The following is a 57,671-nucleotide window of genomic DNA, read 5'->3' as shown; positions in this document are numbered from 1 at the left end:
AATGCGCTGAACATCATGCGCCTTCATTCGCCCGACTCCGCCATTCTCAGTGCGGTCATTTTCAACGCCTTGATTATCGTCTTTTTGATTCCTCTGGCGTTAAAAGGCGTGAGTTATAAACCGCTTACCGCTTCTGCCATGTTGCGCCGTAACTTATGGATTTACGGTCTGGGTGGGCTGCTGGTGCCGTTTATTGGTATCAAAGTCATTGATTTACTGCTGACCGTTTGCGGTCTGGTGTGAGGTTTACCATGCGTGGCTTACGTCCGGCATTATCGACATTTATCTTTCTGTTATTGATTACTGGCGGCGTTTACCCGCTGCTGACCACCGTGCTGGGGCAATGGTGGTTTCCCTGGCAGGCCAACGGTTCGTTGATTCGTGAAGGTGATACGGTGCGGGGTTCGGCATTAATCGGGCAGAATTTTACCGGCAACGGCTATTTTCAGGGTCGCCCGTCGGCAACGGCAGAAATGCCCTATAATCCACAGGCTTCTGGCGGGAGCAATCTGGCGGTCAGTAACCCTGAGCTGGATAAACAAATAGCCGCACGCGTTGCTGCATTACGGGCCGCTAACCCGGATGCCAGTACGAACGTTCCGGTTGAACTGGTGACGGCATCGGCAAGCGGGCTGGACAATAATATCACCCCGCAAGCGGCGGTCTGGCAAATCCCACGCGTGGCGAAAGCGCGTAATCTCAGCGTTGAACAGCTCACGCAACTGATCGCAAAATACAGCCAACAACCGCTGGTGAAATATATCGGCCAGCCGGTCGTCAACATTGTTGAACTCAATCTGGCGCTGGATAAACTTGATGAATAACGAACCCTTACGTCCCGACCCCGATCGTCTGCTGGAACAAACTGCCGCGCCGCATCGGGGGAAGCTGAAAGTTTTCTTCGGTGCCTGTGCAGGCGTCGGGAAGACCTGGGCGATGCTGGCAGAAGCCCAGCGACTGCGGGCGCAAGGGCTGGATATTGTGGTTGGCGTGGTAGAAACCCATGGGCGGAAAGATACCGCCGCCATGCTTGAAGGGCTGGCTGTTCTGCCGCCCAAACGCCAGGCGTACCGTGGGCGGCATATCAGCGAGTTTGACCTCGATGCCGCCCTCGCCCGCCGTCCGGCGCTGATCTTAATGGACGAACTGGCGCACAGTAATGCGCCAGGTTCTCGTCATCCTAAACGCTGGCAGGATATCGAAGAACTGCTGGAAGCTGGCATTGATGTTTTCACAACCGTCAACGTTCAGCATCTGGAAAGTCTGAATGATGTGGTCAGCGGCGTCACCGGAATTCAGGTACGGGAAACCGTGCCCGATCCTTTTTTCGATGCCGCCGACGACGTAGTGCTGGTGGACTTGCCCCCGGACGATCTGCGCCAGCGGCTGAAAGAAGGCAAAGTCTATATTGCCGGGCAGGCGGAGCGCGCCATTGAACATTTTTTCCGCAAAGGCAATCTGATCGCCCTGCGTGAACTGGCACTGCGCCGTACTGCCGATCGCGTAGATGAGCAAATGCGCGCCTGGCGGGGGCATCCTGGTGAAGAGAAAGTGTGGCACACGCGCGACGCGATCCTTTTATGCATCGGGCATAACACCGGCAGTGAGAAACTGGTCCGCGCGGCGGCGCGGTTGGCCTCGCGCCTGGGTAGCGTCTGGCACGCGGTGTATGTTGAAACCCCTGCCCTGCATCGCTTACCGGAAAAAAAACGTCGGGCAATTCTCAGCGCCTTACGTCTGGCGCAGGAGCTGGGCGCGGAGACGGCTACACTTTCTGATCCAGCGGAAGAAAAAGCAGTAGTGCGTTATGCCCGTGAACATAATCTCGGCAAGATTATTCTCGGTCGCCCGGCCTCGCGCCGCTGGTGGCGTCGGGAAACGTTTGCTGACCGACTGGCGCGCATCGCCCCCGATCTCGATCAGGTGCTGGTCGCGCTTGATGAACCACCCGCCCGCACGATTAACAACGCGCCGGATAGCCGCTCTTTTAAAGACAAGTGGCGGGTACAGATTCAGGGATGCGTGGTTGCCGCCGCGTTATGCGCCGTTATCACTTTAATTGCCATGCAGTGGCTGATGGCGTTTGATGCCGCCAACCTGGTGATGCTGTATCTGCTTGGCGTGGTGGTGGTGGCGCTATTTTATGGACGCTGGCCTTCGGTGGTTGCTACCGTCATTAATGTGGTGAGTTTCGATCTCTTTTTTATCGCCCCACGCGGCACGCTCGCTGTCTCTGATGTGCAATATCTGCTGACCTTCGCGGTGATGTTAACCGTCGGGCTGGTGATCGGGAACCTTACTGCGGGTGTGCGTTATCAGGCGCGGGTAGCCCGTTACCGCGAGCAACGCACACGGCACTTATATGAAATGTCGAAAGCTCTGGCGGTGGGCCGCAGTCCGCAGGACATCGCCGCCACCAGCGAACAATTTATTGCCTCCACGTTTCATGCCCGCAGTCAGGTGTTGTTGCCCGATGACAACGGTAAATTGCAGCCGTTAACACATCCGCAAGGAATGACCCCGTGGGACGATGCCATCGCACAGTGGAGTTTTGATAAAGGCCTGCCTGCGGGTGCGGGCACCGACACGTTACCCGGTGTACCGTACCAGATTTTGCCGTTAAAAAGCGGTGAGAAAACCTACGGGCTGGTGGTGGTGGAACCAGGGAATCTGCGTCAGTTGATGATCCCGGAACAGCAGCGCCTGCTGGAGACGTTTACGCTGTTAGTCGCCAATGCGTTTGAGCGGCTTACGCTGACCGCCAGTGAAGAACAGGCGCGGATGGCAAGCGAACGGGAACAGATCCGCAACGCTCTGCTGGCGGCGCTTTCGCATGATTTACGCACGCCGCTCACGGTGCTGTTCGGTCAGGCAGAAATCTTAACGCTCGATCTGGCAAGCGAAGGATCGCCTCACGCCCGCCAGGCCAGCGAGATTCGTCAGCACGTGCTGAACACTACCCGACTGGTGAATAATCTACTGGATATGGCGCGAATTCAGTCCGGCGGCTTTAATTTGAAGAAAGAGTGGTTAACGCTGGAAGAAGTGGTCGGCAGCGCGCTGCAAATGCTGGAACCGGGTTTATCGTCGCCCATCAATCTTTCTCTGCCAGAACCGCTGACCTTAATCCACGTTGACGGGCCACTCTTTGAACGGGTGCTGATTAATCTGCTGGAGAACGCGGTGAAATATGCGGGTGCGCAGGCCGAAATTGGTATCGATGCCCACGTTGAGGGCGAAAATCTACAACTGGATGTCTGGGATAACGGCCCCGGTCTTCCGCCAGGCCAGGAGCAGACGATATTTGATAAGTTTGCTCGCGGGAATAAAGAGTCGGCAGTACCGGGGGTAGGGCTTGGACTGGCAATTTGTCGGGCGATAGTGGATGTACACGGGGGCACTATTACCGCGTTCAACCGACCGGAAGGTGGTGCCTGTTTTCGTGTTACACTTCCCCAGCAAACTGCCCCTGAACTTGAAGAATTTCATGAGGATATGTGACAAACGTTCTGATTGTTGAAGATGAACAGGCTATTCGTCGCTTTCTGCGCACGGCGCTGGAGGGCGACGGGATGCGCGTCTATGAGGCCGAAACGCTGCAACGCGGCTTGCTGGAAGCGGCTACCCGTAAGCCAGATTTGATTATTCTCGATCTCGGCCTGCCCGATGGTGATGGGATTGAGTTTATCCGCGACCTGCGCCAGTGGAGCGCGGTGCCGGTGATTGTGCTTTCCGCACGCAGCGAAGAGAGCGACAAAATCGCCGCGCTGGATGCCGGAGCGGATGATTATCTGAGTAAGCCGTTTGGCATTGGCGAATTGCAGGCCCGTCTGCGCGTCGCTTTACGCCGCCACTCCGCCACCGCCGCGCCCGATCCGCTGGTGAAATTTTCCGATGTTACCGTCGATTTAGCCGCCCGCGTGATTCACCGGGGTGAGGAAGAGGTGCATCTCACGCCGATTGAGTTCCGCCTGCTGGCGGTGCTGCTGAATAATGCCGGGAAAGTGCTCACCCAGCGCCAGTTACTCAATCAGGTGTGGGGGCCAAACGCGGTCGAACACAGTCACTATTTGCGTATTTATATGGGACATCTGCGACAAAAACTGGAACAGGATCCCGCTCGCCCCCGCCATTTCATTACTGAAACCGGTATTGGGTATCGGTTTATGCCATGAATGTTTATTCAATAAATGCGCTTAAATAATTATTAATTTATTATTAAACCTGCCAAAAATATTATTATTTGGCAGGTTTAATTTCTTAACGCAAATATAAAACACAAAATTACAACATTTAAATAACAAAACAGCATCTAATATGGCGCTATTCATAATTAATGATTTATTATTTGGGGTATGATCGTTTTTTGTTGATCTTCTTCACAGATTATAGCCATTTCATGGATAGAATAACTCTACCTTCAACTGACACAGCAAGAGGTAAAGGTAAATGGAAAATAATAACCGCTTAATGCCTCATATAAGGCGGACAACCCATATCATGAAGTTTGCCCATCGTAATAGTTTTGACTTTCATTTCTTTAATGCCCGCTAGTCTTCTGACTAAAGGGCACCCCAACGTACAGGTCTCCCTGACTTTAAGCATTACAGGTTAATACCTGTATTCCTCGGTGCTCATATACTGCTAACCCTTTTAAACTCTAAATAATTCGAGTCGCAGCACTTGCAACTTGAGGTATGACGAGTATAGCCAGTTACCGGGCTGGTCTGGGTTATTGCATCTGCAAAAAGCAAACTACTGATTTATTTATCAGCGGTGGAGCTTTGCTTTTTTTCCGGCGTGATCGATTTCTCCTTTGAGAAATTGAGGACCTGCTATTACCTGAAATAAAGAGATGAACAAAATGTCAGAATTAAAAATTGCCGTTAGCCGTTCTTGCCCGGATTGTTTTTCCACTCATCGTGCATGCGTGAATATAGACGAAAGTAATTATATTGACGTTGCCGCCATTATTTTATCAGTCAGTGATGTTGAACGTGGAAAACTCGATGAAATAGACGCTACTGGCTATGACATTCCTGTTTTTATTGCAACGGAAAATGAAGAACGTGTACCCGCAGAATATCTGCCACGTATTTCTGGTGTCTTCGAACATTGCGAATCACGTAAAGAGTTTTATGGACGTCAGTTAGAAACCGCTGCCAGCCATTATGAAACGCAACTGCGCCCGCCCTTCTTCCGCGCACTGGTCGATTATGTTAATCAGGGCAATAGTGCTTTTGACTGCCCTGGTCATCAGGGGGGTGAGTTTTTCCGTCGCCATCCGGCAGGCAATCAGTTCGTGGAATACTTTGGCGAAATGCTCTTCCGCTCTGACTTGTGTAATGCTGACGTAGCAATGGGCGATCTGCTGATTCATGAAGGTGCGCCATGTATTGCACAACAGCATGCGGCTAAAGTCTTTAATGCCGATAAAACCTATTTCGTTTTAAACGGTACTTCATCTTCTAATAAAGTGGTCTTAAACGCATTGCTGACGCCGGGCGATCTGGTGTTGTTTGACCGCAATAACCATAAATCTAACCACCACGGTGCGTTGCTACAGGCTGGCGCGACACCGGTTTATCTGGAAACCGCACGTAACCCGTATGGCTTTATCGGTGGCATTGATGCGCACTGTTTTGAAGAAAGTTACCTGCGTGAGCTGATTACAGAAGTTGCACCGCAGCGGGCAAAAGAGGCTCGTCCTTTCCGCCTCGCCGTTATTCAGCTAGGCACTTACGACGGTACGATTTATAACGCCCGTCAGGTGGTGGATAAAATTGGTCATCTGTGTGACTACATCCTCTTTGACTCCGCATGGGTCGGCTATGAACAGTTTATTCCGATGATGGCTGACTGTTCGCCGCTGTTGCTGGATCTTAATGAGAACGATCCGGGTATTCTGGTTACGCAATCCGTACATAAACAGCAGGCTGGTTTTTCTCAAACTTCACAAATCCATAAAAAAGACAGCCACATCAAAGGGCAACAGCGTTATGTACCGCACAAACGCATGAACAACGCCTTTATGATGCACGCCTCCACCAGCCCGTTCTATCCGCTGTTTGCCGCACTGGATATCAACGCCAAAATGCATGAAGGTGTCAGCGGTCGTAATATGTGGATGGATTGTGTGGTAAATGGCATTAATGCCCGCAAACTGATCCTCGATAACTGTCAGCATATTCGTCCGTTCGTACCTGAACTGGTGGATGGTAAACCCTGGCAGTCGTATGAAACAGCGCAAATTGCGGTTGATCTGCGCTTCTTCCAGTTTGTACCAGGGGAACACTGGCATTCTTTTGAAGGCTATGCAGAGAATCAATACTTTGTCGATCCTTGCAAACTGTTGCTGACAACCCCAGGTATTGATGCACGTAACGGCGAATATGAAGCGTTCGGTGTACCCGCGACGATTCTTGCTAACTTCCTGCGCGAAAATGGCGTAGTGCCGGAAAAATGCGATCTTAACTCCATCCTCTTCCTGCTGACTCCGGCAGAAGATATGGCCAAGCTTCAGCAACTTGTTGCCCTGCTGGTACGCTTCGAAAAACTGCTTGAGTCCGACGCGCCATTAGCAGAAGTGCTGCCTTCCATCTACAAACAGCATGAAGAGCGCTACGCCGGTTATACCCTGCGTCAGTTGTGTCAAGAAATGCATGATTTGTATGCCCGTCACAACGTGAAACAACTGCAAAAAGAGATGTTCCGTAAGGAACACTTCCCACGCGTAAGCATGAATCCGCAAGAAGCCAACTACGCCTATTTACGCGGTGAAGTGGAGCTGGTTCGTCTGCCGGATGCAGAAGGCCGTATCGCTGCCGAAGGTGCGCTTCCTTATCCTCCGGGTGTGCTGTGCGTTGTTCCGGGTGAAATCTGGGGTGGTGCTGTTCTGCGTTACTTCAGCGCTCTGGAAGAAGGGATCAACCTGTTGCCAGGTTTTGCACCGGAGCTTCAGGGTGTCTATATCGAAGAACATGATGGTCGTAAGCAAGTTTGGTGCTATGTCATCAAGCCTCGTGATGCGCAAAGCACCCTGTTGAAAGGGGAAAAATTATGAGTCAGGCTAAATCGAACAAAATGGGCGTCGTTCAGTTAACCATACTGACGATGGTCAACATGATGGGCTCCGGTATCATCATGCTGCCGACAAAGCTTGCCGAAGTTGGGACAATTTCAATTATCTCCTGGCTGGTGACAGCCGTAGGCTCAATGGCACTGGCATGGGCATTCGCAAAATGCGGTATGTTCAGCCGTAAATCAGGCGGTATGGGCGGTTATGCGGAGTATGCTTTCGGTAAATCCGGTAACTTTATGGCGAACTATACCTACGGCGTCTCGCTGCTGATTGCTAACGTCGCGATTGCTATTTCGGCGGTTGGTTACGGCACCGAACTGCTCGGCGCGAGTTTGTCGCCAGTGCAGATTGGTCTTGCGACCATCGGGGTGCTGTGGATTTGTACCGTGGCTAACTTTGGTGGTGCGCGCATTACCGGGCAAATCAGTAGCATTACCGTGTGGGGGGTCATTATTCCGGTGGTAGGCCTGTGCATTATCGGCTGGTTCTGGTTTAGCCCGACGCTTTACGTTGATTCCTGGAATCCGCATCATGCACCGTTCTTCAGTGCAGTAGGTTCTTCCATCGCTATGACGCTGTGGGCTTTTCTCGGTCTGGAGTCTGCGTGTGCGAATACTGATGTAGTGGAAAACCCGGAACGTAATGTGCCAATCGCGGTACTCGGCGGTACGTTAGGTGCGGCGGTGATTTATATCGTCTCCACCAACGTGATTGCAGGGATTGTGCCTAATATGGAGCTGGCAAATTCAACGGCACCATTTGGCCTGGCCTTCGCACAGATGTTCACACCAGAAGTGGGTAAAGTCATTATGGCGCTGATGGTGATGTCCTGCTGCGGTTCGCTGCTTGGCTGGCAGTTCACCATTGCCCAGGTGTTTAAATCTTCATCTGATGAAGGCTACTTCCCTAAAATTTTCTCCCGTGTAACCAAAGTGGATGCACCGGTGCAGGGAATGTTGACCATTGTGATTATCCAGAGCGGGTTGGCGCTGATGACGATTAGCCCGTCGCTAAACAGTCAGTTCAACGTGCTGGTTAACCTGGCCGTGGTGACCAATATCATTCCGTATATTCTGTCAATGGCGGCATTAGTCATTATTCAGAAGGTCGCTAATGTGCCCCCCTCAAAAGCGAAAGTTGCAAACTTTGTTGCTTTTGTTGGCGCGATGTATAGCTTTTATGCGCTGTACTCATCCGGGGAAGAAGCCATGCTGTACGGTTCCATCGTGACCTTCCTTGGTTGGACACTGTATGGTCTGGTATCACCACGCTTTGAACTGAAAAATAAACACGGTTAAAAAAGCAAAGTAAAAAAGGGCGATCTTGCGACCGCCCTTTTTTTATTAAATGTGTTTACGCGTTTTTCAGAACTTCGCTAACAATCTCAACCGCTTCTTTCTCAATCTGCTTGCGATGTTCTTCACCGAGGAAGCTTTCGCAGTAGATCTTATATGCGTCTTCCGTGCCTGACGGACGCGCGGCGAACCAGCCGTTGTCAGTCATCACTTTCAGACCGCCAATAGAAGCACCGTTGCCCGGAGCAGCAGTCAGGCGCGCGGTGATCGGGTCACCTGCCAGGGTGCTGGCGCTCACCATTTCCGGAGACAGCTTAGACAGCGCCGCTTTTTGTGCGGAAGTCGCAGCTGCCTGCAAACGGTTGTAGCTCGGCGCACCAAAGCGTTTTGCCAGTTCGTTGTAGTGTTCCTGCGGGTTCTTACCGGTGACAGCGGTGATTTCCGCCGCCAGCAGACACATAATGATGCCGTCTTTGTCGGTGGACCACGGCGTGCCGTCGAAACGCAGGAAGGAAGCCCCTGCGCTCTCTTCGCCGCCAAAGCCGAAGCTGCCGTCGAACAGACCATCAACAAACCATTTGAAACCTACCGGTACTTCTACCAGCTTACGGCCCAAGTCATTGACCACACGGTCGATCATCGCAGAAGAAACCAGCGTTTTACCGACAGCAACATCTTTGCCCCACTGCGGACGATGCTGGAACAGGTAGTTGATCGCCACCGCCAGGTAGTGGTTCGGATTCATCAAACCTGCCGGAGTGACGATACCGTGACGGTCATAATCCGGGTCGTTAGCAAACGCCAGATCGAACTTATCACGCAGTGCCAGCAGACCCGCCATCGCACACTCGGAGGAGCAGTCCATACGGATCGCACCGTCTTTATCGAGGTGCATAAAGCGGAAGGTTTGATCGACCTGATCGTTAACGATGGTCAGGTTGAGGTTGTAATACTCGCCAATGCGCTTCCAGTATTCGATACCGGAACCGCCCAACGGATCAACGCCCAGCGTCAGGCCCGCTTTCTGAATCGCCGCCATATCAACGATATCGGCCAGCCCTTCCACGAACGGCTGCACCAGATCCTGCTCTTTCACATGACCGGATGCCATCGCTTCGTCGAGGGAGATACGCTTCACGCCTTTCAGGCCATCGGCCATCAGTGCGTTGGCCCTGTCTTCCACCACTTTGGTGACGTTAGTATCAGCCGGGCCACCATTTGGCGGATTGTACTTGATACCACCATCTTCCGGCGGGTTATGGGACGGTGTAATCACGATACCGTCTGCCAGCGGGCCACCTTTTTTATTGTGAACCAGGATGGCATTGGAAACGGCAGGCGTCGGAGTGAAGCCATTGTTTTCCTGCACAATGACATCAACGCCGTTCGCTGCCAGCACTTCCAGTACGGAAATGAACGCAGGCTCGGACAGGGCGTGAGTATCTTTACCCACATAGCAAGGGCCAGTGATGCCGTTTTTCGCACGTTCTTCAGCAATTGCCTGAGCGATCGCCAGAATGTGCGGCTCGTTAAAGCTGTGGCGCGCTGCACTGCCACGGTGACCGGAAGTACCGAATTTCACCGCGTGCTCCGCATTCCCTGCTTCTGGTTTCAGTACATAATATTGCGCCGTCAGTTGGGCGACGTTAATCAAATCACTCTGTTGTGCAGGTTGGCCTGCACGATTGTGGATTGCCATTGCTTTGTCCTTTGTCTGCAACGTTTTAGATAGTTCCGCAAACCTTCTCAATCAATTCCGCCGGGAATTGCATCGACTGCATGATGTGTTCGATCATGCTGCATTTACGGCCGGTGTTGGTGTTGGTGATCACCCAATACGGCGTGCCTGGCACATGTTTCGGCTTGGTCTGATTACCATTTTTCAGCAGCGTTTGTTCATCTGCCGCAAAGTAAACGCGTGTACGACCGTGCAACGATTCCGTTGCTTCGGCAAACGCCTGGGCGTCAAGAGAATATAGTGTAGACAACAGCAGCATAAAGCGATTGACCGCTCGCTTTTGCTCTGCGTATTCGTCCGAAAGCAGAAGTTCACGCATTGCGCGAACCTTGTCTTTAATCGTTTTGACCGGCTTCGCTTCGACGATAGCAGGTGACGCAACGCGAACCTCTTTCGTCACCGGAGCAGCAGGCTGTGATGCGGCGGAAAATTTCAACATACGCCGTAAAATGTCGGATGCGCTCTCGCCGATATGCTTAGTGTGGCTGGCAATATAGCTGTAGAGTTCATCATCAACTTCAATCGTTTTCATCTTAATCCAGTGCAATGTCTTAGCTGAATACAAGTCGCCAGGAGTATATGAATAAATCCCGGCAGCGGATAGCGTCAAGCCTGGCTTGCAGAAAAACTCGGAATAAACCTTATTTGTTGCAGCCCTGTGGCACAATGGTCAACATAATACCCTAACCCGACAACGCGAAAAAAAGAACTTTGCCATGAAATTGAATATCCGCGCGCAAACTGCACAAAACCAGCACAATAATTCTCCCATCGTTCTTGTCCATGGTCTGTTTGGTAGCCTCGACAACCTTGGCGTACTGGCTCGCGATCTGGTAAACGATCACAATATCATCCAGGTTGATATGCGTAACCACGGTCTTTCACCGAGAGAGCCGGTAATGAATTACCCGGCGATGGCGCAGGATCTTGTTGATACCCTGGATGCACTGCAGATCGACAAAGCAACATTTATCGGTCACTCCATGGGCGGTAAAGCGGTAATGGCACTTACTGCACTGGCCCCCGATCGCATCGATAAACTGGTGGCGATCGATATCGCACCGGTCGACTATCACGTACGCCGTCATGATGAGATTTTCGCAGCTATCAACGCGGTCAGTGAATCGGACGCACAAACTCGCCAGCAAGCAGCAGCAATAATGCGCCAGCATCTTAATGAAGAAGGGGTGATTCAGTTTCTGTTGAAATCTTTTGTTGACGGGGAGTGGCGCTTTAACGTGCCGGTATTGTGGGATCAGTATCCGCATATTGTGGGTTGGGAGAAAATCCCGGCATGGGATCACCCTGCCCTGTTTATCCCTGGCGGCAATTCTCCGTATGTTAGCGAGCAGTACCGTGATGATTTACTGGCACAATTTCCACAGGCACGGGCGCATGTGATTGCAGGCGCGGGTCACTGGGTCCATGCTGAAAAACCGGATGCGGTATTACGCGCTATCCGTCGCTATCTCAATGATTAACGCAACTGATTAAAAACCCAGCGTCCGCGTCGCTTTCCGCGCGTGGGCGTTGGCGTGACTCATCGCGCTGATGTATTATGGCGCGCTATCCATCCGGGCAGAGGCCTGGCTGATTGTTTCCCCCGAAGTCACCAAGATCATGGCCAAAGAACAAACGGACCGTACGACATTAGATCTGTTCGCGCACGAGCGTCGACCGGGACGACCGAAAACTAATCCGCTTTCGCGCGATGAACAGCTGCGTATTAATAAACGCAACCAGCTAAAACGCGACAAAGTACGTGGCCTTAAGCGTGTCGAACTGAAGCTGAACGCGGAAGCTGTCGAGGCGCTGAACGAGCTGGCGGAATCGCGCAATATGAGCCGTAGCGAACTGATCGAAGAGATGTTAATGCAGCAACTGGCGGCGCTGCGTAGTCAGGGCATCGTTTAAATTTCCAGTTTCATGTAGCACAGTGTGCAGTCCTGCTCGTTTGCTGATTCCGCAAGACTGCCTGTTCTGCTATGATTGCCTTTATCCGTGGGCAATTTTCCACCCCCATTTCAATAAGTTTCAAGAGGTTATTTCACTCATGGCTATCACTGGCATCTTTTTCGGCAGCGACACCGGTAATACCGAAAATATCGCAAAAATGATTCAAAAACAGCTTGGTAAAGACGTTGCCGATGTCCATGACATTGCAAAAAGCAGCAAAGAAGATCTGGAAGCTTATGACATTCTGCTGCTGGGCATCCCAACCTGGTATTATGGCGAAGCGCAGTGTGACTGGGATGACTTCTTCCCGACTCTCGAAGAGATTGATTTCAATGGCAAACTGGTTGCGCTGTTTGGTTGTGGTGACCAGGAAGATTACGCCGAATATTTCTGCGATGCATTGGGCACCATCCGCGACATCATTGAACCGCGCGGTGCAACCATCGTTGGTCACTGGCCAACTGCGGGCTATCATTTCGAAGCATCAAAAGGTCTGGCAGATGACGACCACTTTGTCGGTCTGGCTATCGACGAAGACCGTCAGCCGGAACTGACCGCTGAACGTGTAGAAAAATGGGTTAAACAGATTTCTGAAGAGTTGCATCTCGACGAAATTCTTAATGCCTGATGTGATGCGGCGTAGACTCATGTCTACGCCGTATTAATAGATAATGCCAATCAAAATAATTGCTACAAATTTGTAACTTTTGCTGTTGTACCTGTACAATGTCCCGGTGTTCAAGTGGCCTTGCCGTTGTAAATGTAAGCTGTGCCACGTTTTTATTAACAATATTTGCCAGGGACTTGTGGTTTTCATTTAGGCGTGGCAATTCTATAATGATACGCATTATCTCAAGAGCAAATTCTGTCACTTCTTCTAATGAAGTGAACCGCTTAGTAACAGGACAGATTCCGCATGACTGATAACAATACCGCCCTAAAGAAAGCTGGCCTGAAAGTAACGCTTCCACGTTTAAAAATCCTGGAAGTTCTTCAGGAGCCGGACAACCATCACGTCAGTGCGGAAGATTTATACAAACGTCTGATCGATATGGGTGAAGAAATTGGTCTGGCTACGGTATATCGCGTACTGAACCAGTTTGACGACGCTGGTATCGTCACCCGCCACAATTTTGAAGGCGGTAAATCCGTATTTGAACTGACACAGCAACATCACCACGATCACCTGATTTGCCTCGACTGCGGCAAGGTTATCGAATTTAGTGATGATTCCATCGAAGCGCGTCAGCGTGAAATTGCCGCAAAACATGGCATTCGCCTGACTAACCACAGTCTCTATCTTTACGGTCACTGTGCCGAAGGCGATTGCCGCGAAGATGAGCACGCGCACGAAGGCAAATAAGCCAGCCTGAACGAGAAAAGCCAACCTGCGGGTTGGCTTTTTTATACAAGGGAAATAAGAAAAGCGAGAGTTACAGCTCTCACTTATTTGTTATTACTGCGTATTTCCTGCCAGACCTTATCACAATCGGCTTTCACCGCCTGATCATTTCCGGTTTGCGTTGCACGCAGACACTGCTGATAATCCAGTACGCGTACACTTTCCTGGTCGGCAAACTGCTGATGTTGTTTCTCTTTCTTCAGCACGTTTAACACGCTCTGGCAGGCTTCAATTTTTTCTGGCGAACCTTGTGCGGTGTTGATACAGGCGCTGTATGCCTCTTTCAGACGACTGTCTTCCTGTGGCGCGGTTGATTGCGCACAAGCTACCAGCCCCGATGCCATTATGGCGATGAGAATCAGTTTTTTCATAGCAAATTCCTCAAACGTGCGGCAGGCACAAAACCTGCCGCGTCGGGCATCAGAAGATGGTGAATGGTGCGATTACCATAAATTTCACGTCACGCTCATCCTGGAAGATGTTACCGTAACCGCCGCCCCAGCTTGGGATGTCAGAGTGGTTGTCGTATTCGGTGAAGTGCAGTTTGAACATCGTGCCTTTGGCGCGACCGTCCTGAATGGTGTAGACCGCATCCAGGCTGTAGGCAGACTCTTCAATAGTCCGGTTTTTGTCGTAGTACGCATCCGGATTGCTCTGCCAGGTCGCAGGTTTAGCATCCCATGCGTAAACGTAGGAAGCGCCGATGGCGAAGCCTGGAAGATTCCAGTTTTTCAGGTCATACATCGCACCGGAGAAGACCGCTTTTTCGCCGTTGGCGTTGAAGTCGGAACGGTTATCCCACCAGATATCCAGGCGGCCGTTGGAGGAAGCGTAGGTTGGAGTCATACGTTGCAGGAAGTATCCCTGCTGACCGTCAGCCTTAACCCAGGTGCCTTCGAGGCGCAAATCCACTACGTCAGCCGCCCGGTAACCAAAGGTCAACGCTTGCAGCCAGGCGGTGCCGTCATAAAGGTCGTTGACGCTGCGATCGTCAACTTTATCGCGCGTACCATAGAACTGGTAGCTGGTGGTTAACGGGCTACCGGCGATATCAAATTTGTAGCTGGCTTTGGCAAAATATTGATCGATATACCCTTCCGCCTGACCAAATGCCGCTTCCAGTACGAAGTTATTTTTGAAGTCGTATTTCGCCCCAAGGGAGTGCAGATAATCAACTTTGGTGGTTTTATCGTTCTGATAAAACTCATCCATTTCCAGATGCCACGGCGCTTTGTATTCGTTGGTCCACATGTAGGAGAAACTCAACGCACCAGCATCGCCGTAATCAAAATTCGCCCCGGCTTCCGCCCCCTGATAAGTACCTGGCATAAAGCTCCAGTGCGGCGCTAACAGCGTTTGACCAGTTGGCTGAATGTAACCTGCCCTCGCCCAAACCGGACCGTATTTAAATTTGGCCGCAGCTTTATACAGGCTTATACCGCTTTTGTCGCCGGACCAGTCTTCGTCATAGGCTTTATTACTTTTTGAAAACGCGATTTCGTTCGGGTGGGAGCTGTCGCCGTTTTCCGCCATTTCAATCGCCGTAAACGCAGCAATATCAAGGCCGAACATATCAGCAGCATAACCGGACTGAAAATCGAGGTTGGCATTCCAGGTGGAGTGAGAAAGGTTGGTTTTGTATTTGTCGCCGTCGGTAACATCTTTACGGTCGCGTTCACGCTGCCAGTAATATATACCGCCGGTTAAGGTTGAATCGTCGATGAATCCTTCGGCGCGAGCCTCCGGCATTGCCATAAAGCCCGACATTGCTGTAACACCGGCGATAGCCAGCGCCAGCGTACTACGTTTGCCACTAAACGTACGCATGGGTTAATCCTCTTTGACGTATAAATTGCTGCACCAAAGGTGAACAGCGAAAAAATAAAAATTAAAAAAGTAGCGTTGAGAAAAGTCTCGCTGACTACAGGAACAGACTATTTTTCGCGACGCGAATTATCAATCTCTTTCTGTAACCAGAATGTAAGAACATGAGCAACCGCACATATTTTGATGATTTTTGTTACAAGGCTTAAGTTTGCGGTTGAAAGGCTTGCAGAAGAATAAAAGCGTGAATTTCCAGCAAGATGAAAGCGGTTACATTTTATTTAATTATGGTTTGTGATTTTAAATTTATTTTATGGATAAATTGCGAAGCGGAATTAATTCGCGAAGAAAAGCAGAAAAAACGCCGCAGAGTGCGGCGTTTGGGATTGTTTGCTATTTCTTGCCGGATGCGACGTAAATGCCTCACCCGGCCTGGTAGAACTTAAAATTACTCGCCTACTTTCGCCCAGGTATCACGCAGCCCAACGGTGCGGTTAAATACCGGTTTTTCCGCTGTGGAATGGCGGCTGTCGAGGCAGAAGTAACCTTCACGCTCAAACTGGAATGCTTTACCCGCAACCGCATCTTTCAGCGACGGTTCAGCAAAGCCCTGTTTGATCACCAGCGATTCCGGGTTAATCACCGACAGGAAATCATCCGCAGCACCAGGGTTCGGCACGCTGAACAGACGGTCGTACAGACGGATTTCAACCGGCAGCGCATGTGCCGCGCTCACCCAGTGAATAACACCTTTGACTTTACGACCATCTGCCGGATCTTTGCTTAAGGTGTCGGCGTCATAAGTACAGAAGATGGTGGTGATATTGCCTTCGGCATCTTTCTCCACGCGTTCAGCCTTAATGACGTAAGCATTACGCAGACGCACTTCTTTACCCAGCACCAGACGTTTGTACTGCTTGTTAGCTTCTTCGCGGAAATCGGCGCGATCGATCCAAATCTCACCGCTAAACGGCACCTGACGACTCCCCATTTCCGGTTTGTTCGGATGGTTCGGCATGGTGACCATTTCGCCTTCGCCCTGATAGTTTTCGATAACCAGTTTCACCGGATCGATAACCGCCATTGCGCGCGGCGCATTTTCGTTGAGATCTTCACGGATGCAGGATTCCAGCGATGCCATCTCAATGGTGTTGTCCTGCTTGGTCACGCCGATGCGTTTGCAGAACTCACGAATAGAAGCAGCAGTGTAACCACGACGACGCAGACCGGAAATGGTCGGCATACGCGGGTCATCCCAGCCTTCAACGTGCTTGTCGGTCACCAGCAGGTTCAGCTTACGCTTGGACATCACAGTGTATTCCAGATTCAGGCGCGAGAATTCGTACTGGCGCGGGTGAACAGGAATGGTGATGTTGTCCAGCACCCAGTCGTACAGGCGACGGTTGTCCTGGAACTCAAGCGTACACAGAGAGTGCGTAATACCTTCCAGGGCATCGCTGATGCAGTGGGTGAAGTCGTACATCGGGTAGATGCACCACTTGTTGCCAGTCTGGTGGTGTTCAGCAAATTTAATACGGTACAGCACCGGATCGCGCATCACGATAAACGGTGAAGCCATGTCGATTTTCGCACGCAGGCAGGCTTTACCTTCTTCAAAACCACCGGCACGCATTTTTTCGAACAGCGCCAGGTTCTCTTCAACGCTGCGGTCGCGGTACGGGCTGTTTTTACCCGGTTGCGTCAGGGTGCCGCGGTATTCGCGGATCTGTTCCGGCGTCAGTTCATCAACGTACGCCAGGCCTTTATTGATCAGTTCGATCGCATAGGCGTGGAGCTGATCAAAATAATCGGAGGAGTAACGGACGTTACCAGACCAGTGAAAACCTAACCACTCTACGTCGTTTTTGATCGACTCAACATACTCGATATCTTCTTTTACCGGGTTAGTGTCGTCGAAACGCAGGTTGCACTGGCCTTTATAGTCCTGGGCGATCCCGAAGTTCAGACAGATAGATTTCGCATGGCCAATATGCAGATAGCCATTCGGCTCCGGCGGGAAACGGGTGTGTACTGTGGTGTGCTTACCACTGGCCAGATCTTCATCGATGATCTGACGGATAAAGTTAGTCGGGCGGGCTTCTGCCTCACTCATCGTGGATTCCTCAAAGCGTAAACAACGTATAACGGCGTATGATCTTATAAGCGGGACAGGCTGACAACTGTTAGTTTTTTAAAATTGATAATCTAACAAGGATTATGGGGATGATTGATGAAAAAAAAAGCGGCAGAGAAGATCTCCACCGCTTGTCATTGTTGGATGCGACGCTCAAGCGTCGCATCAGGCATAAAGCAGATTACTTTTTGATTTCATACAGCGGTGTTTGACCCGCCACAACATGGCCCTGAGCTTTAATGATCAAGCCACTGAAATCGTCGATATTGCTGCAAACCACCGGGCTAATCATCGAGCGGGCGTTAGCGTTCAGGTAATCCAGATCCATTTCCAGAATCGGTTGCCCTGCGCTTACCTGCGCACCCTCTTCCACCAGACGTTTAAAGCCTTTACCTTCCAGCGCTACGGTGTCGATACCCATATGGACGACGATCTCCGCGCCTTTTTCGGTTTCCAGGCAGAACGCGTGGTTGGTGTTGAAGATTTTCACGATTGTCCCTGCGGCTGGTGATACGACGATTTTATCTGTCGGTTTCACCGCCACACCGTCACCCACCGCTTTGCTGGCGAATGCTTCGTCAGGAACCTGATCCAGTGCCACGACATCACCGGTAATCGGCGATACCAGCTCCGCGATAGATACCGCGTTTGGTACAGCCTGCGGTTTTGCTACAGGCGCGGCAGTTGCCGGAGTTGCTTCAGCTGACGCAGCGGCTACCGGACCACGGGCAACGACTTTCTTCATCGCATCGCCGATGGATTCTGCTTTCGCGCCAACAATCACCTGAATAGTCTGTTTGTTCAGTTTCACTACACCAGAAGCACCCAGACGTTTACACATCGTATCGTTGACGCGGGCAGAGTCAGCCACGGTCAGGCGCAGACGGGTGATACAGGCGTCAATTGCTTTCAGGTTGTCAGTGCCGCCAACCGCAGCAATATAGTTGGTCGCCAGTTGATTGAGGCCTTCTTCAGTGTTGCTGTTGGCTTCTTCAGTAACGATCTCGTCTTCTTTATCTTCACGACCCGGCGTTTTCAGGTTGAACATGCGGATAACCAAACTGAACACCACGAAGTAGATAGCGAAGAAGACAACACCCATAACCAGCAGCATCCAGACGTTCTGGCTGGCGGCCGGCAGGTTATACATCAACGCGTAGTCGATAGCCCCCGCAGAGAAAGAGAAGCCAGCATGGATACCCAGCAGTGTTGCCACAAACAGGCTGATACCGGTCAGCAGTGCGTGCAGGAGGTACAGCAGCGGTGCAAGGAACATGAACAGGAATTCCAGCGGCTCAGTCACACCGGTCAGGAACGCAGTAACAGCAACAGAAAGCAGCATCCCGCCAACCATCGGACGACGCTCTTTCGGTGCTGCGAAGTACATCGCCAGCGCCGCACCCGGCAGACCGAACATCATAATCGGGAAGAAGCCGGACATGAACATCCCCGCGGTGCCGTCACCGGCATAGAAGCGGTTGATATCACCGTGGAAAACCGTACCCGCCGCGTTGGTGAATTCACCAATCTGGAACCAGGCGATGGTGTTCAGCACCTGATGCAGACCGGTTGGGATCAGCAGACGGTTGATGAAACCAAAGATACCGGAACCCAGCGCGCCCGCAGAAACGATCCACTCGCCTCCTGCATGGATAGCGTGCTGTACCGGCGGCCAGACGTAACCAAGAATGGCCGCCAGCACCAGGCAGAAGAAGCCGGTGGCAATCGGCACAAAGCGTTTGCCGCCGAAGAAACTCAGGAAGTCCGGCAGTTTAATATCGGACCAACGGTTATAGGCTGCGCCACCAACCAGACCGGTAATGATACCCGCCAGTACACCCATGTTAATTTCTGGGTTGATGGTCACCATCGCTTTGGTTAACACAAAGTAACCTACCGCACCCGCCAGCGCCGCCGCACCTGCGCTGTCTTTCGACCAGCTGGATGCCACACCGATGGCGAAGATTAATGCGAGGTTATCAAAAATCGCACCGCCCGCCTGGGCAATAAACGCAACGTTAAGTAAATCTGGCTGACCGAATCGCAGCAACAGTGCCGCCACCGGCAGCACCGCGATAGGGAGCTGTAACGCCCTACCGAGTCGCTGGAAAAAACCTAAAATATTCATCTTATTCCCCCTACGAGAACCCTATTTGGCTCGTTTAAAGCCGTATTTTTATTTTGCTGCAAATTGTACTGCCGATGTTCTGTAATCAGATTGTTAGATCATCTGCTACAGAGTGTGTGAAAATTTAATTCGTATCGCAAATTAAACGCGTGTCTTTTGTGAGTTTTGTCACCAAATATCGTTATCATCACTCCCTTTTACTGGCTAAACCAGAAAACTTATTTTATCATTCAAAAAATCAGGTCGGATTGACGCCTGTCTGCGCAAATCCAGGTTACGCTTAAAGATGCCTAATCCGCCAACGGCTTACATTTTACTTATTGAGGTGAATAATGAGACTGATCCCCCTGACTACCGCTGAACAGGTCGGCAAATGGGCTGCTCGCCATATCGTCAATCGTATCAATGCGTTCAAACCGACTGCCGATCGTCCGTTTGTTCTGGGCCTGCCGACTGGCGGCACGCCGATGACCACCTATAAAGCGTTAGTCGAAATGCATAAAGCAGGCCAGGTCAGCTTTAAGCACGTTGTCACCTTCAACATGGACGAATATGTCGGTCTGCCGAAAGAGCATCCGGAAAGCTACTACAGCTTTATGCACCGTAATTTCTTCGATCACGTTGATATTCCAGCAGAAAACATCAACCTTCTCAACGGCAACGCCCCGGATATCGACGCCGAATGCCGCCAGTATGAAGAAAAAATCCGTTCTTACGGAAAAATTCATCTGTTTATGGGCGGTGTAGGTAACGACGGTCATATTGCATTTAACGAACCGGCGTCTTCTCTGGCTTCTCGTACTCGTATCAAAACCTTGACTCATGACACTCGCGTCGCGAACTCTCGTTTCTTTGATAACGATGTCAATCAGGTGCCAAAATATGCCCTGACTGTCGGTGTTGGTACATTGCTGGATGCCGAAGAAGTGATGATTCTGGTGCTGGGTAGCCAGAAAGCACTGGCACTGCAGGCTGCAGTTGAAGGTTGCGTGAACCACATGTGGACCATCAGCTGTCTGCAACTGCATCCAAAAGCGATCATGGTGTGCGATGAACCTTCCACCATGGAGCTGAAAGTTAAGACTTTAAGATATTTCAATGAATTAGAAGCAGAAAATATCAAAGGTCTGTAATTGTTATCCCTGCCCTGGCTCCTTGCTCAGGGCAATATTTTTAAAAATCGGGGGTCAGAATGTATGCATTAACCCAGGGCCGGATCTTTACCGGCCACGAATTTCTTGATGACCACGCGGTTGTTATCGCTGATGGCCTGATTAAAAGCGTCTGTCCGGTAGCGGAACTGCCGCCAGAGATCGAACAACGTTCACTGAACGGGGCCATTCTCTCCCCCGGTTTTATCGATGTGCAGTTAAACGGCTGCGGCGGCGTACAGTTTAACGACACCGCTGAAGCGGTCAGCGTGGAAACGCTGGAAATCATGCAGAAAGCCAATGAGAAATCAGGCTGTACTAACTATCTGCCGACGCTTATCACCACCAGCGATGAGCTGATGAAACAGGGCGTGCGCGTTATGCGCGAGTACCTGGCAAAACATCCGAATCAGGCGTTAGGTCTGCATCTGGAAGGTCCGTGGCTGAATCTGGTAAAAAAAGGCACCCATAATCCGAATTTTGTGCGTAAGCCTGATGCCGCGCTGGTCGATTTCCTGTGTGAAAACGCCGACGTCATTACCAAAGTGACCCTGGCACCGGAAATGGTTCCTGCGGAAGTCATCAGCAAACTGGCAAATGCCGGGATTGTGGTTTCTGCCGGTCACTCCAACGCGACGTTGAAAGAAGCGAAAGCCGGTTTCCGCGCGGGGATTACCTTTGCCACCCATCTGTACAACGCGATGCCGTATATTACCGGTCGTGAACCGGGCCTGGCGGGCGCGATCCTCGACGAAGCTGACATTTATTGCGGTATTATCGCTGATGGCCTGCATGTTGATTACGCCAACATTCGTAACGCTAAACGCCTTAAAGGCGACAAACTGTGTCTGGTTACCGACGCCACCGCGCCAGCAGGTGCCAACATTGAACAGTTCATTTTTGCGGGTAAAACAATATACTACCGTAACGGACTTTGTGTGGATGAGAACGGTACGTTAAGCGGTTCATCCTTAACCATGATTGAAGGCGTGCGTAATCTGGTCGAACATTGCGGTATCGCACTGGATGAAGTGCTGCGTATGGCGACGCTCTATCCGGCGCGTGCGATTGGCGTTGAGAAACGTCTCGGCACACTCGCCGCAGGTAAAGTAGCCAACCTGACCGCATTCACACCTGATTTTAAAATCACCAAGACCATCGTTAACGGTAACGAGGTCGTAACTCAATAAGAGAAAGTATGACACCAGGCGGACAAGCTCAGATAGGTAATGTTGATCTCGTAAAACAGCTTAACAGCGCGGCGGTTTATCGCCTGATTGACCAGTACGGGCCAATCTCGCGGATTCAGATTGCCGAGCAAAGCCAGCTTGCCCCCGCCAGCGTAACCAAAATTACGCGTCAGCTTATCGAACGCGGGCTGATCAAAGAAGTTGATCAGCAGGCCTCCACCGGGGGCCGCCGCGCTATCTCCATCGTCACCGAAACCCGCAATTTCCACGCAATCGGCGTACGGCTTGGTCGTCACGACGCCACCATCACCCTGTTTGATCTCAGCAGCAAAGTGCTGGCAGAAGAACATTACCCGCTGCCGGAACGTACCCAGCAAACGCTGGAACATGCCCTGTTGAATGCCATTGCTCAGTTTATTGATAGCTACCAGCGCAAACTGCGCGAGCTGATCGCGATTTCGGTGATCCTGCCAGGGCTTGTTGACCCGGACAGCGGCAAAATTCATTACATGCCGCATATTCAGGTAGAAAACTGGGGGCTGGTAGAAGCACTGGAAGAACGTTTTAAAGTGACCTGTTTCGTTGGTCACGATATCCGTAGTCTGGCGCTGGCGGAGCACTACTTCGGTGCAAGTCAGGATTGCGAAGACTCCATTCTGGTGCGTGTCCATCGCGGAACCGGGGCCGGGATTATCTCTAACGGGCGCATTTTTATTGGCCGCAACGGCAACGTCGGTGAAATTGGCCATATTCAGGTCGAACCGCTGGGTGAACGCTGCCACTGCGGCAACTTTGGCTGCCTGGAAACTATCGCTGCCAACGCCGCTATTGAACAACGGGTGTTGAATCTGTTAAAGCAGGGCTACCAGAGCCGCGTGCCGCTGGACGACTGCACCATCAAAACTATCTGCAAAGCCGCGAACAAAGGCGATAGCCTGGCCTCGGAAGTGATTGAGTATGTCGGTCGTCATCTGGGCAAAACCATCGCCATTGCTATCAACTTATTTAATCCGCAAAAAATTGTTATTGCCGGTGAAATCACCGAAGCCGATAAAGTGCTGCTCCCTGCTATTGAAAGCTGCATTAATACCCAGGCGCTGAAGGCGTTTCGCACTAATCTGCCGGTGGTACGTTCTGAGCTGGATCACCGCTCGGCAATCGGCGCTTTTGCGCTGGTAAAACGCGCCATGCTCAACGGTATTTTGCTCCAGCATTTGCTGGAAAATTAATGTGCTTTTATAGTGGCGCTTATTGTTGTCAATATTCTGGGTAGTCCATGACCATTAAAAATGTAATTTGCGATATCGACGGCGTGCTGATGCACGATAACGTCGCCGTACCGGGTGCAGCGGAATTTTTGCACGGGATTATGGATAAAGGCCTGCCGCTGGTGTTGCTGACCAACTATCCTTCGCAGACCGGGCAAGATCTGGCGAACCGCTTTGCCACTGCCGGTGTCGATGTGCCGGATAGCGTGTTTTATACCTCTGCGATGGCGACTGCCGATTTCCTGCGTCGCCAGGAAGGCAAGAAAGCGTATGTGGTGGGCGAAGGCGCACTGATTCATGAACTGTACAAAGCCGGTTTCACTATTACCGATGTGAACCCTGATTTTGTGATTGTTGGCGAAACGCGTTCCTACAACTGGGACATGATGCATAAAGCGGCCTATTTCGTCGCTAACGGTGCACGCTTTATCGCCACCAACCCGGACACCCACGGGCGCGGTTTTTATCCCGCTTGTGGCGCGTTGTGTGCAGGGATTGAGAAAATCTCCGGGCGCAAACCGTTCTATGTTGGTAAGCCCAGCCCGTGGATCATCCGCGCGGCATTAAACAAAATGCAGGCGCATTCGGAAGAAACGGTGATTGTCGGCGATAACTTGCGTACCGATATTCTGGCGGGCTTCCAGGCGGGTCTGGAGACGATTCTGGTGCTTTCTGGTGTTTCGTCGCTCGACGATATCGACAGTATGCCGTTCCGCCCAAGTTGGATTTACCCATCGGTCGCTGAAATCGACGTTATCTGAATAGCAACCACGTCTGCGGACGTGGTTTCTTATTTTTACCCATCATTAAAATCATCCCATTCAATAAAACCCGTCAAAAATTATCGATCCATCAATAAATACGCCACCACACCCTATCCTTTTTCACAAATCAGCAATCACCATTACGTTTTTTATTTTTTCACCGCCAAATCGCTTGCGCACAGTGCTGCTTTGCGGCATTTTTTTAAACAAGCAAACACAACAAGCAACAAATACCAAGTTAACGGAGAAGGTTATGTGTTCAATTTTTGGCGTATTCGATATCAAAACAGACGCAGTTGAGCTGCGTAAGAAAGCACTCGAGCTGTCACGCCTGATGCGTCATCGTGGCCCGGACTGGTCCGGTATTTATGCCAGCGATAACGCCATTCTCGCTCACGAACGTCTGTCAATTGTTGACGTTAACGCGGGGGCGCAACCTCTCTACAACCAACAAAAAACCCACGTACTGGCGGTAAACGGTGAAATCTACAACCACCAGGCATTGCGCGCTGAATATGGCGATCGTTATCAGTTCCAGACAGGGTCTGACTGTGAAGTGATCCTCGCGCTGTATCAGGAAAAAGGGCCGGAATTTCTCGACGACTTGCAGGGCATGTTTGCCTTTGCCCTGTACGACAGCGAAAAAGATGCCTACCTGATTGGTCGCGACCATCTGGGGATCATCCCACTGTATATGGGCTATGACGAACACGGTCAGCTGTATGTGGCCTCAGAAATGAAATCGCTGGTGCCAGTTTGCCGCACGATTAAAGAGTTCCCGGCGGGGAGCTATTTGTGGAGCCAGGACGGCGAAATCCGTTCTTATTATCATCGCGACTGGTTCGACTTTGATGCAGTGAAAGATAACGTGACCGACAAAAACGAGCTGCGTCAGGCTCTGGAAGATTCCGTTAAAAGCCATCTGATGTCTGATGTGCCTTACGGTGTGCTGCTTTCTGGTGGTCTGGATTCCTCAATTATTTCCGCTATCACCAAGAAATACGCAGCCCGTCGCGTGGAAGATCAGGAACGCTCTGAAGCCTGGTGGCCGCAGTTACACTCCTTTGCTGTAGGTCTGCCGGGTTCACCGGATCTTAAAGCAGCCCAGGAAGTGGCAAACCATCTGGGCACGGTGCATCACGAAATTCACTTCACTGTACAGGAAGGTCTGGATGCCATCCGCGACGTGATTTACCACATCGAAACTTATGATGTGACCACTATTCGCGCTTCAACACCGATGTATTTAATGTCGCGTAAGATCAAGGCGATGGGCATTAAAATGGTGCTGTCCGGTGAAGGTTCTGATGAAGTGTTTGGCGGTTATCTTTACTTCCATAAAGCGCCCAACGCTAAAGAACTGCATGAAGAGACGGTGCGTAAACTGCTGGCCCTGCATATGTATGACTGCGCGCGCGCCAACAAAGCGATGTCCGCCTGGGGCGTGGAAGCGCGCGTTCCGTTCCTCGACAAAAAATTCCTTGATGTGGCGATGCGTATTAACCCACAGGATAAAATGTGCGGTAACGGCAAAATGGAAAAACACATCCTGCGTGAATGTTTTGAGTCATACCTGCCTGCAAGCGTGGCCTGGCGGCAGAAAGAGCAGTTCTCCGATGGCGTCGGTTACAGTTGGATCGACACCCTGAAAGAAGTGGCGGCGCAGCAGGTTTCTGATCAACAGCTGGAAACTGCCCGCTTCCGCTTCCCGTACAACACGCCGACGTCCAAAGAAGCGTATCTGTACCGGGAGATCTTTGAAGAACTGTTCCCACTTCCGAGCGCCGCTGAGTGCGTACCGGGCGGTCCTTCCGTCGCGTGTTCTTCCGCTAAAGCGATTGAGTGGGATGAGGCGTTCAAGAAAATGGACGATCCGTCTGGTCGTGCGGTTGGCGTTCACCAGTCGGCGTATAAGTAAGAAATGCGAAACAGCCCCGGTGAAATCCGGGGCTGTTTCAGTTATTGAGGTGCTTGTTAATTCTGATATGCAGTAAGGAAATGTTCCGGGTTTGCCACATCACTGTTTGACAACTCATCACTGTAGGCCAGTATTTCATAGATTAATTTCCCACCACTATTGTTGAATTCCGAATTTCATCCTGTACGACAAAAGAATGGCTGTAGGGTGGGGAAAAAACACAAAGTAAACAATAATTGACGAATATAGCGCCACGCTGTTCGCAACCTAACCAAACAGTCACTTTCGAGCAATTTTCCTTGAAAAAGAGGTTGACGCTGCAAGGCTCTATACGCATAATGCGCCCCGCAACGCCGATAAGGTATCGCGAAAAAAAAGATGGCTACGTAGCTCAGTTGGTTAGAGCACATCACTCATAATGATGGGGTCACAGGTTCGAATCCCGTCGTAGCCACCATCTTTTTTGCGGGAGTGGCGAAATTGGTAGACGCACCAGATTTAGGTTCTGGCGCCGCAAGGTGTGCGAGTTCAAGTCTCGCCTCCCGCACCATTCACCAGAAAGCGTTGTACGGATGGGGTATCGCCAAGCGGTAAGGCACCGGTTTTTGATACCGGCATTCCCTGGTTCGAATCCAGGTACCCCAGCCATCTTCTTCGAGTAAGCGGTTCACCGCCCGGTTATTGGGGTATCGCCAAGCGGTAAGGCACCGGTTTTTGATACCGGCATTCCCTGGTTCGAATCCAGGTACCCCAGCCATCGAAGAAACAATCTGGCTACGTAGCTCAGTTGGTTAGAGCACATCACTCATAATGATGGGGTCACAGGTTCGAATCCCGTCGTAGCCACCAAATTCTGAATGTGTCGAATACGTTCGGCAAATTCAAAAACCAATTTGTTGGGGTATCGCCAAGCGGTAAGGCACCGGATTCTGATTCCGGCATTCCGAGGTTCGAATCCTCGTACCCCAGCCAATTTATTCAAGACGCTTACATCGTAAGTGCGCCCAGTTGGGGTATCGCCAAGCGGTAAGGCACCGGATTCTGATTCCGGCATTCCGAGGTTCGAATCCTCGTACCCCAGCCACATTAAAAAAGCTCGCTTCGGCGAGCTTTTTGCTTTTCTGCGTTCATTCAATGTCGAATGCGATGTTGACACGTCTTATCCTTCAATGTCGGATGCGACGCTGCCGCGTCTTATCCGACCTACGGTTGGCACGCATCCGGCAATGTTGTAAGGCTACAACCCTAACGCATATTTCAGCGCCTGACGTTTCAACACGCCAGCACGCTCTGCCGCCATTAACCCGAGATTACGCACAAAACGCAGCGGCGGCAGATTATTACTGAATCCGGCATAAAACAGATCCATACCACTTTGCATAATGAAGTTATCCGCCATGCGCCGCATCTGGTAACGCTTGAGGACAGGATAACTGGCCCACGCTTCACCGTAGCTGCGGGCATTCACCAGAACATCAATCAGGGCATCGACATCACGATAACCAAGATTCACCCCCTGCCCCGCCAGCGGATGGATGGTATGCGCGGCATCGCCCACCAGCGCAAGCCCCGGCTGCACATACTGCAACGCATGTCGGCGCGTCAGCGGAAACGCACCAGCGGCAAGCGGTGTAACGTAACCCAGACGCGACGGGAAATGCTTCGCGATTTCCGCCTGGAGTTGCGCCATATTCATATTCTGCAACTGGCGAATACGTACCGGAGAGTCATACCACACCAGCGATGCCCAGTTATCAAACAACGGCAGAAACGCACGCGGTCCGTCCGGGGTAAATTGCTGCCAGGTGCTGTCGCCGGGATCGTTCTCACACTGTACGCTAATCAACATACACGACTGCGCATACTGCCAGGCATGAACGCCAATTCCCGCCATCTGCCGCACCTGCGAATTTGCGCCGTCAGCACCAATCACCAGCTTCGCGCGAATCACTTCACCGCCCTTCAGTTCCAGCTCCTGAAGATCATTATCTCGATGTAATGCAATCAGCGAGCCTGGCACACGTAACGTTACTTTCGGATGAGCTTCCAGCGCCTGCCACAATGCCTGTTGCAGGACGGTGTTTTCCACCATATAGCCAAGCAGCGGCAGCTTAAGTTCAGCGGCGTCAAACATCACATGCGCCGTTTCCCACTCCCACGTTTCCAGTCTGCGGTAAGGATGGCAACGCATAGCCTGTACTGCATCCCAGACCCCTAACCCTTTAAGCAATGATACCGATGCGGCGCTGATCGCCGAGATCCGCACGTCCGGTTGGCTATCAGCGACAAACGGTGCAGGTTCTGCGTGCTCGATCACCGTTACCGAAAATCCGTGCTGTGCCAGCCCCAGCGCCAGTGCGCCGCCGACCATTCCTCCGCCGACAATGGCAATTTCCGTTGGTTGATTTGTCATGGTCAATCATCCTGTTAGCAATATGCTTTAAGTTTACAGGATTTTTACCCCCAAGGGCTGATAACGCTCATACTGGTCACAACGGCAGCAAAGCATTACACTATGCGCCCTGCATTCCTGGCTACTATTTCGCAAGAGCAAGTCGATGACCAAAAAACTCCATATTAAAACCTGGGGCTGTCAGATGAACGAGTACGATTCATCGAAGATGGCCGATCTGCTGGATGCCACCCACGGCTATCAACTGACCGACGTGGCGGAAGAAGCGGATGTGCTGCTGCTGAACACCTGCTCAATCCGCGAGAAGGCTCAGGAAAAAGTCTTCCATCAGTTGGGTCGCTGGAAACTGTTAAAAGAGAAGAATCCAGACCTGATTATCGGCGTCGGTGGCTGCGTGGCATCGCAAGAAGGCGAGCACATTCGCCAGCGCGCCCACTATGTCGATATTATTTTTGGGCCGCAAACGCTGCACCGTCTGCCGGAGATGATCAACTCCGTGCGCGGCGACCGCAGCCCGGTTGTAGATATCAGCTTCCCGGAAATCGAGAAGTTTGACCGTCTACCGGAACCGCGCGCCGAAGGGCCGACCGCGTTTGTCTCCATCATGGAAGGCTGCAATAAATATTGTACCTACTGCGTGGTGCCTTACACCCGTGGTGAAGAGGTAAGCCGTCCGTCTGACGATATTCTGTTTGAGATTGCCCAGCTTGCTGCTCAGGGCGTGCGTGAAGTCAACCTGCTCGGTCAGAACGTGAACGCCTGGCGTGGTGAAAACTACGACGGCACCACCGGATCGTTTGCCGATCTGCTGCGTCTGGTTGCTGCGATCGACGGGATCGATCGTATTCGCTTTACCACCAGCCATCCGATCGAATTCACCGACGATATCATCGAAGTGTACCACGACACGCCTGAGCTGGTGAGCTTCCTGCATCTGCCGGTACAAAGCGGTTCCGATCGCATTCTGAACCTGATGGGCCGTACTCACACGGCGCTGGAGTACAAAGCGATCATCCGTAAACTGCGTGCGGCGCGTCCGGATATTCAGATCAGTTCTGACTTCATTGTTGGCTTCCCTGGCGAAACCACCGAAGACTTCGAGAAAACGATGAAGCTGATTGCCGACGTCAATTTCGACATGAGCTACAGCTTTATCTTCTCTGCACGTCCGGGGACGCCCGCCGCCGATATGGTGGATGATGTTCCGGAAGAAGAGAAGAAGCAGCGTCTGTATATTCTGCAAGAGCGCATTAATCAGCAAGCGATGGCGTGGAGCCGCCGGATGCTCGGCACCACCCAGCGTATTCTGGTAGAAGGGACTTCGCGTAAGAGCATCATGGAGCTTTCCGGGCGTACCGAAAATAACCGCGTGGTCAACTTCGAGGGCACACCGGATATGATCGGTAAATTCGTCGATGTAGAAATTACCGACGTCTACCCGAACTCTCTGCGCGGTAAAGTGGTGCGTACTGAAGATGAAATGGGTCTGCGCGTGGCAGAAACACCGGAATCGGTGATTGCCCGTACCCGCAAAGAAAACGACCTTGGCGTGGGTTATTATCAGCCGTAATTCTCAGGCCCGCCGTTCCGGTGGGCCTTGTTTTTTCTCTCTTTATCCCCATCTTTATCGCAATGCTTGCGCCTTTTTCCTGTGGCGTGAATAATTTCCTTATAGGCCGGTGAATGTTCAGCTTCCGGCGACATACAGATAAGAGGAACGGTTTGAACATAGACACTCGCGAAATCACCCTGGAGCCAGCAGACAACGCGCGTCTGTTGAGCCTGTGCGGCCCGTTTGATGACAACATCAAGCAGCTCGAACGCCGTCTCGGCATCGAGATCAATCGCCGCGACAACCACTTTAAACTGACCGGCCGTCCGATTTGCGTCACCGCTGCGGCAGACATTCTGCGTAGCCTGTATGTCGATACAGCCCCGATGCGCGGTCAGATTCAGGATATCGAACCGGAACAGATCCACCTTGCGATTAAAGAAGCGCGAGTACTGGAGCAAAGTGCGGAGAGCGTGCCGGAGTACGGCAAAGCGGTCAATATCAAAACCAAACGCGGCGTAATTAAGCCGCGCACGCCAAACCAGGCGCAGTACATCGCCAATATTCTCGACCATGACATTACCTTCGGCGTTGGCCCGGCGGGTACGGGTAAAACCTACCTGGCAGTGGCTGCGGCAGTTGATGCCCTGGAGCGTCAGGAGATTCGCCGTATTCTGCTGACTCGTCCGGCGGTCGAAGCCGGTGAGAAACTGGGCTTCCTGCCTGGCGATTTAAGCCAGAAAGTAGACCCGTATCTGCGCCCGCTGTACGACGCGCTGTTTGAAATGCTGGGCTTTGAGAAAGTTGAGAAACTGATTGAGCGCAACGTTATTGAAGTCGCGCCGCTGGCCTATATGCGTGGTCGTACGCTGAACGACGCGTTTATCATTCTCGATGAGAGCCAGAACACCACCATCGAACAGATGAAGATGTTCCTGACCCGTATCGGTTTTAACTCAAAAGCGGTTATCACCGGCGACGTCACACAGATCGACCTGCCGCGTAATACTAAATCAGGCTTACGTCACGCCATCGAAGTGCTGGCCGATGTCGAAGAGATCAGCTTTAACTTCTTCCACAGCGAAGACGTGGTTCGTCACCCTGTGGTGGCGCGTATCGTTAACGCCTATGAAGCCTGGGAAGAAGCCGAACAAAAACGAAAAGCGGCGCTGGCGGCAGAACGCAAGCGCGAAGAACAGGAACAAAAATGAGTCAGGTGATCCTCGATTTACAACTGGCATGTGAAGATAATTCCGGGTTACCGGAAGAGAGCCAGTTTCAAACATGGCTGAATGCGGTGATCCCGCAGTTTCAGGAAGAATCGGAAGTGACTATTCGCGTGGTCGATACCGCCGAAAGCCACAGTCTGAATCTGACCTATCGCGGTAAGGATAAGCCGACCAACGTGCTCTCCTTCCCGTTTGAAGTGCCGCCTGGCATGGAGATGTCGCTACTGGGCGATCTGGTTATCTGCCGTCAGGTGGTTGAGAAGGAAGCTCAGGAGCAAGGCAAACCACTGGAGGCGCACTGGGCGCATATGGTGGTGCACGGCAGTCTGCATTTGTTAGGTTACGATCACATCGAAGATGACGAAGCAGAAGAAATGGAAGCCCTCGAAACAGAGATTATGCTTGCTCTGGGCTATGAGGATCCGTACATTGCCGAGAAAGAATAATTTGCCAGGCATTTGACTGGCAGACGTCCCCGCCGTTGGTGATTAACGACGGCGTTTTGATTAACTAACATGAGAACCCATACGACGCCATGAGCGACGACAATTCACACAGTAGTGACACGATAAGCAACAAGAAGGGATTTTTCTCCCTGTTACTCAGCCAACTTTTCCACGGTGAACCGAAAAACCGTGACGAACTGCTGGCGCTGATCCGTGATTCCGGGCAGAACGACCTTATCGACGAAGATACGCGCGATATGCTCGAAGGGGTGATGGACATCGCAGACCAACGCGTTCGCGACATCATGATCCCCCGCTCCCAGATGATTACCCTGAAACGCAACCAGACGCTGGACGAATGCCTTGATGTCATCATCGAGTCCGCCCACTCACGTTTCCCGGTGATTAGCGAAGACAAAGATCACATTGAAGGGATTCTGATGGCGAAAGACTTGCTGCCGTTTATGCGCAGCGATGCTGAAGCCTTCAGCATGGACAAAGTGTTACGTCAGGCGGTTGTCGTTCCTGAAAGTAAGCGCGTAGACCGGATGCTGAAAGAGTTTCGCTCTCAGCGTTACCACATGGCGATCGTTATTGACGAATTCGGTGGGGTTTCCGGTCTGGTGACCATTGAAGACATCCTGGAACTAATTGTTGGTGAGATTGAAGACGAGTATGACGAAGAAGATGATATCGACTTCCGTCAGCTGAGTCGTCATACCTGGACCGTGCGCGCACTGGCTTCCATTGAAGACTTCAACGAAGCGTTCGGCACCCACTTTAGCGATGAAGAGGTTGACACTATCGGTGGTCTGGTGATGCAGGCATTTGGGCATCTTCCGGCGCGTGGCGAAACTATCGACATCGACGGTTACCAGTTCAAAGTGGCGATGGCCGACAGTCGGCGTATTATTCAGGTTCATGTCAAAATCCCGGATGACTCACCCCAGCCGAAGCTGGATGAATAAAACCGAAACTGGATAGATAACTACATGGCTTTTGCCTCATTAATTGAACGCCAGCGCATTCGCCTGCTGCTGGCGTTATTATTCGGTGCCTGCGGAACGCTGGCCTTCTCTCCTTACGACGTCTGGCCTGCGGCGATTATTTCGTTGATGGGGCTTCAGGCGTTGACCTTTAACCGCCGTCCACTCCAGTCTGCCGCTATTGGCTTTTGCTGGGGATTTGGCCTCTTTGGCAGCGGTATTAACTGGGTCTATGTCAGCATCGCGACCTTTGGCGGGATGCCTGGCCCGGTTAACATCTTCCTGGTGGTGCTGCTGGCGGCGTATTTGTCGCTGTATACCGGACTGTTTGCTGGCGTGCTGTCGCGTCTGTGGCCGAAAACCACCTGGCTGCGCGTGGCGATTGCCGCCCCTTCTCTCTGGCAAGTGACCGAGTTTCTGCGCGGTTGGGTACTGACAGGCTTCCCGTGGTTACAGTTCGGCTATAGCCAGATTGATGGCCCGTTAAAAGGGCTGGCACCGATAATGGGCGTGGAAGCCATTAACTTCCTGCTGATGATGGTTAGTGGCCTGCTGGCACTGGCGTTGGTCAAACGCAACTGGCGTCCGCTGGTGGTGGCCGTCGTGCTGTTTGCCCTACCCTTCCCGCTGCGTTACATCCAATGGTTTACCCCACAACCGGAGAAAACCATTCAGGTTTCGATGGTTCAGGGCGATATTCCGCAATCACTGAAATGGGATGGAGATCAGCTTCTTAATACGCTGAAGATTTACTACAACGCAACGGCTCCGCTGATGGGCAAATCATCGTTGATTATCTGGCCGGAGTCGGCGATAACCGATCTGGAAATTAATCAGCAACCGTTCCTCAAAGCACTGGACGGTGAGTTGCGCGATAAAGGTAGCTCGCTCGTAACCGGGATTGTCGACGCGCGTCTCAATAAGCAGAACCGCTACGATACCTACAACACCATCATCACACTGGGTAAAGGTGCACCGTACAGCTACGAATCAGCCGATCGCTATAACAAAAACCATCTGGTGCCGTTTGGCGAGTTTGTCCCGCTGGAGTCGATTCTGCGTCCGTTAGCACCGTTCTTTGATCTGCCGATGTCGTCGTTCAGCCGTGGGCCATATATCCAGCCGCCGCTGTCGGTAAATGGTATTGAGCTTACTGCGGCCATTTGCTACGAGATCATTCTTGGCGAGCAAGTGCGCGATAACTTCCGCCCGGATACCGACTATCTGCTGACTATCTCCAACGATGCGTGGTTTGGTAAATCTATTGGTCCATGGCAACACTTCCAGATGGCGCGAATGCGTGCGCTGGAGCTGGCGCGCCCACTGTTGCGCAGCACCAACAACGGCATTACGGCGGTGATTGGCCCGCAGGGTGAGATTCAGGCGATGATCCCGCAGTTCACCCGCGAGGTGTTAACCACTAATGTGACGCCGACCACCGGACTCACACCATACGCACGTACCGGCAACTGGCCGCTGTGGGTGCTGACGGCACTGTTTGGTTTTGCCGCTGTGCTGATGAGTCTGCGAGCACGTAAACGTTGATGTGCCTGATGTATCCTGCATGAGCAAAACGTACTTTCTCATTGAGCTTTGGGGCATGGTTATCATGCCCCTTTTTCTTACGGTTCAGGGATACAAGCCACATTGCCATATTGGGGATGACGAATAATTGCCTGCGGATCAAGCGAGCGCGTCCTGTCCAGTTGGATCAACCCGTTCTTCGCCATAACAAATATTTTTCTACCATCCGCTGAAAAACGAAGGTGATTAACGTAGCTGGCAGGATAAACGCCAATAATCTGCCCGGCATTAATATTGAGCAGGATGACATAACCTTGCAGGCCATATGACACCAACGCTAAATACTGACCGTCCGGGCTAATACCCTCAACGGAATAAACGCTCCTGCTACACCATTGCGTCATAATGCTGGCTTGTTGATCCCCTACGCTTATACGTGAAATCCCCTGGCTGTCGGCAAAAATTACATCCCCGTTTTCAGGTCGAAAACGCATCGCCGATATCGTTCCTCGCGCATCACTAGCCGGATAGCTTTCTTTCTGATGCGTGATGGTATTGATGCGTACAATGTCACCTCTGACCATACCGGGTATCAACAATATTTTTTCATCCGGGGAAAGAGCCATAACCCAGGCACCAGGTTTATTACTCGTCCCCGTCCCGTCGTATTTCTCCAGCGGGATATCCGCCACATGCTGATAAGTCACCAGATCAATCGCTGACACACTATTACTGGTGCGATTCATCACCCAGGCTTTTGTACCATCACGCGAGAGGATAAGACTGTCAGGATGTGCACCGGTGGTAATCGACTGAATAATCTCCCTTGTCGCCACGTTAATGACCGATAACGCATTCGCTTCAAATGAAGTCGCATAAATCAACTTTTCATCCGGGCTTAATGCCAGCGATCTGACGCCCTGATCTTTACAGCCACCACAATGTTTGACTGACTTTTCTTTCGCTATGGGCGCTGTAAAGGTATGCAGGATTTTCTTTTGTCCGAGGTCAAAAACAACAATGCTGTTGGTGTCTTCAATTGCGGCATACAACGTATTACCATCCCGACTGATCGCCATATCATGGATATCGGCAATCTCAGCGAGCAAATCACCACTGGCCTGTTCACGACTTACCGGAGCGGATAATGTTTCCCTGAGGGCGTTGCGTTCCTCCGCTAACTGTTGTTTTTTTTGTCGTCGCTCTTGTTCAATCTCCTGCGGATAAAACTCTTCACGCAGGCTTTGCCTGACTTGTAAAACTGACTCATCAATCTGCTGCTGCGCAAGCCAGATAGCCCCGGTCAGAAGAAGACTACCCGCAACAATAATCCCACCTTCCGTAACAAGCCGGTTTTGCCCAGATAAACGCGCTCTCTGCCAACCCATTGCGCCACCCGCAATCAGGCCGCCAATGTGACAAGCATTATCTATTCCTGCTTGCCGGGCACCATACAACAGTGTCAGCGCCACCATACCCAACAGAGAAAATACTCGCCGCTGGTTTTTATGGTATGTGCCCGCACCTGAAGCAAGCTGTGTTGCTAACGCAGCGCCAGCTATTCCCATAATTGCCCCGGACGCCCCAACGCTGATGACTATCTGATCACTATCGCGTAACGCATAACAGGCGCTGATGAGCCCACCAAAGACGCCGGAGAATAACCAAATAATCAGAAGTCGCCATTTTCCCAGTATCCGTTCCGCCACTGCCCCCACCACCAGGAGTGCAAACATATTCATCAGCAAATGGGAAAAACTACTGTGCAGAAAGACACTGCTAAATAAGCGCCAGGATTCACCCGACAACGTGAGAGAAGCAACGTTAGCACCGAGATGGATGAGTGCGGATTGATCGACTTCTTCATAACTCATCCATTGTGCGAGGTAACAAAATATCCCAACACAGAGCGCAAAAAGGATAAGGGTTATTGCGGGTAATTGAACATTTAACGGCTTAACCGAAGATGCAGACATAAGGTGTTTCTTCCTTGAAAAGACAGGTAAAAAGCATTTTTCCCGTGTGCAGTTATCATCCCGGCAAACGTCCCATGCCGAAAAGATAACTCTGTCCGAAATATGACTTTTTCAGCCTGAAATTACAATCGTAATTAATTCACCCATAAGTATTTTTTGGCATGTAAGTTGCTTTATTTACTGTGTAAGCAATGAAATCAGCCGCGACGCAACCGGGTTGCACCACCACAAATCAGCGGTAGCACCAAAAGAGTGCATTTTAAGAATTTTGCTTCGGAATGGTGCGGTGCACCTCGCAAAAACAAACAATAAAACATCAATATCTTTACATTTAGCCAAACTAAATGTTACCTAACAAGCACAACACTGCACAATAAAGTTGCAGACGATAACAACACAAACACTCACAACGGGTATCCATGCGTTCTTAACGCAGAAGATAAAGGAGTTGGATATGCAATTACGTAAACCTGCCACAGCAATCCTCGCCCTGGCGCTTTCCGCAGGACTGGCACAGGCAGATGACGCCGCCCCGGTAGCGGGCAGTACGCTGGACAAAATCGCCAAAAACGGCGTGATTGTCGTCGGTCACCGTGAATCTTCAGTACCTTTCTCTTATTACGACAATCAGCAAAAAGTGGTGGGTTACTCGCAGGATTACTCCAACGCCATTGTTGAAGCAGTGAAAAAGAAACTCAACAAACCGGACTTGCAGGTAAAACTGATTCCGATTACCTCACAAAACCGTATTCCACTGCTGCAAAACGGCACTTTCGATTTTGAATGTGGTTCTACCACCAACAACGTCGAACGCCAAAAACAGGCGGCTTTCTCTGATACTATTTTCGTGGTCGGTACGCGCCTGCTGACCAAAAAGGGCGGCGATATCAAAGATTTTGCCGACCTGAAAGGCAAAGCCGTAGTCGTCACTTCCGGCACTACTTCTGAAGTTTTGCTCAACAAACTGAATGAAGAGCAAAAAATGAATATGCGCATCATTAGCGCCAAAGATCACGGTGACTCTTTCCGTACCCTGGAAAGCGGTCGTGCCGTTGCCTTTATGATGGATGACGCTCTGCTGGCCGGTGAACGTGCGAAAGCGAAGAAACCAGACAACTGGGATATCGTCGGCAAGCCGCAGTCTCAGGAAGCCTACGGTTGCATGTTGCGTAAAGATGATCCGCAGTTCAAAAAGCTGATGGATGACACTATCGCTCAGGTGCAGACTTCCGGTGAAGCGGAAAAATGGTTTGATAAATGGTTCAAAAATCCAATTCCGCCGAAAAACCTGAACATGAATTTCGAACTGTCAGACGAAATGAAAGCACTGTTCAAAGAACCGAATGACAAAGCACTGAACTAATTACAAGAACCAGGGGCGGAAATTCCAGCCCTCTCGATTGTTACGTAGCACGGACAGACTATACGCCTGATGGTCGTTCCCCATCGGGCCTGAAAACCGCAATACGCTGGGTAACAATCTTCGAGGGTAGCAGTTAACGCTGCTACCCTCTTTTTTCTGGAGTAGATTTATGTCTATAGACTGGAACTGGGGTATTTTTTTACAACAAGCCCCGTTCGGCAACACCACCTATCTTGGTTGGATCTGGAGTGGTTTTCAGGTGACGATCGCTTTGTCGATCTGCGCCTGGATTATCGCTTTCCTCGTCGGTTCATTTTTCGGCATTTTACGTACCGTTCCAAACCGTTTTCTCTCCGGTCTGGGTACGTTGTATGTCGAACTGTTCCGCAACGTGCCGTTGATTGTGCAATTCTTTACCTGGTATCTGGTGATCCCGGAGCTGTTGCCGGAGAAAATCGGCATGTGGTTTAAGGCCGAGCTGGATCCCAATATTCAGTTTTTCCTTTCATCCATGCTCTGCCTGGGGCTGTTTACCGCCGCCCGTGTTTGCGAACAGGTACGCGCCGCCATTCAGTCGTTGCCGCGTGGGCAAAAAAATGCCGCGCTGGCGATGGGCCTGACGCTACCGCAGGCTTATCGATACGTGCTGTTGCCTAACGCGTATCGCGTTATCGTCCCGCCGATGACTTCCGAGATGATGAACCTGGTGAAAAACTCCGCCATCGCCTCGACTATTGGTCTGGTGGATATGGCGGCGCAGGCGGGTAAATTGCTTGATTACTCAGCCCACGCCTGGGAGTCGTTTACCGCTATTACGCTGGCGTATGTGTTGATTAACGCGGTTATCATGCTGGTAATGACGCTGGTTGAACGTAAAGTTCGCCTGCCTGGCAACATGGGGGGCAAATAATGTACGAGTTTGACTGGAGTTCCATTGTCCCTTCCCTGCCATATCTGCTCGACGGGCTGGTGATCACGCTGAAAATCACCGTCACGGCAGTCGTGATTGGTATTTTGTGGGGCACCATGCTGGCGGTGATGCGCTTGTCCAGCTTTGCGCCCGTAGCGTGGTTTGCCAAAGCCTACGTTAACGTATTCCGCTCGATTCCTTTAGTTATGGTTTTGCTGTGGTTTTACCTGATCGTGCCAGGTTTTCTGCAAAACGTGCTGGGATTATCACCAAAAAATGATATCCGTTTAATTTCGGCGATGGTGGCGTTTTCGATGTTTGAAGCGGCCTACTATTCAGAGATTATCCGTGCTGGTATTCAAAGTATTTCTCGTGGTCAGTCGAGCGCCGCGCTGGCGTTGGGAATGACTCACTGGCAGTCGATGAAACTGATTATTCTGCCGCAGGCGTTCCGCGCGATGGTGCCGCTTCTGCTCACTCAGGGCATCGTACTGTTCCAGGATACCTCACTGGTGTATGTGTTATCTCTGGCCGATTTCTTCCGTACCGCCTCAACCATTGGTGAGCGTGATGGTACGCAGGTTGAGATGATCCTGTTTGCCGGATTTGTTTATTTCGTTATTAGTCTTAGCGCGTCGTTGTTGGTCAGCTACTTGAAAAGAAGGACAGCATAATGATTACCCTGAAAAATGTTTCAAAATGGTATGGTCACTTTCAGGTGCTGACCGACTGCTCAACCGAAGTGAAAAAAGGCGAAGTGGTGGTGGTTTGCGGCCCGTCTGGTTCCGGCAAATCAACGCTGATTAAAACCGTCAACGGCCTCGAACCAGTGCAGCAAGGTGAAATCACCGTCGATGGTATCGTGGTTAATGACAAGAAAACCGATCTGGCAAAGCTGCGTTCCCGCGTCGGGATGGTATTCCAGCATTTCGAGCTGTTCCCTCATCTGTCGATTATCGAAAACCTGACCCTGGCGCAGGTGAAAGTGCTTAAACGCGATAAAGCGCCCGCTCGTGAAAAAGCATTGAAATTGCTGGAGCGCGTGGGACTTTCCGCACATGCCAATAAATTTCCGGCGCAGCTTTCCGGCGGTCAGCAGCAGCGTGTGGCAATCGCTCGCGCGTTGTGTATGGATCCTATTGCGATGCTGTTCGACGAACCGACATCGGCGCTGGATCCGGAGATGATCAACGAAGTGCTGGACGTGATGGTGGAACTGGCAAACGAAGGAATGACCATGATGGTGGTGACCCACGAAATGGGTTTTGCCCGTAAAGTGGCGAATCGGGTGATCTTTATGGACGAGGGTAAAATTGTCGAAGACTCGCCGAAAGACGCTTTCTTCGATGATCCGAAATCGGACCGCGCGAAAGACTTCCTCGCGAAAATCCTGCATTAATCACTCTGGCGCGCATACCCAAGTGCGCGCCATCTCACGCTTTATCGTTTCGCCCCTCGTATCTGTTACATCCTGGCGTTACCCTTGTCGCAAAGAAGCACACAACAAGGAGCAACAATGGCACTGCCAATTCTGTTAGATTGCGACCCAGGTCATGACGACGCTATCGCAATAGTTCTCGCCCTCGCCTCACCAGAGCTTGATGTCAAAGCAATTACGTCTTCCGCCGGAAACCAGACACCAGAAAAAACCTTACGCAATGTTCTTCGTATGCTGACCTTGCTTAATCGCACCGATATTCCGGTAGCAGGCGGCGCGGTAAAACCGTTAATGCGTGAGTTGATTATCGCGGACAATGTGCACGGCGAAAGCGGTCTGGATGGCCCGGCATTACCGGAACCGACGTTCGCACCGCAAAACTGTACGGCGGTAGAGCTGATGGCGAAAACGCTGCGCGAAAGTGCGGAACCTGTCACGATTGTGTCTACCGGACCGCAAACTAACGTTGCCTTGCTGCTCAATAGCCATCCGGAACTGCATAGCAAAATTGCCCGTATCGTGATTATGGGCGGCGCAATGGGGCTTGGTAACTGGACGCCTGCGGCTGAATTTAATATTTACGTTGACCCGGAAGCGGCAGAAATTGTCTTCCAGTCAGGGATCCCAGTGGTGATGGCCGGTCTGGATGTTACTCACAAAGCACAAATCCACGTTGAAGACACCGAGCGTTTCCGCGCGATTGGCAACCCTGTTTCAACCATTGTTGCCGAACTGCTGGATTTCTTCCTCGAATATCATAAAGACGAAAAATGGGGCTTTGTCGGTGCACCGCTGCATGACCCATGCACCATCGCCTGGCTGTTGAAACCCGAGTTGTTTACCTCTGTTGAGCGCTGGGTTGGCGTGGAAACACAGGGGAAATATAGCCAGGGTATGACGGTTGTTGATTATTATTATCTGACTGGCAATAAACCGAACGCCACTGTAATGGTCGATGTTGATCGTCAGGGCTTTGTTGATTTACTGGCTGATCGTCTGAAATTTTACGCTTAACACACGTCATTGATTAAGATCACCACGCGTTACCTGGGTGGTCTTAATCTGTTTATCTCTTTTTCTTTCAAGATATAAATGCAATGGATAATGCAGAACTCGCCATTGGTATCGATCTCGGCACTACCAATAGTTTAATTGCCGTCTGGAAAGACGGTGCCGCGCAATTAATTCCAAATAAGTTCGGTGAATATTTAACACCATCCATAATTAGCATGGATGAAAATAATCATATTTTAGTCGGAAAACCGGCTGTATCACGGCGTACTTCGCATCCGGATAAAACGGCAGCGTTATTTAAACGTGCAATGGGCAGTAATACCAACTGGCGGTTAGGCAGCGACACATTTAACGCGCCAGAACTGTCCTCTTTGGTATTACGCTCATTAAAAGAAGATGCCGAAGAATTTCTGCAACGTCCGATTAAAGATGTGGTGATCTCCGTTCCGGCTTATTTCAGCGATGAACAACGCAAGCATACCCGTTTAGCAGCGGAGTTAGCCGGGTTAAATGCGGTACGCTTAATTAATGAACCCACAGCAGCTGCGATGGCGTATGGCCTGCATACCCAACAAAATACCCGTTCGCTGGTGTTTGATCTCGGTGGCGGCACGTTTGACGTTACGGTGCTTGAGTACGCCACGCCGGTGATTGAAGTTCACGCCTCCGCTGGCGACAACTTTCTTGGTGGCGAAGATTTTACCCATATGCTGGTCGATGAGGTTTTAAAACGCGCGGATGTCGCCAGGACCACGCTTAACGAGAGTGAACTGGGAGCCTTGTACGCCTGTGTGGAAGCGGCAAAATGTAGCAATCAATCGCCATTGCACATTCGCTGGCAGTACCAGGATGAAACGCGGGAGTGCGAATTTTACGAGAACGAACTGGAAGATTTGTGGTTGCCGCTGCTCAATCGCTTGCGAGTGCCGATTGAACAGGCGTTGCGCGATGCACGTCTGAAGCCGAGTCAAATCGACAGTCTGGTGCTGGTTGGCGGCGCGTCACAAATGCCGCTGGTGCAGCGAATCGCCGTGCGTCTGTTTGGCAAATTACCGTATCAAAGTTACGATCCGAGCACCATTGTCGCGCTGGGCGCAGCAATCCAGGCCGCCTGCCGCTTACGCAGTGAAGATATTGAAGAGGTAATCCTCACTGATATTTGCCCTTACTCGTTGGGCGTTGAAGTTAACCGCCAGGGCGTTTCCGGCATTTTCTCGCCGATTATTGAACGAAACACCACTGTGCCCGTGTCGCGTGTAGAAACTTATTCAACCATGCACCCGGAACAGGATTCAATTACGGTTAACGTCTATCAGGGAGAAAACCACAAAGTTAAAAACAACATTCTGGTGGAATCCTTCGATGTGCCGTTGAAGAAAACCGGGGCTTATCAGTCGATTGATATTCGCTTTAGTTATGATATCAACGGGTTGCTTGAAGTTGACGTGCTTCTGGAAGACGGCAGCGTTAAGTCCAGAGTGATTAACCACAGCCCGGTAACATTGAGCGCGCAGCAGATTGAAGAGAGTCGGACGCGGTTATCCGCATTGAAAATTTATCCGCGCGATATGCTCATCAATCGCACCTTTAAAGCCAAACTGGAAGAGTTGTGGGCGCGGGCGCTGGGTGACGAGCGAGAAGAGATTGGCCGGGTGATCACCGATTTTGATGCGGCGCTGCAGTCAAACGATATGGCCCGCGTCGATGAGGTCAGGCGGCGGGCGAGCGTTTATTTAGCCATTGAGACCTCATAATCACGGCTGCCGGATGCGGCGTAAATGCTGCATCCGGCATCGGCGCAAAAAACACATCGTCAACTAAACAACATCGCGATTTTGCCGAGAGCATAACCTATAACCAGCACCGTTAAACTGATTTTGATAATGCTGGTAATGCTCTGTGGTTTTTCACCCTCATCATTTTTTTCTTCATGGTTTTCAGGTGTTGGCTCATCGACATCTTCATCCTCCGGCTCGAGTTTTACTTTCGTCAACAGCAACCGGGTGATAATGGCCTCTAATGGATGAGCATCTCCGCCTTCCAGCCTTGTATTAAGACGGGCCAGCATCTCTTGTTTCGGAAACGCTTCAAGTACTACCTGTTCCGCTACCCGATACAAATCCAGTAACGGTGAATCTTCTTCTGTCTCGCTACCGACTCTCGATTTCCACCACGCCCATGCTTTGCGTTTGAAGAATAACGACTCAATAAACGATTGACCTAACGGCGATAATTTTCCGCTATGTAAAATTTCCGCCCATAACAGCCGCGTCCGGGCGCTCTCACCAGGAACATATTTCAGCGGTTGACCTTGCGCATCTACCATGCTCCGCGCTTCGATAACCATCACTAATAACGCGAAATAATCCGGGCAATGACGCTTGCTCCACTGCAACAACAAATTATCAGCTTGTGTAGATGGGTAACTTTCCCGGTACGCGCAGAGATCGGCAAGCAGGCTTTCCCCCTCGCCGCAGTACAACCTTTGAGCACACAAGTAATATCGGGCATCTTCGCTTTCTGGTTCTTCCATTTGCCACTGTTTGGCTACAGGAATGAGTTCCGCCATACCTGTTTGCACCGAGCTGTACCAGCGCAACAGTTTGCGATGTAACTTTGCATCATCAGGAATGAACCACGGACCTTCCATCGCCAAAAACGCAGTGACGTAGTCAGGATGGTAACGGCAGCAACGTTCCAGCGCGAAGTAATACTCAACAGTCTGGTTCTGCAACGCAACGGGATATTCCAGAAGGCTAAGGAAATCGAAACAATCACCAGCCTGAATGGCCTCAAGAAAAGCCTCCCTTTCTTCCTCATCCATTCCTTCGCTGTCATTAAACGAATGCCAGTTCAAACGCTCTGCCAGCAAAGAAGCACAATTTAATGAAAGATATCGCGCTTCTATAGCGATTGCACACAGCGGCCAGCGTAATTGATCGACATCCTCCATGTTCCAGGTATTTAATTGCTGAATAAATTTCTGCCAGGCGGAGGGCTGAAAACGATCACTTTCTGAATCCAGTAATGTCCTGAATGCACGCAGTATTTCATGTTCAGCGGCGGCATCTTTTTCTTCATCATCTGCTTCCTCGACAGGATTTACCGCCAGTCGCAGCGCCTCTTCATAGGCCTGGCGTAATGCTTTAAACCCCTGCGGATCGGTTTCGGGATGACATAACGGTAAGCGAGCAAGATAAGCCTGGCGGATAATGTCTATTTGCGTCGTGCTTTCAATTTCGAGGATTTGCCAACATGTTTTCATAGGTCGCTCACATCCTTAAGCGTTACCGGGCATTCAGGCTGGACAGTTAATGGCTGCCAGGGAAGCGTGGCATAGAAACGATCGCTTCCCGCTGCCAGCTCTTCGAACATCCGACTCCCGGCGCTATCGTATTTGTACAGGGTTAGCGCCTCGCGTAGCGAAGTGTTGTCTTCGCACTGAGAAGATTGCCAGTAGAGACGTCCTAACGAATAGGCGGAAAAATAGTGCATCCAGCTGTGATAGTAATGGTGAGCTCGTACATAGACGCACGATTGCAGCCATAAACTCTCTTCTTCCGTCAGCCAGTTGTTGAGCACACCGACCCGTGACAGAAACCCCATTCGAACATAATCCCAGGCTTTGATTCCCCCTTCTCCACAGCACATAGCGGTTTGGGCAACGAATTGGGTATAAATCAACCCTCTCTCCGAGCCACCAGCAATTAATGCTTTCCACTCTTCAGGGGAAGAGCGATGCCATGTCAGATATAAGCCAGCTAAATCATTGGCATGACCATCATCAGTCATCTGATAAATAGTCTGAATTAAATCATCACGATTATTTATTCCCCAGGATGATGAGAGATCGAATTCTTTTATCCCGGTATACATTTTTGGCGAGTCATGCGCGGGTTTGCAACCCTGATTAAGTATTTCCATGGGCGCAGAAAGCGCAAAAAGAAGATATTGTTCTTCCTTATTCATTTGTTAATAATCCCTTAAGTGCATTAACTGACTACTTTTTATTATTGATGAGTATAAACTTGACGCTTTCAAAATAAAAAGAAAATCGAAGCATTCACATATGAATAAAAAATTAATGTATATATTCGCAATATTTATAGTTGCAGCAATTACCTGTATTAGCCAACCCAAGAAAACAACGTTGCGTGATAAAGCCATGGTGAATTATGCCTTTGATTATTTAAGCTCACCGGGCAGTCTACCGTTTACCACGGCGGCCACGGAGCTTTCCGCGATTCATGGTCACTCAACGTCGCAATATCGCCTTGGAGAATTTTATCTTCATGGTAGCGACGGTAAACCACTGGATTATACACAGGCGAGATACTGGTATGAGCAATCAGCAGAACAGGAAAATCCGCGCGCACAAAGCAAACTGGGGTGGATCTACCTCAAAGGTCTGGGGGTCAAACCCGACACCCGTAAAGCAATTCTCTGGTATAAGGAAGCAGCTGAACAAGGGTATGCTCATGCTCAATATACTTTAGGTTTGATCTACAGAAATGGCTCAGGTATTAATGTTAACCATTATGAATCTCAAAAATGGTTAAAACTGGCCGCCAAACAACATTACAAAAATGCGGAAAGATTACTTGCCGGGCTTCCCGCACATTAACGTCGACTGTCAACCGAACAGATGGAGTATTTTCCCTATCAAACCAGCAAAGATAAAAATATAGAAAATAATTTTAATGATGCCCAGACAGCCTGGCCCACCATCGTCAACGGGCATTGGCTGCGGTTGCGGCTCCGGTTCAACAGTTTGCTTCTCGGTAAAATTCGCCGCCTGAATTAATAATCGACGAATAATTAATGCTTCCAGTGGACAACGATCTTCTGCATCAAGGCGGCTCACAATCGGCATTAATGATTCTTCGGTTGGTTGGTTCGCCTGCACTAATTGTTTGGCAACTAAATATAATGGCCATAAGGGATGTTCTGTATCACGCGTGAGTGAGATCCGCGGCTTACGTCCTTTGTGCAAAACCATCTCGACCAGTGAACGCCCCAGAGCAGAGAGTTTTTCATCGCTGAGTATTTCGTATAAATGAAAACGCGTACGGGCGCTGTCGCCGGGGATATAAAGTAGCGGTTTTCCCTGATCGTTAACCAGTTCACGAGCTTCAATCATCATCACCACTAACGGGTAATAATCGACCCGATGCTGACGGCACCATTGCAATATTAAAGCATCCGCCTGGGTGGAGGGATACTCGCGCCAGTAGTCACAAAGTTCTGCCAGCAAGCTTTCGCCTTCTCCACAATAGACGCGTTGTGCGTATTCATAATAACGCGCATCTTCATTATCAGATTCAGCTTCCCGCCACGACCGGGCGTAATCCAGGAGTTCGGGAATTCCCAGGCGACCTGCGCTATACCAGCGGAGTAAATTTCTGTGCAGTTTTGCATCATCGGGGATAATCACTGCGCGATGTTGCGCTAAATACAATGTCAGCCATTCTGGATGCGATGACCAAATCCGAGCGAACATTTGGTAAAAATCGATGGTGTCATTTTGCACGGCAACGGGCAGATGCAGAATGGTCTGGAAGTTAAAAACATTCCCCTTCGCAATGGCATATAAAAAGGATTCCAGTTCTTCTTCGTCTATTTCCCCGACGTTTTCCTCCTGCAACCACCGCAATCTTTCTGCTAATAACACCACGCACTCGAAGGATAAATGGGCAGTGTTCATGGCGATTGTGCACAGCGACCAGCGTAATTCATCAATCTCTTCCATCGAGCAATAATTTAATTGCTGAATGAATCGCTGCCAGGCGGAGGGCAGAAAACGTTCGCTATCAGAGGCAAGTAACGCACGAAAGGCGAGCAGAATTTCATGTTCTGCTACCTCATATTCTTCTGGTTGCCAAACAGATTTAGCAGGCGACTGCGCAATCCGTAGCGCCTCCTCATACGCCTGACGAAGTTGTTTAAAACCCTGCGGATCGGTTTCTGGATGAAAGGACGGTAACAGCGCCAGATAAGCGCGGCGGATAATATCGACGTCAGTCGTTTCCTCTATTTCGAGAATCTTCCAGCAATTTTTCATAGGTCGCTCATATCCTTAAGCGTTTCCGGGCATGCAGAATAGTAAGCCAATGGTTGCCAGGACAAGGTAGGGTAATACGCATCATCACTGGCAAATAATTGATAAAACATATCATTGCCGGAATCGTCGTATTCTTTACGCGCTAAGAATTCGCGTAATAACTGCAGATGATCATCTTCGGGAGACTGCCAATATTGCCGACCAAAGGTATAACCGGCAAAGTATTGCCGCCAGTTACGATAATAACGTAGAGCCCGTAGATGAATGCGCGACTGGATCCATAGACTTTCTTCTTCGCTCAACCAGTTATTAAGTACGCCCATTCGGCTTAAAAAACCCATCCGGACATAATCCCAGGCTTTAATTCCTCCCTCACCACAGCATTCGGCGGTGCTGGCGACAAATTGCGCATAAGCCTGACCTTGCTCATTTAGTTCAGCAAGATAGTCACGCCATTCACATGGCGAATAACGAAACCAGCGGTGATAAAACCCTGCCAACCGAGCGGCATGACCGTTATCGATCATTCGGTGAATTGTGCGCAGCAGGTCATCACGGGCATCAATTCCCCAGGAGGAAGAAAGGTCAAAAAAGCATGTACCTAAATACATTTTGGGTGATGAATGCGAAGGTAAACAGCATTCATTGCGTATTTCCATCGGAGTGGAAAGTGCAAACAATATTTTTTGCGACTCCATGTCCATATAATTTATCCTTAAATATTCATTAAATGAATATTAGCCGCATTGCGAGGCTCGTTTATTTATACTTTTCTGACGCGACATAATACGCATAAAATAAGGCTTACGCAAAAATGGAACACATAAAAATATAATATGTTTTATCTGCAACCATAAGGAAATGATAATGATTTTCACGTCAAGTTGCTGCGATAATTTATCAATAGATGAGATTATCGAACGTGCTGAAAAAGGCGATTGCGAGGCTCAATATATTGTTGGGTTTTATTATAATCGCGATAGCGCAATTGATTCTCCGGACGACGAAAAAGCCTTTTACTGGCTGAAGCTGTCCGCTGAGCAAGGTCATTGTGAAGCACAGTATTCCTTAGGGCAAAAGTATACCGAGGATAAAAGCCGTCATAAAGATAATGAGCAAGCCATCTTCTGGCTGAAAAAAGCTGCCCTACAAGGCCATACTTTCGCTTCCAACGCCCTTGGCTGGACACTGGATCGTGGAGAAGCCCCCAATTATAAAGAAGCGGTTGTCTGGTATCAGATAGCCGCGGAGAGCGGAATGTCTTATGCGCAAAATAATCTTGGGTGGATGTACAGAAATGGCAACGGAGTCGCAAAAGACTATGCGCTGGCATTTTTCTGGTACAAACAAGCTGCATTACAAGGCCATAGTGACGCGCAAAACAATCTGGCCGATCTTTATGAAGACGGAAAAGGCGTTGCTCAAAACAAGACACTCGCCGCATTCTGGTATTTGAAAAGCGCACAGCAGGGTAATCGGCACGCCCAGTTTCAAATTGCATGGGATTATAACGCTGGCGAAGGGGTGGACCAGGACTATAAGCAAGCGATGTACTGGTATCTGAAGGCTGCCGCTCAGGAAAGCGTCGGCGCTTACGTCAACATCGGTTATATGTATAAACACGGACAAGGCGTTGAGAAAGATTATCAGGCTGCCTTTGAATGGTTTACGAAAGCCGCTGAATGCAATGACGCCACTGCCTGGTATAACCTGGCCATTATGTATCACTACGGAGAAGGAAGACCTGTCGATCTCCGACAGGCTCTCGACCTGTATCGTAAAGTTCAGTCATCCGGAACCAGAGATGTCAGTCAGGAAATTCGTGAGACTGAAGATTTACTGTAGAGATAAAAACAAGGGCCGGGGAATTTCATTCGGCCCATATTCTCTTTATTGCTGTGCGAAATCAGACTATTACGGCTCAAACGGGCGTCTCTGGAACTGGTCATGACCACATTTCGGGCATAGCGTCAGCACTTCCGGTGTGTAGATCGGGAGATGGAAGTGACATTTCTCGCAGACCAGATTTCCCAGCCCGACCACTTCTCCGCTGTGATAAACCCCATGATGATTGAGGTCCTGGAAAACTTCGCGCCATTCAAGCTGCGTTTTATCGGTGATATCTGCCAGCTCCTGCCATAAGCTTTCTTTAATCACCCGCATAAAGACGCTGTCAGATTCTTCTTTCAGGCTCTCTTCATAGCTCATGGCGAACTCTTCCAGGTCACGTCTTACAGCTCGCGTCAGCTCATCGACCTCGGTTCGCGTTAACTCCCCTGTTTTTATTACGCGCTCGCGCGCCTGTTCCACCAGTGCGTCGATATCACGTTCGCCATTGCGCAGGCGTTCGCTCAGTGACGCGACCAGTTCACGGTAATATTGAGCAACCTTGTTCATCGTTTCATCTCCCGGGTCGTTAACTGACTATAATAATAGACGTTCTTTGTTCCTTGCTTTGCTAATACGCCCACAAACTCTGTAAATTAATGTATGAATAATCCGGGCATCATTTCAACGTCGAGTGCGCGAAAGGCTGTTTTGACGCGGACGTTTGGGCTATGCTATGCGGATCTGAAAAACCACCTCAACGCTACATTTGTAGCCGTATTGAAAACAGGACCACTGGCTGCCATGCAAGAGCAATACCGCCCGGAAGAGATAGAATCCAAAGTACAGCTTCATTGGGATGAGAAGCGCACATTTGAAGTAACCGAAGACGAGAGCAAAGAGAAGTATTACTGCCTGTCTATGCTTCCCTATCCTTCTGGTCGACTACACATGGGCCACGTACGTAACTACACCATCGGTGACGTGATCGCCCGCTACCAGCGTATGCTGGGCAAAAACGTCCTGCAGCCGATCGGCTGGGACGCGTTTGGTCTGCCTGCGGAAGGCGCGGCGGTGAAAAACAACACCGCTCCGGCACCGTGGACGTACGACAACATCGCGTATATGAAAAACCAGCTCAAAATGCTGGGCTTTGGTTATGACTGGAGCCGCGAGCTGGCAACCTGTACGCCGGAATACTACCGTTGGGAACAGAAATTCTTCACCGAGCTGTATAAAAAAGGCCTGGTATATAAGAAGACTTCTGCGGTCAACTGGTGCCCGAACGACCAGACCGTACTGGCGAACGAACAAGTTATCGACGGCTGCTGCTGGCGCTGCGATACCAAAGTTGAACGTAAAGAGATCCCGCAGTGGTTTATCAAAATCACTGCTTACGCTGACGAGCTGCTCAACGATCTGGATAAACTGGATCACTGGCCAGACACCGTTAAAACCATGCAGCGTAACTGGATCGGTCGTTCCGAAGGCGTGGAGATCACCTTCAACGTTAACGACTATGACAACACGCTGACCGTTTACACTACCCGCCCGGACACCTTTATGGGTTGTACCTACCTGGCGGTAGCTGCGGGTCATCCGCTGGCGCAGAAAGCGGCGGAAAATAATCCTGAACTGGCGGCCTTTATTGACGAATGCCGTAACACCAAAGTTGCCGAAGCTGAAATGGCGACGATGGAGAAAAAAGGCGTCGATACTGGCTTTAAAGCTGTTCACCCATTAACGGGCGAAGAAATTCCCGTTTGGGCAGCAAACTTCGTATTGATGGAGTACGGCACGGGCGCAGTTATGGCGGTTCCGGGTCACGACCAGCGCGACTACGAGTTTGCCTCTAAATACGGCCTGAACATCAAACCAGTTATCCTGGCTGCTGACGGCTCTGAGCCAGATCTTTCTCAGCAAGCCCTGACTGAAAAAGGCGTGCTGTTCAACTCTGGCGAATTCAACGGTCTTGACCATGAAGCGGCCTTCAACGCCATCGCCGATAAACTGACTGCGATGGGCGTTGGCGAGCGTAAAGTGAACTACCGCCTGCGCGACTGGGGTGTTTCTCGTCAGCGTTACTGGGGCGCGCCGATTCCGATGGTGACGCTGGAAGACGGTACCGTAATGCCGACCCCGGACGACCAGCTGCCGGTGATCCTGCCGGAAGATGTGGTGATGGACGGCATTACCAGCCCGATTAAAGCAGATCCGGAGTGGGCAAAAACTACCGTTAACGGTATGCCAGCGCTGCGTGAAACCGACACTTTCGACACCTTTATGGAGTCCTCCTGGTACTATGCGCGCTACACTTGCCCAGAGTACAAAGAAGGTATGCTGGATTCCGAAGCGGCTAACTACTGGCTGCCGGTGGATATCTACATTGGTGGTATCGAACACGCCATTATGCACCTGCTCTACTTCCGCTTCTTCCACAAACTGATGCGTGATGCAGGCATGGTGAACTCTGACGAACCAGCGAAACAGTTGCTGTGTCAGGGTATGGTGCTGGCAGATGCCTTCTACTATGTTGGCGAAAACGGCGAACGTAACTGGGTTTCCCCGGTTGATGCTATCGTTGAACGTGACGAGAAAGGCCGTATCGTGAAAGCGAAAGATGCGGCAGGCCATGAACTGGTTTATACCGGCATGAGCAAAATGTCCAAGTCGAAGAACAACGGTATCGACCCGCAGGTGATGGTTGAACGTTACGGCGCGGACACCGTTCGTCTGTTTATGATGTTTGCTTCTCCGGCTGATATGACTCTCGAATGGCAGGAATCCGGTGTGGAAGGGGCTAACCGCTTCCTGAAACGTGTCTGGAAACTGGTTTACGAGCACACAGCAAAAGGTGATGTTGCGGCACTGAACGTTGATGCGCTGACTGAAGATCAGAAAGCGCTGCGTCGCGATGTGCATAAAACGATCGCTAAAGTGACCGATGATATCGGCCGTCGTCAGACCTTCAACACCGCAATTGCGGCGATTATGGAGCTGATGAACAAACTGGCGAAAGCACCAACCGATGGCGAGCAGGATCGCGCTCTGATGCAGGAAGCGCTGCTGGCCGTTGTCCGTATGCTTAACCCGTTCACCCCGCACATCTGCTTCACGCTGTGGCAGGAACTGAAAGGCGAAGGCGATATCGACAACGCGCCGTGGCCGGTTGCTGACGAAAAAGCGATGGTGGAAGACTCCACGCTGGTCGTGGTGCAGGTTAACGGTAAAGTCCGTGCCAAAATCACCGTTCCGGTGGACGCAACGGAAGAACAGGTTCGCGAACGTGCTGGCCAGGAACATCTGGTAGCAAAATATCTTGATGGCGTTACTGTGCGTAAAGTGATTTACGTACCAGGTAAACTCCTCAATCTGGTCGTTGGCTAAGCGCGGGAGGAAGCGTGCGATATCTGGCAACATTGTTGTTATCTCTGGCGGTGTTAATCACCGCCGGGTGTGGCTGGCATCTGCGTGATACCACGCAGGTTCCTTCCACTATGAAGGTCATGATCCTGGACTCAGGCGATCCGAACGGGCCATTAAGCCGTGCGGTGCGTAACCAGTTACGTCTGAATGGTGTCGAGTTGCTTGATAAAGAAACCACGCGTAAGGACGTTCCATCCCTGCGTTTGGGTAAAGTGAGCATCGCGAAAGATACCGCATCGGTATTCCGTAACGGTCAAACAGCAGAGTATCAGATGATCATGACGGTGAATGCGACCGTGTTGATCCCCGGCCGTGATATCTACCCGATTAGTGCCAAAGTCTTCCGTTCGTTCTTTGATAACCCGCAAATGGCGTTAGCGAAAGATAACGAACAAGACATGATCGTAAAAGAGATGTACGACCGTGCTGCCGAACAGCTGATTCGTAAGCTGCCAAGCATCCGTGCTGCGGATATTCGTTCCGACGAAGAACAGACGTCGACCACAACGGATACTCCGGCAACGCCTGCACGCGTCTCCACCACGCTGGGTAACTGATGATTCGGTTGTACCCGGAACAACTCCGCGCGCAGCTCAATGAAGGGCTGCGCGCGGCGTATCTTTTACTTGGTAACGATCCTCTGTTATTGCAGGAAAGCCAGGACGCTGTTCGTCAGGTAGCTGCGGCACAAGGATTCGAAGAACACCACACTTTTTCCATTGATCCCAACACTGACTGGAATGCGATCTTTTCGTTATGCCAGGCTATGAGTCTGTTTGCCAGTCGACAAACGCTATTGCTGTTGTTACCAGAAAACGGACCGAATGCGGCGATCAATGAACAACTTCTCACACTCACCGGACTTCTGCATGACGACCTGCTGTTGATCGTCCGCGGTAATAAATTAAGCAAAGCGCAAGAAAATGCCGCCTGGTTTACTGCTCTTGCGAATCGCAGCGTGCAGGTGACCTGTCAGACACCGGAGCAGGCTCAGCTTCCCCGCTGGGTTGCTGCGCGCGCAAAACAGCTCAACTTAGAACTGGATGACGCTGCAAATCAGGTGCTCTGCTACTGTTATGAAGGTAACCTGCTGGCGCTGGCTCAGGCACTGGAGCGTTTATCGCTGCTCTGGCCAGACGGCAAATTGACATTACCGCGCGTTGAACAGGCGGTGAATGATGCCGCGCATTTCACCCCTTTTCATTGGGTTGATGCTTTGTTGATGGGAAAAAGTAAGCGCGCGTTGCATATTCTTCAGCAACTGCGTCTGGAAGGCAGCGAGCCGGTTATTTTGTTGCGCACATTACAACGTGAACTGTTGTTACTGGTTAACCTGAAACGCCAGTCTGCCCATACGCCACTGCGTGCGTTGTTTGATAAGCATCGGGTATGGCAGAACCGCCGGGGCATGATGGGCGAGGCGTTAAATCGCTTAAGCCAGCCGCAGTTACGTCAGGCCGTGCAACTCCTGACACGAACGGAACTCACCCTCAAACAAGATTACGGTCAGTCAGTGTGGGCAGAGCTGGAAGGGTTATCTCTTCTGTTGTGCCATAAACCCCTGGCGGACGTATTTATCGACGGTTGATATGAAATCTTTACAGGCTCTGTTTGGCGGCACCTTTGATCCGGTGCACTATGGTCATCTTAAACCCGTGGAAACGCTGGCGAATTTGATTGGTCTGACGCGGGTCACAATCATCCCTAATAATGTTCCTCCGCATCGTCCCCAGCCGGAAGCGAACAGCGTGCAGCGTAAACACATGCTTGAACTGGCGATTGCCGACAAGCCATTATTTACTCTTGATGAACGCGAGCTAAAGCGCAATGCCCCCTCTTACACTGCGCAAACACTGAAAGAGTGGCGGCAGGAACAAGGGCCGGACGTGCCGCTGGCGTTTATTATTGGTCAGGATTCATTGCTGACCTTTCCGACCTGGTACGAATACGAAACGATACTCGACAATGCACATTTGATCGTCTGTCGGCGTCCAGGTTACCCACTTGAAATGGCGCAACCGCAATACCAGCAATGGCTGGAAGATCATTTGACACATAACCCGGAAGATCTTCACCTTCAGCCTGCCGGTAAAATTTATCTGGCTGAAACGCCGTGGTTTAACATCTCGGCGACCATCATCCGCGAACGTTTGCAAAACGGTGAATCGTGTGAGGATTTATTGCCGGAACCGGTACTGACTTACATTAACCAACAAGGCTTGTATCGCTGATACCTGTCGTTACGGAGGGCATGATGCGACTGTGGTTAATTCGTCATGGCGAAACGCAAGCGAATGTCGATGGTCTGTACAGCGGTCATGCGCCCACACCCCTGACCGCACGCGGTATTGAGCAAGCGCAAAATCTGCATACGCTGCTACATGGTGTTTCCTTTGATCTGGTTTTATGCAGTGAACTGGAACGGGCACAGCATACCGCGCGACTGGTTCTCAGTGACCGCCAGCTCCCCGTGCAAATCATCCCTGAACTCAACGAAATGTTTTTTGGCGACTGGGAGATGCGACATCATCGCGACCTCATGCAAGAAGATGCCGAAAACTATAGCGCGTGGTGCAATGACTGGCAGCATGCAATCCCCACGAACGGTGAAGGATTTCAGGCATTTTCGCAACGTGTGGAACGCTTTATCGCAAGGCTTAGTGAATTTCAGCACTATCAGAATATTTTAGTCGTCAGCCATCAGGGTGTACTGAGTCTGTTAATCGCCCGTTTAATTGGCATGCCTGCCGAGGCTATGTGGCATTTTCGCGTTGACCAGGGGTGTTGGAGCACCATTGATATCAACCAAAAATTCGCGACGCTACGCGTCCTCAATAGCCGTGCCATCGGGGTCGAGAATGCATGACTTTTCTGTTTTTTTACGGGTAAGCCGCAACGACCATTGACAGACCCGGGCAGGCTGATATTCTCCGCAGCCAGACTTTTTTCGCCAGACACGACTTTGTAGAAATTGTTTTACAAAAATGGCGATGCAATCTGCGGCGCGGGGTGGGATGATAGCCCACTTTCGAAAGCCGATTCGGCGACAATTGTCCCGAAATCGCCTCTGGTTCAGGTATACTGACAGACCATTTTTATCTATTTGATTCACCCAGGGGGAAAACTTGCAGGGTAAAGCACTCCAGGATTTTGTTATCGACAAAATTGATGACCTCAAAGGTCAGGACATCATCGCCTTAGACGTTCAAGGCAAATCCAGCATCACCGACTGCATGATCATCTGTACGGGTACGTCCAGCCGTCATGTTATGTCCATTGCTGACCACGTTGTGCAGGAGTCTCGCGCAGCGGGCCTGTTACCGCTCGGCGTAGAAGGTGAAAACAGCGCCGACTGGATTGTCGTGGATTTGGGCGATGTGATTGTCCATGTCATGCAGGAAGAGAGCCGTCGCCTGTATGAACTGGAAAAACTCTGGAGTTAATGCGTGAAGCTGCAACTTGTCGCCGTGGGAACGAAAATGCCGGACTGGGTACAAACCGGTTTTACCGAGTACCTGCGTCGTTTTCCGAAAGATATGCCCTTCGAGCTGATTGAAATTCCGGCCGGAAAACGCGGCAAGAATGCGGACATCAAGCGCATACTCGACAAAGAGGGTGAGCAGATGTTGGCGGCCGCAGGCAAAAACCGCATTGTCACCCTCGATATTCCAGGCAAGCCCTGGGATACGCCGCAGTTAGCCGCTGAGCTGGAACGCTGGAAGCTGGATGGTCGCGACGTCAGTCTACTGATTGGCGGGCCTGAAGGGTTGTCGCCTGCCTGTAAAGCGGCGGCGGAGCAGAGCTGGTCGCTGTCGGCGCTTACCCTCCCCCATCCGCTGGTTCGCGTGCTGGTCGCAGAGAGTCTGTACCGGGCGTGGAGCATCACCACCAACCATCCTTATCACCGTGAGTGATAAGGGAGCTTTGAGTAGAAAACGCAGCGGATGAAACTACAGAACTCTTTTCGCGACTATACGGCAGAGTCCGCGCTGTTTGTGCGCCGGGCGCTGGTCGCCTTTTTGGGGATTTTGCTGCTGACCGGCGTGCTTATCGCCAACCTGTATAATCTGCAAATTGTTCGCTTTACCGACTACCAGACTCGCTCTAATGAAAACCGCATTAAGCTGGTGCCTATCGCGCCCAGCCGCGGCATTATCTACGACCGTAATGGTATCCCTCTGGCCCTCAACCGCACTATCTACCAGATAGAAATGATGCCAGAGAAAGTCGATAACGTGCAGCAAACGCTGGACGCTTTGCGCAGCGTGGTTGATCTGACCGATGACGATATTGCTGCATTCCGAAAAGAGCGCGCACGTTCACACCGTTTCACCTCTATTCCGGTGAAAACTAACCTGACCGAAGTACAAGTAGCTCGCTTTGCCGTCAATCAGTACCGTTTTCCGGGTGTCGAAGTTAAAGGCTATAAACGTCGTTACTATCCTTACGGTTCGGCGTTGACCCACGTCATCGGCTATGTGTCGAAAATCAACGATAAAGACGTCGAACGCCTGAATAATGACGGCAAACTGGCCAACTATGCGGCAACGCATGATATCGGTAAGCTGGGCATTGAGCGTTACTATGAAGACGTGCTGCACGGTCAGACCGGTTATGAAGAGGTTGAAGTTAACAACCGTGGGCGTGTTATCCGCCAGTTAAAAGAAGTACCACCGCAAGCCGGACACGATATTTACCTGACGCTGGATCTCAAACTCCAGCAATATATTGAAACGCTGCTGGCGGGTAGCCGCGCAGCTGTGGTTGTCACCGATCCGCGTACAGGTGGGGTGCTGGCGCTGGTTTCCACGCCTAGTTATGACCCAAACCTGTTTGTTGACGGTATCTCCAGCAAAGATTATTCCGCCTTGTTGAACGACCCGAATACACCGCTGGTGAACCGCGCCACACAGGGGGTTTATCCTCCCGCGTCTACAGTTAAACCCTATGTGGCGGTTTCGGCATTGAGCGCCGGGGTGATCACGCGCAATACGACGCTGTTTGACCCAGGCTGGTGGCAACTGCCAGGTTCGGAAAAACGTTATCGTGACTGGAAAAAATGGGGCCACGGGCGTCTGAATGTCACAAGATCGCTGGAAGAATCTGCGGATACCTTCTTCTATCAGGTGGCCTACGATATGGGGATCGATCGCCTCTCCGAATGGATGGGTAAATTCGGTTATGGTCATTACACCGGTATCGACCTGGCGGAAGAACGTTCCGGCAACATGCCTACCCGCGAATGGAAACAGAAACGCTTTAAAAAACCGTGGTATCAGGGTGACACCATTCCGGTTGGTATCGGTCAGGGTTACTGGACAGCGACCCCAATCCAGATGAGTAAGGCACTGATGATCCTGATTAATGACGGTATCGTGAAGGTTCCTCATTTGCTGATGAGCACCGCCGAAGACGGCAAACAGGTGCCATGGGTACAGCCGCATGAACCGCCCGTCGGCGATATTCATTCCGGTTACTGGGAGCTGGCGAAAGACGGTATGTACGGTGTTGCTAACCGCCCTAACGGTACGGCGCATAAATACTTTGCCAGCGCACCGTACAAAATTGCGGCGAAATCCGGTACCGCTCAGGTCTTCGGTCTGAAAGCGAACGAAACCTATAATGCGCACAAAATTGCCGAGCGTTTACGTGACCAC

General features: G+C 50.9%; 53 protein-coding genes and 7 tRNA genes (2 of these 60 cut by a window edge). 47 read left to right on the top strand and 13 right to left on the bottom strand.

Annotated elements, in window-relative coordinates:
- From kdpB to potE, 8 genes are all read left to right on the top strand, one after another.
- Nucleotides 1–243: the final stretch of a potassium-transporting ATPase subunit KdpB gene (kdpB, locus tag ACJHXA_RS14085; RefSeq protein WP_000087967.1), read on the top strand. 1,806 nt of this gene lie to the left of the window's left edge; only the last 243 of its 2,049 coding nucleotides appear in the window; its start codon lies beyond the left edge, outside the window; its stop codon occupies nt 241–243.
- 8 nt (nt 244–251) lie between these two features.
- The gene (gene kdpC, locus ACJHXA_RS14080) at nt 252–824 is read left to right on the top strand and encodes a K(+)-transporting ATPase subunit C (RefSeq protein WP_001297248.1); all 573 of its coding nucleotides are present in this window, start codon (nt 252–254) and stop codon (nt 822–824) included.
- Nucleotides 817–3,501: a two-component system sensor histidine kinase KdpD gene (kdpD, locus tag ACJHXA_RS14075; RefSeq protein ID WP_001306984.1), complete on the top strand. Its 2,685-nt coding sequence runs from the start codon at nt 817–819 to the stop codon at nt 3,499–3,501. Before kdpC ends, kdpD begins: the two co-directional genes overlap by 8 nt.
- Nucleotides 3,498–4,175, top strand: a complete 678-nt coding sequence (gene kdpE, locus ACJHXA_RS14070) for a two-component system response regulator KdpE (RefSeq protein WP_000186103.1) — start codon at nt 3,498–3,500, stop codon at nt 4,173–4,175. The genes kdpD and kdpE overlap by 4 nt, the downstream gene beginning before the upstream one ends.
- A 161-nt stretch (nt 4,176–4,336) precedes the next feature.
- Entirely contained in the window at nt 4,337–4,471 is a 135-nt protein-coding gene (locus tag ACJHXA_RS14065; protein WP_001299172.1) for a hypothetical protein, read from the top strand.
- Nucleotides 4,450–4,554, top strand: a complete 105-nt coding sequence (speFL, locus tag ACJHXA_RS14060; RefSeq protein ID WP_001312672.1) for a leader peptide SpeFL — start codon at nt 4,450–4,452, stop codon at nt 4,552–4,554. The genes ACJHXA_RS14065 and speFL overlap by 22 nt, the downstream gene beginning before the upstream one ends.
- 310 nt (nt 4,555–4,864) lie before the next feature.
- The gene (gene speF, locus ACJHXA_RS14055) at nt 4,865–7,063 is read left to right on the top strand and encodes an ornithine decarboxylase SpeF (RefSeq protein ID WP_001297242.1); all 2,199 of its coding nucleotides are present in this window, start codon (nt 4,865–4,867) and stop codon (nt 7,061–7,063) included.
- Nucleotides 7,060–8,379 carry a putrescine-ornithine antiporter gene (gene potE / locus ACJHXA_RS14050; RefSeq protein WP_000075845.1) on the top strand — a complete coding sequence of 440 codons (1,320 nt, stop codon included), beginning with the start codon at nt 7,060–7,062 and terminating at the stop codon, nt 8,377–8,379. Before speF ends, potE begins: the two co-directional genes overlap by 4 nt.
- Nucleotides 8,380–8,434: 55 nt before the next feature.
- Here potE and pgm read toward each other — a convergent pair whose 3' ends face one another.
- Nucleotides 8,435–10,075, bottom strand: a complete 1,641-nt coding sequence (gene pgm / locus ACJHXA_RS14045; protein WP_001295675.1) for a phosphoglucomutase (alpha-D-glucose-1,6-bisphosphate-dependent) — start codon at nt 10,073–10,075, stop codon at nt 8,435–8,437.
- A 25-nt stretch (nt 10,076–10,100) separates the two neighbouring features.
- A complete protein-coding gene (gene seqA, locus ACJHXA_RS14040) occupies nt 10,101–10,646 on the bottom strand; it encodes a replication initiation negative regulator SeqA (protein ID WP_000848387.1) in 546 nt (181 codons plus the stop codon).
- 184 nt (nt 10,647–10,830) lie between these two features.
- Between seqA and ybfF the strand changes: the two genes are divergently transcribed.
- From ybfF to fur, 5 genes are all read left to right on the top strand, one after another.
- Nucleotides 10,831–11,595, top strand: a complete 765-nt coding sequence (gene ybfF, locus ACJHXA_RS14035) for an esterase (protein WP_000773301.1) — start codon at nt 10,831–10,833, stop codon at nt 11,593–11,595.
- A gap of 139 nt (nt 11,596–11,734) precedes the next feature.
- Nucleotides 11,735–12,028: a LexA regulated protein gene (gene ybfE, locus ACJHXA_RS14030; protein WP_001300829.1), complete on the top strand. Its 294-nt coding sequence runs from the start codon at nt 11,735–11,737 to the stop codon at nt 12,026–12,028.
- A gap of 139 nt (nt 12,029–12,167) precedes the next feature.
- On the top strand, nt 12,168–12,698 hold the full coding sequence (gene fldA, locus ACJHXA_RS14025; RefSeq protein ID WP_001018618.1) for a flavodoxin FldA: 531 nt from the start codon (nt 12,168–12,170) through the stop codon (nt 12,696–12,698).
- Nucleotides 12,699–12,907: 209 nt separating this feature from the next.
- Nucleotides 12,908–12,994, top strand: a complete 87-nt coding sequence (gene uof / locus ACJHXA_RS14020; protein ID WP_001406816.1) for a fur leader peptide — start codon at nt 12,908–12,910, stop codon at nt 12,992–12,994.
- Nucleotides 12,987–13,433: a ferric iron uptake transcriptional regulator gene (gene fur / locus ACJHXA_RS14015; RefSeq protein WP_000131702.1), complete on the top strand. Its 447-nt coding sequence runs from the start codon at nt 12,987–12,989 to the stop codon at nt 13,431–13,433. The genes uof and fur overlap by 8 nt, the downstream gene beginning before the upstream one ends.
- Nucleotides 13,434–13,516: 83 nt before the next feature.
- Here the strand turns inward: fur and chiQ are convergent, their stop codons facing one another.
- The 3 genes from chiQ to glnS all read right to left on the bottom strand — a co-directional run bounded on the left by chiQ (nt 13,517) and on the right by glnS (nt 17,409).
- The gene (gene chiQ / locus ACJHXA_RS14010; RefSeq protein ID WP_000733579.1) at nt 13,517–13,843 is read right to left on the bottom strand and encodes a ChiQ/YbfN family lipoprotein; all 327 of its coding nucleotides are present in this window, start codon (nt 13,841–13,843) and stop codon (nt 13,517–13,519) included.
- A gap of 49 nt (nt 13,844–13,892) precedes the next feature.
- Nucleotides 13,893–15,299, bottom strand: a complete 1,407-nt coding sequence (gene chiP, locus ACJHXA_RS14005) for a chitoporin ChiP (protein ID WP_283512313.1) — start codon at nt 15,297–15,299, stop codon at nt 13,893–13,895.
- A 445-nt stretch (nt 15,300–15,744) separates the two neighbouring features.
- Nucleotides 15,745–17,409, bottom strand: coding sequence for a glutamine--tRNA ligase (glnS, locus tag ACJHXA_RS14000; protein WP_001287154.1), 1,665 nt, complete (start codon nt 17,407–17,409; stop codon nt 15,745–15,747).
- A 110-nt stretch (nt 17,410–17,519) separates the two neighbouring features.
- Here glnS and ACJHXA_RS13995 point away from each other — a divergent pair, with 110 nt between their 5' ends.
- Nucleotides 17,520–17,642 carry a hypothetical protein gene (locus ACJHXA_RS13995; RefSeq protein ID WP_001297734.1) on the top strand — a complete coding sequence of 41 codons (123 nt, stop codon included), beginning with the start codon at nt 17,520–17,522 and terminating at the stop codon, nt 17,640–17,642.
- Here the strand turns inward: ACJHXA_RS13995 and nagE are convergent.
- Nucleotides 17,612–19,558 carry a PTS N-acetyl glucosamine transporter subunit IIABC gene (nagE, locus tag ACJHXA_RS13990; protein ID WP_001023134.1) on the bottom strand — a complete coding sequence of 649 codons (1,947 nt, stop codon included), beginning with the start codon at nt 19,556–19,558 and terminating at the stop codon, nt 17,612–17,614. The two genes, ACJHXA_RS13995 and nagE, sit on opposite strands and share 31 nt — an antisense overlap.
- A 332-nt stretch (nt 19,559–19,890) precedes the next feature.
- Between nagE and nagB the strand changes: the two genes are divergently transcribed.
- The 12 genes from nagB (at nt 19,891) to ACJHXA_RS13930 (ending at nt 26,933) form a co-directional block, all read left to right on the top strand.
- The gene (nagB, locus tag ACJHXA_RS13985) at nt 19,891–20,691 is read left to right on the top strand and encodes a glucosamine-6-phosphate deaminase (RefSeq protein WP_001237072.1); all 801 of its coding nucleotides are present in this window, start codon (nt 19,891–19,893) and stop codon (nt 20,689–20,691) included.
- A gap of 59 nt (nt 20,692–20,750) precedes the next feature.
- On the top strand, nt 20,751–21,899 hold the full coding sequence (nagA, locus tag ACJHXA_RS13980) for an N-acetylglucosamine-6-phosphate deacetylase (protein WP_000271153.1): 1,149 nt from the start codon (nt 20,751–20,753) through the stop codon (nt 21,897–21,899).
- Between the two features lie 8 nt (nt 21,900–21,907).
- Nucleotides 21,908–23,128 carry a DNA-binding transcriptional regulator NagC gene (gene nagC, locus ACJHXA_RS13975; protein ID WP_000187594.1) on the top strand — a complete coding sequence of 407 codons (1,221 nt, stop codon included), beginning with the start codon at nt 21,908–21,910 and terminating at the stop codon, nt 23,126–23,128.
- Between the two features lie 47 nt (nt 23,129–23,175).
- Nucleotides 23,176–23,928: a ribonucleotide monophosphatase NagD gene (gene nagD, locus ACJHXA_RS13970; protein WP_000153129.1), complete on the top strand. Its 753-nt coding sequence runs from the start codon at nt 23,176–23,178 to the stop codon at nt 23,926–23,928.
- A gap of 256 nt (nt 23,929–24,184) precedes the next feature.
- A complete protein-coding gene (gene asnB, locus ACJHXA_RS13965) occupies nt 24,185–25,849 on the top strand; it encodes an asparagine synthase B (RefSeq protein WP_000337088.1) in 1,665 nt (554 codons plus the stop codon).
- A 380-nt stretch (nt 25,850–26,229) separates the two neighbouring features.
- Nucleotides 26,230–26,306, top strand: a tRNA-Met gene (locus tag ACJHXA_RS13960).
- 8 nt (nt 26,307–26,314) lie between these two features.
- Nucleotides 26,315–26,399 (top strand) — tRNA-Leu (locus tag ACJHXA_RS13955).
- A 23-nt stretch (nt 26,400–26,422) separates the two neighbouring features.
- A tRNA-Gln gene (locus ACJHXA_RS13950) sits at nt 26,423–26,497 on the top strand.
- A gap of 34 nt (nt 26,498–26,531) precedes the next feature.
- A tRNA-Gln gene (locus ACJHXA_RS13945) sits at nt 26,532–26,606 on the top strand.
- A 15-nt stretch (nt 26,607–26,621) separates the two neighbouring features.
- Nucleotides 26,622–26,698: transfer RNA gene (locus ACJHXA_RS13940), tRNA-Met, on the top strand.
- 48 nt (nt 26,699–26,746) lie between these two features.
- Nucleotides 26,747–26,821: transfer RNA gene (locus tag ACJHXA_RS13935), tRNA-Gln, on the top strand.
- Nucleotides 26,822–26,858: 37 nt separating this feature from the next.
- Nucleotides 26,859–26,933 (top strand) — tRNA-Gln (locus ACJHXA_RS13930).
- 153 nt (nt 26,934–27,086) lie between these two features.
- Here the strand turns inward: ACJHXA_RS13930 and ubiF are convergent.
- Nucleotides 27,087–28,262, bottom strand: a complete 1,176-nt coding sequence (gene ubiF, locus ACJHXA_RS13925) for a 3-demethoxyubiquinol 3-hydroxylase (RefSeq protein WP_000184573.1) — start codon at nt 28,260–28,262, stop codon at nt 27,087–27,089.
- 145 nt (nt 28,263–28,407) lie between these two features.
- Here ubiF and miaB point away from each other — a divergent pair, with 145 nt between their 5' ends.
- From miaB to lnt, 5 genes are all read left to right on the top strand, one after another.
- Nucleotides 28,408–29,832 carry a tRNA (N6-isopentenyl adenosine(37)-C2)-methylthiotransferase MiaB gene (gene miaB, locus ACJHXA_RS13920; RefSeq protein WP_001532410.1) on the top strand — a complete coding sequence of 475 codons (1,425 nt, stop codon included), beginning with the start codon at nt 28,408–28,410 and terminating at the stop codon, nt 29,830–29,832.
- Between the two features lie 152 nt (nt 29,833–29,984).
- The gene (locus ACJHXA_RS13915) at nt 29,985–31,025 is read left to right on the top strand and encodes a PhoH family protein (protein WP_001018040.1); all 1,041 of its coding nucleotides are present in this window, start codon (nt 29,985–29,987) and stop codon (nt 31,023–31,025) included.
- Nucleotides 31,022–31,489: an rRNA maturation RNase YbeY gene (gene ybeY, locus ACJHXA_RS13910; protein WP_000084469.1), complete on the top strand. Its 468-nt coding sequence runs from the start codon at nt 31,022–31,024 to the stop codon at nt 31,487–31,489. The genes ACJHXA_RS13915 and ybeY overlap by 4 nt, the downstream gene beginning before the upstream one ends.
- A gap of 89 nt (nt 31,490–31,578) precedes the next feature.
- Nucleotides 31,579–32,457: a CNNM family magnesium/cobalt transport protein CorC gene (gene corC / locus ACJHXA_RS13905; RefSeq protein WP_001278605.1), complete on the top strand. Its 879-nt coding sequence runs from the start codon at nt 31,579–31,581 to the stop codon at nt 32,455–32,457.
- A 24-nt stretch (nt 32,458–32,481) separates the two neighbouring features.
- Complete coding sequence (gene lnt / locus ACJHXA_RS13900; protein ID WP_000853051.1) at nt 32,482–34,020, top strand: apolipoprotein N-acyltransferase; 1,539 nt, start codon at nt 32,482–32,484, stop codon at nt 34,018–34,020.
- 77 nt (nt 34,021–34,097) lie between these two features.
- Here the strand turns inward: lnt and ACJHXA_RS13895 are convergent, their stop codons facing one another.
- A complete protein-coding gene (locus ACJHXA_RS13895) occupies nt 34,098–35,975 on the bottom strand; it encodes a rhomboid family intramembrane serine protease (protein WP_103262055.1) in 1,878 nt (625 codons plus the stop codon).
- Between the two features lie 454 nt (nt 35,976–36,429).
- Between ACJHXA_RS13895 and gltI the strand changes: the two genes are divergently transcribed.
- The 6 genes from gltI to hscC all read left to right on the top strand — a co-directional run bounded on the left by gltI (nt 36,430) and on the right by hscC (nt 42,454).
- Nucleotides 36,430–37,338: a glutamate/aspartate ABC transporter substrate-binding protein GltI gene (gltI, locus tag ACJHXA_RS13890; protein WP_001177088.1), complete on the top strand. Its 909-nt coding sequence runs from the start codon at nt 36,430–36,432 to the stop codon at nt 37,336–37,338.
- Nucleotides 37,339–37,507: 169 nt separating this feature from the next.
- Nucleotides 37,508–38,248, top strand: coding sequence for a glutamate/aspartate ABC transporter permease GltJ (gene gltJ, locus ACJHXA_RS13885; RefSeq protein WP_000020944.1), 741 nt, complete (start codon nt 37,508–37,510; stop codon nt 38,246–38,248).
- Nucleotides 38,248–38,922, top strand: a complete 675-nt coding sequence (gltK, locus tag ACJHXA_RS13880) for a glutamate/aspartate ABC transporter permease GltK (RefSeq protein WP_000272824.1) — start codon at nt 38,248–38,250, stop codon at nt 38,920–38,922. Before gltJ ends, gltK begins: the two co-directional genes overlap by 1 nt.
- On the top strand, nt 38,922–39,647 hold the full coding sequence (gene gltL / locus ACJHXA_RS13875) for a glutamate/aspartate ABC transporter ATP-binding protein GltL (protein ID WP_000631384.1): 726 nt from the start codon (nt 38,922–38,924) through the stop codon (nt 39,645–39,647). The genes gltK and gltL overlap by 1 nt, the downstream gene beginning before the upstream one ends.
- A gap of 117 nt (nt 39,648–39,764) precedes the next feature.
- Nucleotides 39,765–40,700, top strand: coding sequence for a pyrimidine-specific ribonucleoside hydrolase RihA (gene rihA / locus ACJHXA_RS13870; RefSeq protein WP_001207519.1), 936 nt, complete (start codon nt 39,765–39,767; stop codon nt 40,698–40,700).
- An 83-nt stretch (nt 40,701–40,783) separates the two neighbouring features.
- Nucleotides 40,784–42,454: a molecular chaperone HscC gene (hscC, locus tag ACJHXA_RS13865; protein ID WP_000367891.1), complete on the top strand. Its 1,671-nt coding sequence runs from the start codon at nt 40,784–40,786 to the stop codon at nt 42,452–42,454.
- Between the two features lie 59 nt (nt 42,455–42,513).
- Here the strand turns inward: hscC and djlC are convergent, their stop codons facing one another.
- The gene (gene djlC / locus ACJHXA_RS13860) at nt 42,514–43,965 is read right to left on the bottom strand and encodes a co-chaperone DjlC (RefSeq protein WP_001315329.1); all 1,452 of its coding nucleotides are present in this window, start codon (nt 43,963–43,965) and stop codon (nt 42,514–42,516) included.
- The gene (locus tag ACJHXA_RS13855; RefSeq protein ID WP_001030929.1) at nt 43,962–44,669 is read right to left on the bottom strand and encodes a DUF1266 domain-containing protein; all 708 of its coding nucleotides are present in this window, start codon (nt 44,667–44,669) and stop codon (nt 43,962–43,964) included. The genes djlC and ACJHXA_RS13855 overlap by 4 nt, the downstream gene beginning before the upstream one ends.
- Nucleotides 44,670–44,769: 100 nt before the next feature.
- Here ACJHXA_RS13855 and ACJHXA_RS13850 point away from each other — a divergent pair, with 100 nt between their 5' ends.
- On the top strand, nt 44,770–45,324 hold the full coding sequence (locus ACJHXA_RS13850; RefSeq protein WP_001035673.1) for a tetratricopeptide repeat protein: 555 nt from the start codon (nt 44,770–44,772) through the stop codon (nt 45,322–45,324).
- Nucleotides 45,325–45,333: 9 nt separating this feature from the next.
- Here the strand turns inward: ACJHXA_RS13850 and ACJHXA_RS13845 are convergent, their stop codons facing one another.
- A complete protein-coding gene (locus ACJHXA_RS13845; protein ID WP_000786620.1) occupies nt 45,334–46,761 on the bottom strand; it encodes a J domain-containing protein in 1,428 nt (475 codons plus the stop codon).
- A complete protein-coding gene (locus ACJHXA_RS13840; RefSeq protein ID WP_000367017.1) occupies nt 46,758–47,465 on the bottom strand; it encodes a DUF1266 domain-containing protein in 708 nt (235 codons plus the stop codon). The genes ACJHXA_RS13845 and ACJHXA_RS13840 overlap by 4 nt, the downstream gene beginning before the upstream one ends.
- A 163-nt stretch (nt 47,466–47,628) precedes the next feature.
- Here ACJHXA_RS13840 and ybeQ point away from each other — a divergent pair, with 163 nt between their 5' ends.
- Complete coding sequence (gene ybeQ, locus ACJHXA_RS13835; protein ID WP_000578183.1) at nt 47,629–48,606, top strand: Sel1 family TPR-like repeat protein YbeQ; 978 nt, start codon at nt 47,629–47,631, stop codon at nt 48,604–48,606.
- 69 nt (nt 48,607–48,675) lie between these two features.
- Here ybeQ and ACJHXA_RS13830 read toward each other — a convergent pair whose 3' ends face one another.
- Nucleotides 48,676–49,158, bottom strand: a complete 483-nt coding sequence (locus ACJHXA_RS13830; RefSeq protein WP_001044880.1) for a zinc ribbon-containing protein — start codon at nt 49,156–49,158, stop codon at nt 48,676–48,678.
- A gap of 234 nt (nt 49,159–49,392) precedes the next feature.
- Here ACJHXA_RS13830 and leuS point away from each other — a divergent pair, with 234 nt between their 5' ends.
- The 8 genes from leuS to mrdA form a co-directional block, all read left to right on the top strand.
- The gene (gene leuS / locus ACJHXA_RS13825) at nt 49,393–51,975 is read left to right on the top strand and encodes a leucine--tRNA ligase (protein WP_001157890.1); all 2,583 of its coding nucleotides are present in this window, start codon (nt 49,393–49,395) and stop codon (nt 51,973–51,975) included.
- Between the two features lie 14 nt (nt 51,976–51,989).
- Complete coding sequence (lptE, locus tag ACJHXA_RS13820; protein WP_001269673.1) at nt 51,990–52,571, top strand: LPS assembly lipoprotein LptE; 582 nt, start codon at nt 51,990–51,992, stop codon at nt 52,569–52,571.
- The gene (holA, locus tag ACJHXA_RS13815; RefSeq protein WP_000620532.1) at nt 52,571–53,602 is read left to right on the top strand and encodes a DNA polymerase III subunit delta; all 1,032 of its coding nucleotides are present in this window, start codon (nt 52,571–52,573) and stop codon (nt 53,600–53,602) included. The genes lptE and holA overlap by 1 nt, the downstream gene beginning before the upstream one ends.
- A gap of 1 nt (nt 53,603) precedes the next feature.
- Nucleotides 53,604–54,245, top strand: coding sequence for a nicotinate-nucleotide adenylyltransferase (gene nadD, locus ACJHXA_RS13810; protein WP_000838889.1), 642 nt, complete (start codon nt 53,604–53,606; stop codon nt 54,243–54,245).
- A 23-nt stretch (nt 54,246–54,268) separates the two neighbouring features.
- Nucleotides 54,269–54,880: an adenosylcobalamin/alpha-ribazole phosphatase gene (locus ACJHXA_RS13805; RefSeq protein WP_001241899.1), complete on the top strand. Its 612-nt coding sequence runs from the start codon at nt 54,269–54,271 to the stop codon at nt 54,878–54,880.
- Nucleotides 54,881–55,139: 259 nt separating this feature from the next.
- The gene (gene rsfS, locus ACJHXA_RS13800; protein ID WP_001161664.1) at nt 55,140–55,457 is read left to right on the top strand and encodes a ribosome silencing factor; all 318 of its coding nucleotides are present in this window, start codon (nt 55,140–55,142) and stop codon (nt 55,455–55,457) included.
- A gap of 3 nt (nt 55,458–55,460) precedes the next feature.
- Nucleotides 55,461–55,928 (top strand): 23S rRNA (pseudouridine(1915)-N(3))-methyltransferase RlmH, encoded by a 468-nt coding sequence (gene rlmH / locus ACJHXA_RS13795; RefSeq protein ID WP_000776104.1) that lies wholly within the window; start codon nt 55,461–55,463, stop codon nt 55,926–55,928.
- 30 nt (nt 55,929–55,958) lie between these two features.
- On the top strand, nt 55,959–57,671 hold the 5' portion of the coding sequence (mrdA, locus tag ACJHXA_RS13790; RefSeq protein WP_000776191.1) for a peptidoglycan DD-transpeptidase MrdA. The gene runs 189 nt beyond the window's last position; the window shows 1,713 of its 1,902 coding nt (coding positions 1–1,713); it begins with the start codon at nt 55,959–55,961; the stop codon falls past the right edge of the window.

Source organism: Escherichia sp. WS33, from assembly GCF_046486385.1.
In the GTDB taxonomy this organism is placed as follows: Bacteria; Pseudomonadota; Gammaproteobacteria; order Enterobacterales; family Enterobacteriaceae; genus ECMA0423.
The sequence above is the reverse complement of the archived record's forward strand: the minus strand, read 5'-3'. Positions and strand labels throughout refer to the sequence as shown.

Excerpts from the sequence above, each read along its gene's own strand:
- kdpC (WP_001297248.1), top strand. The coding sequence starts at position 252 with ATGCGTGGCTTACGTCCGGCATTATCGACATTTATCTTTCTGTTATTG.
- kdpD (WP_001306984.1), top strand. The coding sequence starts at position 817 with ATGAATAACGAACCCTTACGTCCCGACCCCGATCGTCTGCTGGAACAA.
- ACJHXA_RS14065 (WP_001299172.1), top strand. The coding sequence starts at position 4,337 with ATGATTTATTATTTGGGGTATGATCGTTTTTTGTTGATCTTCTTCACA.
- speFL (WP_001312672.1), top strand. The coding sequence starts at position 4,450 with ATGGAAAATAATAACCGCTTAATGCCTCATATAAGGCGGACAACCCAT.
- speF (WP_001297242.1), top strand. The coding sequence starts at position 4,865 with ATGTCAGAATTAAAAATTGCCGTTAGCCGTTCTTGCCCGGATTGTTTT.
- potE (WP_000075845.1), top strand. The coding sequence starts at position 7,060 with ATGAGTCAGGCTAAATCGAACAAAATGGGCGTCGTTCAGTTAACCATA.
- pgm (WP_001295675.1), bottom strand. The coding sequence starts at position 10,075 with ATGGCAATCCACAATCGTGCAGGCCAACCTGCACAACAGAGTGATTTG.
- seqA (WP_000848387.1), bottom strand. The coding sequence starts at position 10,646 with ATGAAAACGATTGAAGTTGATGATGAACTCTACAGCTATATTGCCAGC.
- ybfF (WP_000773301.1), top strand. The coding sequence starts at position 10,831 with ATGAAATTGAATATCCGCGCGCAAACTGCACAAAACCAGCACAATAAT.
- ybfE (WP_001300829.1), top strand. The coding sequence starts at position 11,735 with ATGGCCAAAGAACAAACGGACCGTACGACATTAGATCTGTTCGCGCAC.
- fldA (WP_001018618.1), top strand. The coding sequence starts at position 12,168 with ATGGCTATCACTGGCATCTTTTTCGGCAGCGACACCGGTAATACCGAA.
- uof (WP_001406816.1), top strand. The coding sequence starts at position 12,908 with ATGATACGCATTATCTCAAGAGCAAATTCTGTCACTTCTTCTAATGAA.
- fur (WP_000131702.1), top strand. The coding sequence starts at position 12,987 with ATGACTGATAACAATACCGCCCTAAAGAAAGCTGGCCTGAAAGTAACG.
- chiQ (WP_000733579.1), bottom strand. The coding sequence starts at position 13,843 with ATGAAAAAACTGATTCTCATCGCCATAATGGCATCGGGGCTGGTAGCT.
- chiP (WP_283512313.1), bottom strand. The coding sequence starts at position 15,299 with ATGCGTACGTTTAGTGGCAAACGTAGTACGCTGGCGCTGGCTATCGCC.
- glnS (WP_001287154.1), bottom strand. The coding sequence starts at position 17,409 with ATGAGTGAGGCAGAAGCCCGCCCGACTAACTTTATCCGTCAGATCATC.
- ACJHXA_RS13995 (WP_001297734.1), top strand. The coding sequence starts at position 17,520 with ATGATTGATGAAAAAAAAAGCGGCAGAGAAGATCTCCACCGCTTGTCA.
- nagE (WP_001023134.1), bottom strand. The coding sequence starts at position 19,558 with ATGAATATTTTAGGTTTTTTCCAGCGACTCGGTAGGGCGTTACAGCTC.
- nagB (WP_001237072.1), top strand. The coding sequence starts at position 19,891 with ATGAGACTGATCCCCCTGACTACCGCTGAACAGGTCGGCAAATGGGCT.
- nagA (WP_000271153.1), top strand. The coding sequence starts at position 20,751 with ATGTATGCATTAACCCAGGGCCGGATCTTTACCGGCCACGAATTTCTT.
- nagC (WP_000187594.1), top strand. The coding sequence starts at position 21,908 with ATGACACCAGGCGGACAAGCTCAGATAGGTAATGTTGATCTCGTAAAA.
- nagD (WP_000153129.1), top strand. The coding sequence starts at position 23,176 with ATGACCATTAAAAATGTAATTTGCGATATCGACGGCGTGCTGATGCAC.
- asnB (WP_000337088.1), top strand. The coding sequence starts at position 24,185 with ATGTGTTCAATTTTTGGCGTATTCGATATCAAAACAGACGCAGTTGAG.
- ubiF (WP_000184573.1), bottom strand. The coding sequence starts at position 28,262 with ATGACAAATCAACCAACGGAAATTGCCATTGTCGGCGGAGGAATGGTC.
- miaB (WP_001532410.1), top strand. The coding sequence starts at position 28,408 with ATGACCAAAAAACTCCATATTAAAACCTGGGGCTGTCAGATGAACGAG.
- ybeY (WP_000084469.1), top strand. The coding sequence starts at position 31,022 with ATGAGTCAGGTGATCCTCGATTTACAACTGGCATGTGAAGATAATTCC.
- corC (WP_001278605.1), top strand. The coding sequence starts at position 31,579 with ATGAGCGACGACAATTCACACAGTAGTGACACGATAAGCAACAAGAAG.
- lnt (WP_000853051.1), top strand. The coding sequence starts at position 32,482 with ATGGCTTTTGCCTCATTAATTGAACGCCAGCGCATTCGCCTGCTGCTG.
- ACJHXA_RS13895 (WP_103262055.1), bottom strand. The coding sequence starts at position 35,975 with ATGTCTGCATCTTCGGTTAAGCCGTTAAATGTTCAATTACCCGCAATA.
- gltI (WP_001177088.1), top strand. The coding sequence starts at position 36,430 with ATGCAATTACGTAAACCTGCCACAGCAATCCTCGCCCTGGCGCTTTCC.
- gltJ (WP_000020944.1), top strand. The coding sequence starts at position 37,508 with ATGTCTATAGACTGGAACTGGGGTATTTTTTTACAACAAGCCCCGTTC.
- gltK (WP_000272824.1), top strand. The coding sequence starts at position 38,248 with ATGTACGAGTTTGACTGGAGTTCCATTGTCCCTTCCCTGCCATATCTG.
- gltL (WP_000631384.1), top strand. The coding sequence starts at position 38,922 with ATGATTACCCTGAAAAATGTTTCAAAATGGTATGGTCACTTTCAGGTG.
- rihA (WP_001207519.1), top strand. The coding sequence starts at position 39,765 with ATGGCACTGCCAATTCTGTTAGATTGCGACCCAGGTCATGACGACGCT.
- hscC (WP_000367891.1), top strand. The coding sequence starts at position 40,784 with ATGGATAATGCAGAACTCGCCATTGGTATCGATCTCGGCACTACCAAT.
- djlC (WP_001315329.1), bottom strand. The coding sequence starts at position 43,965 with ATGAAAACATGTTGGCAAATCCTCGAAATTGAAAGCACGACGCAAATA.
- ACJHXA_RS13855 (WP_001030929.1), bottom strand. The coding sequence starts at position 44,669 with ATGAATAAGGAAGAACAATATCTTCTTTTTGCGCTTTCTGCGCCCATG.
- ACJHXA_RS13850 (WP_001035673.1), top strand. The coding sequence starts at position 44,770 with ATGAATAAAAAATTAATGTATATATTCGCAATATTTATAGTTGCAGCA.
- ACJHXA_RS13845 (WP_000786620.1), bottom strand. The coding sequence starts at position 46,761 with ATGAAAAATTGCTGGAAGATTCTCGAAATAGAGGAAACGACTGACGTC.
- ACJHXA_RS13840 (WP_000367017.1), bottom strand. The coding sequence starts at position 47,465 with ATGGACATGGAGTCGCAAAAAATATTGTTTGCACTTTCCACTCCGATG.
- ybeQ (WP_000578183.1), top strand. The coding sequence starts at position 47,629 with ATGATTTTCACGTCAAGTTGCTGCGATAATTTATCAATAGATGAGATT.
- ACJHXA_RS13830 (WP_001044880.1), bottom strand. The coding sequence starts at position 49,158 with ATGAACAAGGTTGCTCAATATTACCGTGAACTGGTCGCGTCACTGAGC.
- leuS (WP_001157890.1), top strand. The coding sequence starts at position 49,393 with ATGCAAGAGCAATACCGCCCGGAAGAGATAGAATCCAAAGTACAGCTT.
- holA (WP_000620532.1), top strand. The coding sequence starts at position 52,571 with ATGATTCGGTTGTACCCGGAACAACTCCGCGCGCAGCTCAATGAAGGG.
- nadD (WP_000838889.1), top strand. The coding sequence starts at position 53,604 with ATGAAATCTTTACAGGCTCTGTTTGGCGGCACCTTTGATCCGGTGCAC.
- ACJHXA_RS13805 (WP_001241899.1), top strand. The coding sequence starts at position 54,269 with ATGCGACTGTGGTTAATTCGTCATGGCGAAACGCAAGCGAATGTCGAT.